This window comes from Neisseria sp. HMSC070A01 (genome assembly GCF_001810165.1).
Classification (GTDB): domain Bacteria; phylum Pseudomonadota; class Gammaproteobacteria; order Burkholderiales; family Neisseriaceae; genus Neisseria.
Genome location: NZ_KV800125.1, coordinates 222,096 through 279,766 on the forward strand (window position 1 = coordinate 222,096; position 57,671 = coordinate 279,766).

A 57,671-nucleotide genomic window follows, 5' to 3' on the forward strand; every position below is an offset into this window, starting at 1 on the left:
ATGGGCGGCGTAGCGGCTATTGCCAAAGAAGCAGGTTTTAAAGTCAGCGGTTGCGACGCAAAGATGTATCCGCCGATGAGTACCCAGCTTGAAGCCTTGGGCATAGACGTACACGAAGGCTTTGATGCCGCTCAATTGGATAAATTTAAAGCCGATATTTACGTTATCGGTAATGTTGCCAAACGCGGCATAGATGTGATTGAAGCCATTTTGAACAAAGGCCTGCCTTATACTTCCGGCCCACAATGGCTGGCTGAAAACGTATTACACCAGCACTGGGTGCTCGGCGTAGCCGGAACACACGGCAAAACGACCACAGCCTCCATGCTGGCATGGGTCTTGGAATATGCCGGCCTTGCGCCGGGCTTCCTCATCGGCGGCGTACCGGAAAACTTCAGCGTTTCCGCCCGCCTGCCGCAAACGCCGCGCCAAGACCCGAACAGCAAATCGCCGTTTTTCGTCATCGAAGCCGATGAATACGATACTGCCTTTTTCGACAAACGTTCCAAATTCGTACACTACCGTCCGCGTACCGCCATTTTGAACAATTTAGAATTCGACCACGCCGACATTTTTGCCGATTTGGGCGCCATTCAAACCCAATTCCATCATTTGGTACGCACCGTGCCGTCTGAAGGCCTCATCGTCTGCAACGGACAGCAACAAAGCCTGCAAGAAACTTTGGACAAAGGCTGCTGGACGCCGGTGGAAAAATTCGGTACCGAACAAGGCTGGCGAGTTGGCACTGTTCATGCCGACGGCTCGTTTGACGTATGCCATCATGGCGAAACGGTCGGACACGTCGCTTGGGAACTGATGGGCGAACACAACCGCATGAACGCCCTCGCCGTTATCGCTGCCGCGCGTCATGCCGGCGTCGATATTCAGACGGCCTGCGAAGCCTTGAGCGCGTTTAAAAACGTCAAACGCCGCATGGAAATTAAAGGCACGGTAAACGGCATCACCGTTTACGACGACTTTGCCCACCACCCGACCGCCATCGAAACCACCATCGAAGGCCTGCGCCAACGTGTCGGTAATGCCCGTATCCTCGCCGTCCTCGAGCCGCGCTCCAACACCATGAAACTCGGCACCATGAAAGCCGCCCTGCCCGCAAGCCTCAAAGGTGCCGACCAAGTGTTCTGCTACGCCGGTGGCGTGGACTGGAACGTCGCCGAAGCCCTCGCGCCTTTGGGCGGCAAGCTGCACGTCGGCAAAGACTTCAATGCCTTTGTTGCCGAAATCGTGAAAAATGCCGAGGCAGGCGACCATATTTTAGTCATGAGCAACGGCGGTTTCGGCGGAATACACGGAAAGCTGCTGGAAGCATTAAAATAAGGGTTTATTGAAAGTTTTGAATGATTGAGGCCGTCTGAAAACCGGAGCTTGGTTTTCAGACGGCCTTTTATCATGAACTAAGTAAAATCTGTACTTACAAAAAACGATTTGGCAATAATAAAACCATTTATCCGTACATACGCGCAAGACTATTATTCGATTAAGCATTGCCAACCTTCCCCAAAATCTGATAAATAATGCATACAACATCTAAACCGTGCGTATATCATGAAACTTAAAACTGCCAAGCCTATATTTCTCAGCGTTATATTTTCCATCTTTCTGATTACAACAGCTGTATTTTTTGTCCGTAATCACGTATTTATTCCCAGTATTGACACCGATTCCCTACAACCCATTACCATACCAGACAAACCATCACCGCAAATCGTACAATCTGCGCGAAACCAAATTGGCAAAACCCTTCGTTACGACCCGGCTTACACGAAGCTCACTTATCCGATGGGCGATGTGCCGATATCAAAAGGCGTTTGCACAGACGTCATTATCCGAGCCTTACGTGACCAAAATATTGATTTGCAAGCGCTTGTTCATCAAGACATGAGTCAGAATTTCTCCGTTTATCCGAAACGTTGGGGATTAACGCAACCAGATACCAATATCGACCACCGCCGAGTTCCCAACCTAATGACTTATTTCACGCGTCAAGGCTGGGCAGTTCAAGATACAAACTATCAAGCTGGCGATATTGTAACTTGGGAACTGAAAGGAAACCGTCCCCATATCGGCATCGTCTCCGATCGAAAAATCGGCGACAGGCCCTTAATTATTCATAATATCGGTTCAGGAACCCGTGAGAACGACATCCTCTACCGCTACACCATTACCAGACATTACAGGCTTCCCGTTCGATAAACCTTAGCGCCAAATCCTAGGTACCTATTAATCTGAAAAGATAAAGAGCAAATATACCTCATCAGTTTACATAGCATTAAATACAAAAAAGGCCGTCTGAAACAGTTTCAGACGGCCTTTTACTTATCTAACCCTCTTTATTTAACCACAACCGCCACATTTACCGCAGCCGCTGCTGCAGTCGCGTTTTTTCGGTTTGAACACGAATTTTCGCAAGAGGAAGAATACGCAGGCGAGCATAATCAAGCCGACGATAATATATTGAGTCATGATGATAGTATCCTTGAAGAAATTTGATAAACCACGAATGCGGCAAAATAAGCCATCAGGAACAAATAGCCTGTAATCATAAGCATATTTTTCGTGGATTTGGTTTCGCGTTTAATTACGGTCAAAGTCGCGGCACACATCGGAGCATACACATACCAAGCCAAGAAGGCAAAGGCGGTCGGCAAGCCCCAGTTGTTGTGTATGATGGGAATTAATGCGTTTTGTACGGCATCTTCAGACGATGCGCTGACGGCGTAAACGGTACCCAAAGCGGCAACGACCACTTCGCGCGCGGCAATACCCGGAATCATGGCGATACACATTTCCCAAGTAAAACCCAAAGGTGCAAAAAACGGCTGAATAGCATGACCAAGCGTACCTGCCAAGCTGTAATCGATGGCGGCACCGGTTGCGCCTTCAGGCGGTTGCGGCCAGCTTACCAAGCCCCACAGAACCACGGCCAACGCAAAAATGATGGTACCCGCGCGTTTCAGGAAGGCTTTTACCCTATCCCACAAGCTGGTCATGATGTGTTTGAAGTTGGGCGTGCGGAAAGTCGGCAGTTCCATCAGAAGCGGGAATTGCTGCACATTGCCTTTCATCCGCGCCAAGCGTTTCATGATATACGCTGCCAATGCGGCCGACAGAATGCCTACGATATAAAGAATAAACAATGTCAGGCCTTGCAGGTTGAAAATCCCACCCACTGTACGGTCAGGAATAACAGCGGCGATAATCAGCGCATACACCGGCAAACGTGCGGAACAAGTCAGCAACGGCGCAACCGCGATGGTAACAAGGCGTTCGCGCGGGTCGTTAATGGTTCGCGCCGACATCACGGCAGGAACGGCACAGGCAAAGCTGGACAAAAGGGGAATAAACGAACGGCCGGACAAACCGCTTTTTGCCATGATGTTATCCAACAGGAAGGCTGCACGCGGCAGATAGCCCGAGTCTTCCAAAAGCAGGATAAAGGCAAACAAAATCGTAATCTGCGGCAGGAACACCAACACGCTACCCAAACCGGCAATGACGCCGTTGACGAGCAAGTCGCTGAGGATGCCCGGCTCCATGTTGGCGCCTATCCATTCGCCCAGCGCGGTAAAGCCGCCTTCGATGGCGTCCATAATCGGCGCCGCCCATGTGTAAACCGCTTGGAACACCATAAACAGGATGACCAGCAGCATAATCATGCCCCAGACGGGGTGTAGCACGATGTCGTCGAGTTTTTTGTGCCATGCGGGCAGCGTCATCTGGGTGCGTACCACTTGTGCTAAAATCGATTCGACTTCTTGATAAAGTTTGTCGCTATCCAGCGCATCGAGCGTGCGTTCGGCAGAGGCGGGGTTTGCGGGGAAAGAGCGTTTGCGCGGCAGCTTCGCCACGGCTTCGCGTACAGCCTGTACGCCCGACGCGCTCACTGCAACTGTTTCCAAAACAGGTGCATCCAACAACTCGCTCAGTTTGGCCGCGTCGATATTCAAGCCCCTTTTGCGGGCCACGTCGCTCAAATTCAGCGACACCACCATAGGCAGTCCCAGCGTTTTCAGTTCCAAAATCATGCGCAGGGTCATACGCAGGTTGGTCGCGTCGGCAACGGCAATAATGGCATCGGGCGGAATGCCCATCTTGCCTACCATTACATCTTTCGCCACCGCTTCGTCGGGGCTGGTCGTGCGTAGGCTGTATGTGCCCGGCAGGTCGATAATGCGGACGGCCTCGTCGTCGAGGAAGGCGCCCTCGCGCTTATCGACAGTTACGCCCGGATAATTGGCAACCTTGGCATGTGAGCCGGTCAAACCGTTGAACAAAACGGTTTTGCCGCAGTTTGGCGCGCCAATCAAGGCAAAATAGCTTAGTTCCATCATTTTTCCTTATTCTTTCAGACGGCCTTAAACGGCCTCAACGATACGACACATAATCTTCCCGGCCTCTTCCGAACGCAGGGAAAATTGGGATTGATTGCCCAAACGCACTGCAAATGGCCCTCTTCCAAAACCACCGACTGCAATCACTTGCAACGGCATTCCGCTGGTAAAACCCAAATCCGCAAGACGACGGGTTACCAAGGAATCCAATTCACCAAAAACAGGGTTGGAAATAATAGAATCAATATGGACGACTGCGCCTTTTTTCAGGCGCGACAAAGGAACAGCAGACATAAGCCTCTCTTTTCATTTGTTTTAAAAAATCAGATTATTAGAAATGTGAGAAGTGCTGACGAATGTGTGGCACATTTGAAAGGTTGGTTATGAGTGGCTATTCGCTACTTCTTTCAATAAGTGCGGTTTGTTTTGAATACTGTTATTGTTTCCGTTAATTATAAGGTATATCAATATAAAAATCAAATGTAACAAGATAAACTAAAAAGGCTAAAATCCTTTTATCATTAGGATTTCAGCCTTTTTATGCACTCAACAAACTAAAGGCCGTCTGAAAGGTTTCAGACGGCCTTCAAAATAAAAAACCGAATCAAATCGGTTTTTTATTCCCATTCAGGGAAAGACTCTAAATTACAGAGCGTCTTTCAATGCTTTACCGGCACGGAATTTAGGAGTTTTAGCAGCAGCAATAGTCAAAGGCTCGCCAGTTTTAGGGTTGCGGCCTTGACGTTCGGCGCGTTCGCCGACGTAGAAAGTACCGAAACCGACCAGAGTAACAGTGTCGCCGTTTTTCAATGCGTTGGTTACGGCATTAGTAGTAGCATCCAAAGCTTTTTGCGCAGCAGATTTGGAAATGCCGGCTTCTTGAGCAATTGCTTCGATCAATTCAGACTTGTTCACAATTAGTCCCTTCCTATCGTAAAAAATGATGAAATGCCCGAATACTCGGGGCTTAAGCACTTTTAAAGCACATACGCACTTTATAGCAATTCTGAAATTATCATGTCAAGTAAAAGATGTGGAATTGCCCTATTTTTGTGGCATTCAGGGCAAAACCACATTTTTTGCAACATCAGACGACCAACTTAATGCTTGGTTGCCTTTGTTCTTGACTTCGTCTTAGAAGTTTGCGGGGTCTCGGCAACTGCCAATTCAGCCGCCCATTGCTCAGGCTGAGCTGCCAAACCCAAAGCCAACACTTCATCAATCCATTTGACCGGATGAATAGTCAGACCGGTTTTGACATTTTCAGGGATTTCTTCCAAATCTTTGACGTTGTCTTTTGGAATCAATACATGCTTGATACCGCCGCGCAAAGCAGCCAGCAGTTTTTCTTTCAAACCGCCGATAGGCAAGACTTCGCCACGCAAAGTGATTTCGCCGGTCATCGCCACATCTGCACGCACCGGGATTTTGGTGAAGGCAGAAACCATCGCCAAAGTCATGGCGATACCTGCGCTCGGACCGTCTTTGGGCGTCGCACCTTCAGGCACATGGACGTGAATGTCTTTCTTCTCGTAAAAATCAGGAGCCAAACCCACTGATTCAGCACGGGAACGGACAACCGACCATGCGGCCGATACCGACTCTTTCATGACATCGCCCAATTGGCCGGTACATTGAATCGTACCTTTGCCCGGCAAGGCAACCGCCTCAACAGTCAACAACTCGCCACCGACTTCGGTCCAAGCCAGACCGGTTACCTGTCCAATACGGTTTTCGCTTTCGGCCACACCATAGTCAAAACGGCGTACGCCCAGATAGTCATGCAGATTTTTCTCAGTAACTTTAATCGCTTTAGGCTTGGCCTTGCTTGCTGTTTTGGATTTGGACGCTTTTTTCTTGTCCTCATTCAAAGTAACCTGCATTACCACTTTGCGGCAGATTTTGGCAATTTCGCGATCCAACGAACGTACGCCGGCCTCGCGGGTGTAGTAACGGATAATATCGCGCACCGCACTTTCATCCACCACCAACTCGCCCTCTTTCACACCATTGCGCTTCATTTGTTTCGGCACAAGGTATTGCATGGCGATATTGATTTTTTCGTCTTCCGTATAACCGGACAGACGGATGATTTCCATACGGTCAAGCAACGGAGTCGGGATATTCAAGCTGTTTGAAGTGGCAATAAACATCACATCACTCAAATCATAATCAACTTCGGCATAGTGGTCGGCGAACTTGTTGTTTTGCTCAGGATCGAGCACTTCAAGCAATGCACTGGCCGGATCGCCGCGGAAATCGCTGCCCATCTTGTCGATTTCATCAAGCAGGAACAATGGGTTTTTCACACCTGCTTTCGCCATGTTTTGCAGGATTTTGCCCGGCATAGAGCCGATATAGGTACGGCGGTGGCCACGGATTTCGCTTTCATCACGCACACCACCCAACGCCATACGCACATATTGGCGGCCTGTGGCTTTGGCAATCGATTCACCCAAGGAAGTTTTACCCACCCCCGGAGGACCCACCAGACACAAAATCGGGCCTTTGAGCTTGTCCATACGTTTTTGAACAGCCAAATATTCCAAAATGCGCTCTTTGACTTTTTCCAAACCATAGTGGTCGGCATTCAAAATCAAATCAGCCTTGGCAATATCTTTGCTGACACGGGATTTTTTCTTCCACGGCAACTCAAGCAAAGTATCGATATAGTTGCGCACGACGGTAGATTCCGCAGACATCGGCGGCATCATTTTCAGTTTTTTCAATTCAGACAGACATTTTTCTTCAGCCTCTTTGCTCATGCCTGCTTCTTTGATTTTGTTTTCCAGCGCATCCAGCTCGCCGCGCTCGTCCTCTTCGCCCAACTCTTTCTGAATCGCTTTGACTTGCTCATTCAAGTAATACTCGCGTTGGGATTTTTCCATTTGACGTTTCACACGGCCACGGATGCGTTTCTCGACCTGCATGATGTCGAGTTCGGCTTCCAACTGAGCCAGCAGAAATTCCAAACGTTCGACAATGCCGGCGGTCTCCAGCACATATTGACGCTGCTCCAACTTCAGCTGTAAATGCGCGGCAATCGTATCCGCAAGACGGCTGTTGTCATCGATACTGCTGATGGTACTGATGACTTCGGCAGGGATTTTTTTGTTCAATTTCGCATATTGCTCAAATTGAGTCAGCAAGGTACGGCGCAAGGCTTCAATTTCGGGGTTGTCCTTGTCGCTGTTTTCATCAATCGCCTCAACATGGGATAAAAACAGTCCGCCTGTTTCGTCAACCATCAACGCGCGCGCACGACGGATACCTTCTACTAACACTTTAACGGTGCCATCAGGCAGCTTCAAAACCTGCAAAACTTGGGCAACCGTACCGGTTTGGTGCAAATCTTCAGCTTTAGGGTCTTCTGTATTAGGGTCAAGCTGGGCCAACAGGAAAACCGGATCATCATTAGCCATTGCCGCCTCAAGGGCTGCAATCGATTTAGGACGACCGACGAACAGCGGCAATACCATATGCGGATACACCACGACATCGCGTAAAGGCAAAGTAGCCAGCGCACTGTATTCCTCGAAATATTTGTCTTTTGTCGGCATAGTTAATAATCTCAATCATTGTTAAATCAGAATGTAGCTCAAAATTGGGCTGAAGCGCTCCATTTCAAGACTTGAAAACAGCTTATCCGCACCTATTTTCGAAAACATCATTTTTAATAGCCCGATATGGACGTTTACGATAAAATATATCGGATTTTGGGCCGTCTGAAAACTTTTCAGACGGCCCTGGCAAACCAAACAAGGTAGTAAACCATGACAGACTCAACTGAAAAAAAATCATTAATTGAATTCCCTTGCACCTTTCCTGTAAAAGTCATGGGCGCGGTTCATCCGGAATTTGAATCCGCCATCTTGGAAACCGTGCGCAAACATGCTCCCGATACCGAGCCGCACCACATCACTACGCGCCCAAGCAGCAAAGGCAACTATACCGGCGCGACTGTCCATGTAAATGTTGAAAATCAAGAGCAGTTGGACAATATCTACCGCGACCTGACTTCCCACGAATTGGTTAAAGTGGTGTTGTAATGAAAATCGTGCACAAAGGCTTGGTCGATTACCTGCCGACTTTCGAAGCCATGAAGGCATTCAATGCCTCGCGTGACGAAAATACCGAAGACGAATTATGGGTGGTCGAACATCCGCCCGTATTTACCCAAGGCTTGGCCGGCAAACCCGAACACCTCCTCATCCGCGACGATATACCCGTTGTCCAAATTGACAGGGGCGGTCAAATTACTTATCACGGTCCCGGTCAATTGGTCGTTTATACGATGATCAATTTCAAACGCCGTAAGACCAGCGTCCGCCATATCGTTTCCGCACTTGAAAACAGCATTATCGCCACATTGGCAGAATACGGCATTGAAGCAGCCGCCGATCCCAAACGTCCCGGCGTTTATGTCGGCGCGCGTAAAATCGCTTCCCTGGGCCTGCGTATTAAAGACGGCTCCGTTTACCACGGTTTGGCGCTCAACGTGAACATGGATTTAAGTCCGTTTACCCACATCAACCCCTGCGGTTATGCCGGTATGGAAATGACCCAAATTGCCGACTATGTCTCTCCGGTACCCAGTTTGGCAGAAGTTGCAGACAAGCTGACCAAGCATTTACAAAAAGAGCTGGCATAAGACCGTCTGAAAAAATCCGTCACACTGCCATCTTTTAACCGCCCTCTGAACTTGCCCATAAGCTTTTAGGTACAAATCCTTCTAGAAGCTTTTCAGACGGCCTTTATAACGACAGAAAGAACACATCACCATGAGTGAAGAAGTAAAAAACGACCCCAAACGCGGCATCAAACTAAAAGGTGCAGACAAAACTGCACGCATTCCGATTAAAGTGGTTCCATTGGAACAAAAATTGAAAAAGCCCGAATGGATCCGCGCCAAATTACCGGGCAAGAAATTCTTTGAAATTAAAAACATTCTTCGCGAACAAAAAATGCATACCGTATGCGAAGAAGCATCTTGTCCCAATATCAGCGAATGCTTTACCAAGGGCACGGCCACATTCATGATTATGGGCGATATTTGTACCCGCCGCTGCCCGTTCTGCGATGTTGGCCATGGCCGCCCAAATATGCTGGATCCCGACGAGCCTAAACACTTGGCCGAATCCGTCAAATCCATGAACCTACGCTATGTCGTCATTACATCTGTCGACCGCGACGATTTGCGCGATGGCGGCGCACAACACTTCGCCGACTGCATCAAAGCCATCCGAGAAACCAGCCCGAATACCAAAATCGAAATCCTCGTTCCCGACTTCCGCGGCCGCCTGGACATCGCATTGAAAATCTTGGCAGAAACACCGCCTGACGTGATGAACCACAACTTGGAAACCCATCCGCGCCTGTATAAAAAAGCCCGTCCGGGTGCCAACTACCAGCACTCCCTCGACCTCCTGCGCCGCTACAAAGAAATGATGCCCCATATCCCGACCAAGTCCGGCATCATGGTCGGCCTGGGCGAAACAGACGAGGACGTGCGCGAAATCATGCGCGATATGCGTGCCAACAATATCGAGATGATTACCATCGGCCAATATCTGCAACCTTCAGACGGCCACCTGCCCGTCCTACGCTATGTAACGCCTGACCAATTCAAAGTTTTTGAAAAAGAAGCATACGAATTGGGCTTTACCAATGCCGCCATCGGTGCAATGGTCCGCTCCAGCTACCACGCAGACGAACAAGCAGCCGAAGCTTTGCGTGAAACCCACGGCGGGTGTAGCCACCACTAAGGTTTAAATCATATAAGGCCGTCTGAAAAATAAGAAAACTGTTTTTTCAGACGGCCTTTATTTGGTCATAACTTACTATACAAAATTTTTTAGATTTTCAAAGTATAAACCTTAGTTGGGCTCTATTGAGCCAATCTTAAGTAATACAAAAAAGCGGCACAACAGGATAAACACTGTTTGCCGCTTTTTAATTTATTTCTTTATTTTACTTCTTCAACAATTTTGCCGCTTCAATCGCGTAGTAAGTCAAAATACCATCGGCACCGGCACGTTTGAATGCCAATAGGCTTTCCAAAATGGTTTTCTCACCATCCAGCCAACCGTTTTGAATGGCAGCCTGAAGCATGGCATATTCGCCGGAAACTTGGTAAGCATAAGTCGGTACGCCGAACTCGTCTTTAACTCGGCGGACGACATCCAGATACGGCAAACCCGGTTTTACCATGACCATATCTGCACCCTCTTGAATATCCAATGCGACTTCGTGCAAGGCTTCATTAGTGTTTGCAGGGTCCATTTGGTAGGTTTTCTTGTCTGCCTTACCCAAATTGCCGGAGCTGCCGACAGCATCGCGGAACGGGCCGTAGAATACTGAAGCATATTTTGCCGAATACGCCATAATGCGTGTATGGATATGTCCGGCATCTTCCAAGGCTTCGCGGATGGCAAGAATACGTCCGTCCATCATGTCTGATGGGGCGACGACTTGTGCGCCTGCATCGGCATGACACAAAGCCTGTTTTACCAAAACTTCAATGGTTTCATCGTTGAGGACATAGCCATTTTCATCGGTCAAACCGTCTTGGCCGTGAATAGTATAAGGGTCTAAGGCAACATCAGTCATGATACCCAGCTCTGGGAATTTCTCGCGCAGGGTTCGCACTACTGTCGGTACCAAGCCTTCCGGGTTATAAGCCTCCTCCGCAAATTCGGTTTTGTTTTGTGTTACCACGGGAAACAAAGCCAGCATAGGAATACCGAGCTTCAGTGCTTCTTCAGCGGTAAACAACAATTTATCCAAACTTTGGCGTTTGACGCCGGGCATAGACGGCACTGCCTCTTCCTGATTCTGACCTTCCAATACAAAAACCGGATAGATTAAATCATCTGCCGTCAAAGTATGCTCGCGCATCAGACGGCGTGAAAAATCGTCTTTACGCATACGGCGCATACGGGTGTTTGAGACATAACGCGGAGGGAAATTCATAACAATTGCCTTTCAATAATGAAGTCTTAAAATCAGTCTTCGACTTGACGTATGGCTTTGACCGAACGTTTGATTTCGCTGAGCGTACCGGTTTTATAACTATTACGTTCCTGCTCGGTCATACCGTTTTGATCCAATTTGGCGATATTTTTCAATGCTTCGGCATATTGGCCGTCTGAAAGTTTTTCCTGTTTGATGTGCCAACGGTTTTTCACTTCGGAAGCCGTCCACAAGCCTACTTTGTTGTAGTAGAACAAAATGCTTGCCGCCAGCGTCTTCATATCGCTGTCAGGTTTGGCACTGCCGATACTGCGGCCGATACGGTTGTTACGTTGATCGACTGCCTGGTCGGCAAGGTAACGGCTGAAGTAGTCGTCTTTACCTTCTCGCAACTCCATATCCGTCAGGCGCGCATTACCTGCTTTTTCGGCAATAATGCTGTCGAATTTAGAAGCAATCGCCGCCTGCCATAATGCTTGACGTACGGCATTGACCTGTGTTCCCCTGCTGTCGCCGTTTGCTTTGTCATCCAAACCTGTACGCTCGGCAAAGCGTGTGGCATTACTGGTCATATTGATTAAGCCTTCATCCTCCATCCCGATGACTTGGGCGGCCACGGGATGGTTAAGCGCAAATTGTGCCATTTTACTGCGGCGGCTTTGATCTTCCTGATACGATTGGCAACCGGACAATACCAGCATGCCGAGAACGGCGCATTGAATGTGTTTTTTAATATGTTTCATGATGTAACTATCGATATTATGGTGTGAGTTCAACTGATTGTTTAACATAGAAACGCCCGTAAGCGCAAAATAATTCCCATACGGCCAAATCGGCGCATGAATGGCTATTTTATAATAAAAATAAGGCCGTCTGAAAATTTTCAGACGGCATAAGTATTTTTAACCTACCAAGCTTCGAATTTGCGGCCAATAAAACAGACAGGCTATCGAGCAAATAGCAATACTGATACCGGCTGTATTAATGCTGCTGATTTTTTCTTTAAACATTGCCGCACCAATCAGCGTACCCAAAACAATTACGCCGATGTTCATACCGGCAAACACCAAGGTAGGATTATCCTTCATGATTTGGTGTGCCGAGATGTAGGTAACAATATTTAAAAAGTTCAGGCAGCCTAAAATCATACCGCCCACTATACCCTCTTTGGTCCATTTGCTTCCTTTGGCAAACAGGTAGCCAAACATCAAGATAGCTGCCAAACAAAATGCCACCAGCAAATTACCAGCAAACGCGGTACCGCTCTTTGCCACTTGCTTAAACAAAATATCAATGACGCCATAGCCGCACCAAACGCCCAAAAGCAGCATCACTTGCGTACTGAGACCGCCGGATTTCTTACCGCCATCGCTTTTCCAAAGCAAGAAAAACAATGCTGTAAATGCCAATACCAAACCAATCAGACGGCCTTCGGTCAGTTGTTCATGAAAAAGCGTGAATGAAGCGATAATGGGCAAAAACAGCGATAAGCGTTGTGCTGCGTCCGATTTGACGATACCTGCCGCATCGACGGATTTGCCCATAATGACAAACACGCTTGGCAACAAGATACCCAAAGCTGCAAAGAGCCACCAAGTCGGTAAAAACACCTGCGGATTGCTTAAATCCGGCCTTAACACCAGCATGGTCAAAGTAACGGCAACGATATAGTTCACCGCCACCGCCTGCTCAATATTGATTTTTTGCTTGCGCGCCACTTTCAGCAATACGGAAACCAACACGCTGCAAACGATACTTGCCAATAAATATGCCATGCTTTAAAACCATCCTTGAGTAGGAACAGGCTTATCTTCATTCAGTTTAATCAGTCCGACGACTACGCGATAAATGAGCCAAATACCGGTTGCCACCAAAATCAGCCAACCGATTAAGATAAGTATGGTCAACATCCCGAAAAGCATACCCACCAACGACACCCAAAATGTCTTAATCAGCCAATCAATATGGCTGGCATAAATACTGCCTTGCGCCTCATCGCGTTTGACATATGCCAAAATCACACCGACAACGGGTGCAAACCAGATAAACAGGCCCAAAGCATAGGTAATATAGGCGATAAAAACATAGTTTTTCACTTCAGAATTAGACGTATTGACCATATTGGCCTCCGTATTATTGTTCCCTGTATTATAGTTTTCCGTATGATTGACCACTATATTATTGAAGCCGTTGTCTTGAGCTTCCTGAGGCTCATACTGCATGGCCGCATCATAAGCCAGACGTTTTTCCGGATGAGACAACACTTCAAACGCCTGTCCGATGGCTTTGAAACGCTCCGCATCTTTCTGAATATCCGGATTGGCAACCAATTTGCCGTAAGCCTCGCGGATAACATTAATATCCGCATCCTGAGACACACCCAAGATTTCGTATAAATTTAATTGTTCCATCTTTATTCCTATCCTTTATGCATCCACCGCAACATGAACATCTTGCGGATTGAGCGTACGCAGATTTTCAGGTTTCATGCCCACGATAAACCCACGTTTGCCGCCATTGATAAAAATCTCGTCCAAAGCCCAAATGCTTTCTTCCACATAAACCGGCAACGCGGTTTTCATACCGAACGGCGATGTCCCGCCGACCAAATAGCCCGTCCATTTCGCCGCCTGATCCGCCGTTGCCGGCTCGATGTGTTTCAAGCCCAGTTCGCGTGCCAGATTGCGGGTGGAAATATGTTTGTCGCCGTGCATTAACACAACCAAGCCTTTTTTGTGTTCATCCTGCAGGACGATTGTTTTGATGACTTGATGCTCAGGCTTGCCCGCGCACTCGGCAAAATGCGCCGTACCACCATGTTCTTCATACGCATAAACATAAGGGACAAAATCGATTTTCTTACTGCGTAAAAAGCGCACTGCCTGCGTAACCGGATATTCTGCTTTACTCATGATCGTTTTCCGCCACCCTGTTCAGACGGCCCCTCTTAAATGTGGAACGTAAACAACTGCAATGTTACCATACCTTCTTTTTGAAATCAGGAGACAACATGGACATCCGCTATCTTGGCACAAGCAAACGCTATTCGGAAGCCGTCGTGGCCAACGGCTTGGTTTTCCTCTCCGGCATGGTTCCCGAAAATCCTGAAGCCGATGCCAAAGCGCAGACTGAAAATATTTTGGCACAAATCGATTCATGGCTCGCCCAATGCCAATCCGACAAGGCCCACATTTTAGAAGCCACCATCTATCTGCCCGATATGAACGACTACGCCGCCATGAACGAAGCCTGGGACGCATGGACAGCCCCCGAGCGCGCTCCGGCCCGCGCCTGCGTGGAAGCAAAACTGGCCTCACCCGACTGGAGGGTTGAAATCAAAATTACCGCCCTTCAAATCAAATAAAGCACAAATATCAGGCCGTCTGAAAATGCCGCATTGACCAAGCAAGCGCAGTTTTTCAGACGGCCTTTATTCTTTTGCGGTACAATACCGCCCTTAAATTTTTCTATTATTTCAAAGCACAAACAGCCATGTCCAAAAAAACCAAGCAAGAATTAGAAAACAACAAACTCAGCAAACGCCTGCGCCACGCCGTCGGCGACGCCATTAACGATTTCAATATGATCGAACCGGGCGACAAAATCATGGTCTGCCTCTCCGGCGGCAAAGACAGCTACGCCCTGTTAGACATTCTGCGCCAGCTCCAAGCCAGCGCACCGATTGATTTCGAACTGGTCGCCGTCAATCTCGACCAAAAACAGCCGGGCTTCCCCGAAGAAGTGCTGCCGACCTATCTCGAAAGCATCGGCGTGCCCTACAAAATCGTCGAAGAAGACACCTACTCCACCGTCAAACGCGTGTTGGACGAAGGCAAAACGACTTGTTCGCTGTGCAGCCGCCTGCGCCGCGGCATCCTCTACCGCACGGCAAAAGAATTGGGCTGTACAAAAATCGCCTTGGGACACCACCGCGACGACATCCTTGCCACCATGTTCCTGAATATGTTCTACGGCGGCAAACTCAAAGCCATGCCACCCAAACTGGTGAGCGACAATGGCGAACACATCGTCATCCGCCCGCTGGCGTATGTGAAAGAAAAAGATTTGATTAAATACGCCGAACTGAAGCAATTCCCAATTATCCCATGTAACCTCTGCGGTTCGCAGCCCAACCTGCAACGCCAAGTCATCGGCGACATGCTGCGCGATTGGGACAAACGCTTCCCCGGCCGTATCGAATCGATGTTCTCCGCCCTGCAAAACGTCGTTCCATCGCATTTGGCCGATACCGAACTCTTCGACTTTGTCGGCTTGGAACGCGGTCAAAACCTTAAACATGGTGGCGACTTAGCGTTTGACAGTGAAAAAATGCCGGAACGTTTCTCCGACGGCAGCGAAGAAGACGAAAGCGAAATCAAAATCGAGCCGCAAAAAGCCGAACGCAAAGTCATCAATATTCTGGCAAACAAACCTAAAACCTGCGGTTTATAATTCCATTTAATTTTCAGACGGCCTTTCGGTAGCTATTTACCGAAAGGCCGTCTGAATATTCATATTTGAAATTTTTGCTATTCTTTTTTATCTATTCTTTCCCTGACAAACCGTGCAGCAGCAATCCCAATACGTCTTGCGGCAACTTTTGCGGCGCGGCAGCATAAAGCGCGGCCAGTTGCGGATGGCGCATCAATATATCCGCCTGTCGGATGAACAGATCGATGAGTTCCACCGGCAAATCGGGCTGTATCAGGCGGCGTTGTTGCAGGGTGTGGAAGAATCCGCGCATAAAGGCGTATTTTTCTTCGTTCAATTCGTGGAAAAACCGCTCCAGCTCCAAATCGGTGTTCTCCTCGATGTCGCGCAGGAAAGCGGCGGAATAAAGTTCTTCAAACGATTGTTTTTGCAGGGTAAACACAGCCTCGGCGGCTTCGCGCAGGCTGCATTGCCGTGCAAGCAGATTTTCAAATTCGGCACGGACGCGGTTTTTCTGCTCGGTAACAATTTCCTGCAAGAGCGCGTTTTTGCCGCTGTAATATTTGTAAAAGGTAACGCGGCTGACGGCGGCCTCGGCGCAGATGCTGCCTACGGATACGGCGGAAAAACCGTGTTCGCGGAACAGGCGGCGGGCGGTGTCGGCTATAGTTTGTTGTTTGCTGGCAGTCATGACGGTAGGAAGGTTTTGATTTTGTTCATAAAGGAGGTTCATTAAAGTTATCCGCAAGTCGGATACCCATCATATAGTGGATTAACTTTAAACCAGTACGGCGTTGCCTCGCCTTAGCTCAAAGAGAACGATTCTCTAAGGTGCTGAAGCACCAAGTGAATCGGTTCCGTACTATCTGTACTGTCTGCGGCTTTGTCGCCTTGTCCTGATTTTTGTTAATCCACTATATTTCCCCACGGCGGCAATGGCAATATGGCGGCGTTTCAGACGGCCTCTTTCCTTATCCTCCGCTCCGTCCTACGGATGAGGACTGCCGGATGCTTGGCAGGCCAAATTCATGAAGATTACAGAATTTCCCTCCTCCAACCTTCTCCCCCAAATAGGAGAGGGATTTTTTTGGACGATTCACAAGATAAGAGGGGAAGTAAAGTGAATGATAAACACTTGCATTCCTGTTTCTTATTTCTTATACTTTACATTAATAGTTTGTTTTATGTAAATGTGTAAACACAAATATTTGCATACTGACGGAGAAATTGATTGCCTGATGTTCAATCCGCCCCAACGTATGCCGTCTGAAAGGATAAAGAAATGCAGAAACCCGCCCTCCGCCGCCTGCCCCTATTGATTGCCGCCGCCTTTGCCTCCGAATGGATTTATGCCGCCGATGCGGCGCAAGATGCGGAACAGGTGCAGTTGGAAGAAGTCGTCGTCACCGGCGAACGCACCAACCGCAGCGGCTTTGAAACCGCCACGTCCAACCGCGTTTTCACCACGCCGAACATCGACCGTAGCGGCCACAATCTTTCCGCGACCGACCTGCTCAAACAGACCGTGAACACAGTGGACTTGGGCAGCGGAAACGATTTGCCGACCGTGCGCGGCGTGGACGGCTCTGGTCCTGCCGTCGGTGCGGTGGCGTTTTTCGCGGGCACGCGGCCGCGCCTGAACCTGTCCATAGACGGCCGCTCCGCCACTTACAACGAATACGCCTTCGGCACGCAGTCGCTGTGGGACATGCAGCAGGTAGAAGTCTTGCGCGGGCCGCAAAGCCATGTGCGCGGGCAGAACGCGGTGGCGGGCGCGGTGGTGATGCGTTCCAAAGACCCAACCGACGAATGGGAAGGCGCGCTGCGCTTGGGTTTGGGCAACCAGAAAACGCGCAACATCGCCGGCGTAGTGTCCGGCCCGATTGTGAAAAACAACCTTGCCTTCCGCTTGAGCGCGGAGCGGCAGCAGCGCGAAAGTTACGAGCCGTTCGTGTCCTACGAGCCGACCGGCAACCCGCGCCGCGTGGAAAACACCAACGTACGCTTCAAACTCCTGCTCACGCCCGAAAACCATCCCGATTTTTACAGCCGCCTGACGCTGAACCACATCCGTTCGCGCGCGCCGCAAAACGAAATCATGGGCAACACCGCCAGCCGCCGTTTTTTAAAAGAAAAGCCCGTGTTCGTAACCGGCTCGACATCGGGCATCTGGGACGTATCGTGGCAGCTTAACGACTATCTGAAACTGGAAAACAAACTGGTTTACGGCCGCTACCACAACGAGCGGCTGCACCTGCCGATGACCGTCAGCCCGCAAGGCGTGCCCGCCGAACTCAAAGGCCGCGAACTGCAATGGGAGCCGGTATTGCATTTTTCCAACAAAGGCCGTCTGAAAGGCCTTGCCGGACTGCACTACTTCCGCAGCAAACAAGACGAATGGGTAGATATCCGTAGCGTCGGCGGCCGCAACACCTTTGACGACCGCAACAGCGTACGCGCTCTGTTTGCCGAAACCACATACAGCCCCAGCGAAAAATGGGACATCACGGCCGCCGCCCGCATTGAAAAAGAAACGCACAAACGAAGCGGCGGCAGCGGCGCGCTGCACCTCGATTTAGACAAAGGTCAGACCGTGTTCCTACCCAAAATCGACATCGCCTTCAAACCCACCGACCAATGGGTCAGCGGCATCAAAGCCGCGCGCGGCTACAACCCCGGCGGTGCGGGCATCACCTTCGGCCGCCCCGTCGTAACCTACACCTATGAACCCGAATATGTGAACAACTATGAGTGGTACACCCGCTGGCGCAGCGCCGACCGCCGCCTGCAACTCTCCGGCAACCTGTTCCTGAACCACTACCGCGACATGCAGCTTCCCTTCCATCTCGGCACCAACTCCGTCGTCATCCGCAACGCCAAAAAAGTCCATACCTACGGCGCGGAACTCGCCGCCGACTGGCAGGCGACCGACAGCCTGAAACTCACCACCGGACTGGGGCTGCTCAACACCAAAATCAAAAGCTATCCCGACAGCGGCATCGAAGGCAACAAACTCGGCCGCGCGCCCAAATACACCGCCAACATCGGCGTGAAATACCTGAACGACAAAGGTTGGGAAGCCGGCGGCGACGTGCGCTTCTACGGCGGCTACTACTCCGCCGCCGACAATGCCGAATCAGGCAAAATCGGCGCATACAACCAAGTCAACCTCTACACCGCCTACAACTTCAAACAAGGCCGCGTCTCGCTCTACGCCGACAACGTGTTCAACCGCCGCCGACCCATATTCATTTCCAGCGCCGACCGTCAAGACGCACTCTACCAACGCCCCAGAAGCGTGGGCGTGAGCGCGGAATGGAAGTTTTAGACGAAGCTGAAATGATGGAGGCCGTCTGAAAAAACATAGGTCGGACATTTATGCCCGACCTACCGTTTATTCCTCCAAAACACCCAAAGGAATCCCATGCACTACTTTACCCCCGCCAAAACCCTGCCCAAAGGCACCATCTACCTGACCGACCTGACCCACGTCGCCGACTTCGCCGACTGGCTGGCTGAATTCGAAACCCTGTTAAACCAAAACCGCCGCTTCGCCACCGTCTGCACCCCCATGCGGCGGCAGGTAAGCGACGAACAGCGCATTGCCGACCGTAAAACCTACATCGAATGGATAAAGGCACATCGGCCGCAACTATCCGAACGCTGCGCCGCCATGCTCCTTATCGAACCCGACGCGGCGCAACTGGCGTTCTTCCGCGAACAATCTTCAAAACTCGGCCCCGCGCTGGGCGTGAACTACATCGTCGAAGCCGACGAGCAAACCGCCTTGCTTCGCGCAGAAGAAGCGTTGAAGGCCGTCTGAAAAGATACTAAACCTATTTAAATACAAATCAAGTATTGCCACCCAATATGTTCAGACGGCCTTGTCCCTTTATTTGCCTCATCTTCAAAAGAATCATGTGATGTCCGACAATCAGACTTCCCCAAACTCACGCGACTGGCTGCTGCTTATCGGCGGCAGCACTTACAAATTCACGCTGACCGGTTTTTATCTGGTCGCACTGGTGGCCATTTTGAAAAACCACGGTTACAGCCTGAACCAACTGAGCTGGATTCATTTAATCGGCGGTATCGAAGCGGCGAAGGTGTTGTTTGCCGCGCTGATGGAGCGGCGGCCGGCGGGGCGGTTCGGGCGGTTTCGCGGCTGGCTGCTGGCGGCGACGCTGGGGCTTTCGGCAGTATTCGGGCTGATGGCCTGCACCGACATCACGCAGAACTTCCCACTGCTTCTGACCTGCTGCGTTTTGCTCTCGGCAATGTCGGCGGTATACGGCTGTGCGATGCTGGGCTTGTCGTGCATCGTTCTGCCGCACCGCGAACGCGGTTTCGGCGGCGTGATCCAAACGATGGCGGCGCGCGGCGGCAAGATGATCGGCGGCGCGCTGGTGTTGTGGCTGTATCAGGAATACGGACAGACGGCGGCGGCCGGCTTTATGCTGGCGTTCAGCCTGCTGATGCTGCTGCAACTCTTGTACTACCGCGAGCCGGAAAGCCCGACTGCGCAAGGCAGTTGGACGGCGTTGGCGGCGCGGCTGGTTTCTTTTTGGCAGCAACCTGAAACGGGCTGGCGGTGGCTGGTTTTGCTGTTTGCCGTTGCCGCACCGTATGCGTTTATGGCGGCAACTTTTGTACCCAAACTGGCGGATTTGGGCTTTACTCCGAAACAGACGGGCGGGATTCTGGCGGTAGGTATTCCTGTTGCCTGCCTGATTGTGACGCCGCTGTCGGGCTGGTTTTCGCGCAATTATCCGCGCCGCAAACTCGTGTTCCTGCTCTACGCGCTGCAACTGCCGCTTTTGGCGTCCATGACCGCCATCGATACGCTCGCACGTGTCCACCCTTGGCTGCCGCCCGCGCAAATCATCGCCCTGAGCCTGAGCTACACGCTGCTGCTGCCGGTGATACTGGCGTTGGTGATGGACAAATCCAACCGTGCCACCGCCGCACTCGACAGCAGCCTGCAATTTTCCGTCGTCCTGCTCGGCAGTTACGCGGCCGGTTTCGCCACCCTACGGCTGGCAAAGGCTATTGGTTATACAGATGCGTATTGGGTTGCAGTGTACTTGGCCGTATTGGTAGGCCTGCTTTTATATTTGAATAGAAATTTATTCAATTATTCGGATCGTGATGCACAATAATTCGCTTAGATATTTATCCATCGATTTTAATTGAGCGCGCCTCCGGATAATTTTTCATTTTATTGCACAATCTCTCATGAAAATATAACAAAACGTGCCCATAATACTGCCGTTATTACACTCTTACATTCAAAAGGAACCTCATGACTGCTGTTCTCATCGTTCTCGGCTTGATTGCCATTGTTGTCGGCATCTTAGGCACTATTTATCCCGCCCTGCCCGGATTGGGTTTGATGTTTGGTGGCGCATGGCTGTTGGGTTATGCCGGTGATTATCAAGTGTTTGGCTCGGGTACGCTGACCTTTTTGGCCATCGTTGCCGTATTCGGTACTGCGATGGACTATGTGGCGGGGGCATTGGGTGCAAAATATACCGGCGCAAGTAAAACTGCGGTTTGGGGCGCGTTTATCGGCGGCATCGTCGGCGCATTCTTCTCCATTCCCGGCCTGTTGCTCGGCCCGTTGGCAGGCGCGGCCATCGGCGAATTTATCGCACGCAAAGACACTTGGCAGGCTGGCAAAGTCGGTATCGGTACGTTTATCGGCTTTATCATCGGCACAGTGGCCAAAATCGGCTGCGCCTTGACCATTGCACTGACCATTCTGTTTGTTTGGTTGGCCTCGTTGTTCTAAGACAAAACATTAAAGGCCGTCTGAATTTCAAGCATTCAGACGGCCTTTTCATTTCACTATTTATTTTTCTTATTTGCCGCAGCAGGCTTTGTATTTTTTACCGCTGCCACACGGGCAAGGATCGTTGCGACCCACTTTTTCGCCTTCGCGGCGGACGGTTTGCGGTTTATTGATGATGGCCTGCCAATACCAGTAAATATCCAGCAGGACGTGCGGCAAATCAGATTCCAGCTGGGTCAGCTCTTTTTCATTCAGATGCAAGATGACTTCACCGTTTTCCTCATCGTCATAAATACCGCCCAAAGCCATAATCGGATAGAACAAATCTTCAAACTCTTCCTGATCGACTGCTTCAAACCAATCGGTAGGCACAATATCCAGTGCGTAAAGATAGGCGTTACACCATGTGTAGAAATCCGGATTGCCGGCTTCATCTTCATAAAACCACAAATCCGGCAGGATTTTCTCATTGAGCTTCATGCGCATATCGGCAGCCATTGCCATCACCAAACGCTCGATTTCGGTACGCTCTTTGGCATCAAACAAAGATTCTTCACCCAAAATTTCAGGCAGCCAGTTGGTCGGATTCAAAGCATCCGGACCGCTCAATAAAGCCATCATAAAACCCTGCATTTCATCACAACGCATGGTGTTGTGGGCTTCGGATTTGGCATCCAGCAATTCCATCAATCGGCTGCGTGCCGCTTCATCAAAAGTCAGTATTTGCATTTTCGTTCCTTAAAATAAAATCGTATTATGGTTTTCAGACGGCCTGGGCATGGATACGCTGCCGCATTTGTTCAAACAGACAAACCGTTGCCGCCATCGCAACATTCAAGGATTCGGTTTGCCCCAACATGGGGATTTTGACACAGGCTTCAGCCTTCTCTTTTATTCGTTCACTCACGCCGCTGCCTTCGTTGCCAAACACCCAAGCGCAAGATTGACTGAGGTTCATTTCATACAAACCAATATTGCGGCCACCCAAAGCTGTTGCCCAAATTGGATGCTGATACTTTTCCATCCAAGCGGATAATTCCACTCGGCTGAAAATAGACAGCAAAAAATGTGCACCCATCCCCGCTCGCAACACTTTGGGTGACCAGATATCCACGGAATCATTGCTGCACACGATTTGCTTGACTCCGGCTGCCGCCGCACTGCGCAAAATTGTGCCTGCATTGCCGGGGTCTTGTACCCGCTCTAATACCACGCAATCGTCGTCTGAAGGCAAGCCTGCCTGTTTCGGAATATCAATCCAAGTCATCACATCATCGGCATCGGTCAAACTGGTGATTTTAGACAGAGCTTCGTTACCGACCCAAGTAATTAATCCCTCGTCCAACTGCGCCGTAATTTCTTGAATTTCAGGATGTTGCTGTTTCTTTTCAGGCAGGTAAACCTGTTTGGGCGTACCGCCGCTTTGCAAATAAGTTTGCAGCAGATGTACGCCTTCCAATACGGTTTCACCGCTTTCACGCCTTGCTTTGGCCTGCGTCAAAAGACGGAATAAATGTTTGAGCTGTTCGTTTTGAGCAGAGGTAATCAGTTTCATGGAGCGCATTATAACTGTTTTGACTTCTTTGAAGCTATGCTTTCAGACGGCCTGACGGTTTTACTGCAAAAATAAAAACCCTTGCCATAAAGCAAGGGTTTTGCATGATTTCATTTTTTACTGCACAACAGTCTGCTGCTCATTTTTCTGCTCGGTACGGACAGTCGGACGATTTTCAATTTTGCCGTCTTTCGCCGCATTCGGCACAACGGTTTCACCAGGCTCGGAAGCCGCTTTATCGTCAGGCGTACCGCTTACCGGAATGATATCTTGTGCAGGCTGAACATTAGACTTCTCGGCAACCGGCATAGCGTCACGAGAAGTTTGCGGCGTAAACTGCCATGCCGTCACAGCAATGGCACACACGCTGGCAGCGGCTGCAAAGAATTTAAAGAAGCCGTTATTGGCCGCTTCGCGATGAGTATATTTTTTCTGCTTGCCGGCAATCTCAGCTTGAGGCACTGTAAATGCTTTACTTTGCATGGTTTCATCAGCCACCTTCGCCGCCGCACCCTGACGGATACAGTCGCCGATAATGTGGTACTCATGCCAAGCGCGCAATGCTTCCTCGTCTGCCAATACGGCATCCAGCATCTCATCAGTCAATGCTTCACCGTCCATCAATGCGGACACATACTCCAATGCTTTATTTGTTTTGTCGTTCATTTTTATTACCACCTTTGATCTTCAGAAGTATCCAACAGCGGCCGCAAATCTTTTGCAATCAGTTCACGCGCTCTGAAAATACGCGAACGTACTGTACCTATCGGACAATCCACTACCCGAGCTATTTCTTCGTAAGACAAGCCGTCCATTTCCCTAAGCGTAATGGCTTGACGCATATCGTCTGGCAGTTGCGCAATGCTTGCCTCGACGGTCTGCAAGATTTCCCGATTCATCATCTCAGCTTCCGGCGTATGGTAATCGGCAATCTGATCGGTTAAATCAAGAACATCTCCTTCCTCATTGGCTGCTTCCGAACTGACAAAAAACTGACGACCCGAAGTGGTCAGGAAATTCTTTGCCGTATTGATACCGATACGGTACAGCCATGTATAAAATGCACTTTCTCCACGAAAATTTGCCAATGCACGATAAGCCCTAATCATTGCCTCTTGGGTTACATCGTGCACTTCATGCTCATCCTGAATAAAACGGGAAATCAGTCTGTTTAGACGACGCTGATATTTGGACATCAGCATCTCGAATGCCTTATGGTCACCTTTCTGCGCGCGCTCCACCAAAACTTGATCTATTTGGCGATCGTTCATACCCACCCTTTAATCATTTTACTGCTTTAAACCCAAAAATAGTAAAGCGTGCTGTGCACAGTAAAGACAGCAACGCTCTGAAATAGTTCCATAAGATTACATTCAATGGCTAAAGTTTATTTGTGCAGATGCTCTAATATTAACAATATTACTTAATATACCAATACTTAGCAAAAGTAGTTAAACTACTAATACTTTCTAAATTTAAAGTTAGTTGCTTTACTTTTTGCCATATATCCGACCAACTTTCTATGAACAGGTAGATAACCTTGCTCTATTTGAACATCGCTTCCAACCCTAAGGTTAGCAACAGCAAGGCACTTGTTGCCCATACTTATGATAATCGGCCAATATTTACGCACGAGTGGCATGATATGACACTCTTGCAATAGTTTTTCAACTGATTTTTCCCTCTGCCCGGACTGAATCACGTCGCCCTCGGATACAGTTCTAAGCACAGCCGGCTTCTCCAACTCCTCTTCCGGCAAACCGCCTTTAAAAGGTAATAAAACAAAACCGTTTTCCAGCAAAATATCTTTCAGACGGCCTCGAACTTCCCCACCATTACACCAAGGCAGCCGTTGAAATTCATTTTCTTGCCAAATAAACAACTGATCCCGATAGGCGACCAATTCGCCGTTTGGCAAACTCAACTGCGCCTGTTCTGCGGTTTCCAATACTCGGGCGAAATCGGCAATGCTGTGATAAGAAGGCAATGATTCTGTTTGCTTTCTCAAAAAATACCAAAGCAACCGACGGCGTAAGAGCGGCGTACATTGCCGCCACAGACTGATACTGAATATTCCGTCCGGACTGATGCGCTGGTATTCAGACTCAGCCAATTCATCTAAAAGCTGCAAATCTTCCTGCAATAATCGGATATTGGCACAAATTTGCTGCTCAAAATTCGGAATACGCTGCTGCCATTGCGGCAAGGCCTGATTTCTCATCCAATTGCGTAAATAGCCAGAATCCTCGTTACTTTCGTCCTCGACAAAAGGCAGCCTCCATTGTTGCGCATACTCTGCCAATTCCTGACGGGAAAATGCCAAAAGCGGCCGCCAGATTTGGATCTCTTCATTTAAATCACGCCATACCGGCATAGCTGCCATACCGCGCAATCCGCCGCCGCGTACAGCCGACAGCATAAATGTTTCGATTTGATCATTGCGATGGTGTGCCAAAACAATAATTTTCTTCAGGCCGTCTGAAAATGCCTGATATCGGGCGGCCCTGGCCGCCGCTTCCAAACCTTTTCCGTGTTTTTCCACATTGACACGGCACACCCGCAAGGCAACATTCAAACGCTGACAATAATCCTGACAAAATTTTGCCCAACTGTCGGCATTGGTGCTTAAACCATGATGAACATGGACGGCACGTAAATCAAAACGGCGAAATTCGCGCATCCGGTCCAAAAGATGCAGCAGGACAACGGAATCCAATCCGCCGCTCAAACCGACTTCAAAAACAGTATGGCTCGGCAAATCAGGAAAAGCTGCTTGAAAACTTTTAAATAGGGAATCAGGGGATAGTTGCGACATTTCAGACGGCCTGAAATTATGAATTACTCAAAAATAGAATACAAAAAAAGCAAGCAGCGGCATCTGCTTGCTTTTTCAGCAGTCAAACTTATTTATCGGTAAATTTACCGTAAGCCATGATGCGGTCGAAACGGCGGGAAAGCAAATCAGGCATGGTCATGCTTTGCGCTTCGCTTAATTGCTGTTCCAAAACGGTTTTAACGTTTTTCATCGTGGTTTCGTAATCACGGTGTGCGCCGCCCAACGGCTCGTCAATGACTTTATCGATGAGATCCAATTCTTGCAGGCGCTTGGCGGTAATCCCCAATGCTTGCGCGGCGTCTGCTGCTTTTTCGGCAGTTTTCCAAAGAATAGAGGCGCAACCTTCGGGAGAAATCACCGAATAGGTCGAGTATTGCAGCATATTGATGTAGTCACCGACAGCTACTGCCAACGCACCGCCCGAACCGCCTTCGCCGATGATGGTACACAATACCGGTACATGCAGGCGGGTCAGTTCGTACAAATTACGGCCGATGGCTTCGGACTGGCCGCGCTCTTCCGCGCCAATGCCCGGATACGCACCCGGAGTATCGACAAAGGTCATGACCGGAATATTGAATTTCTCGGCAGTCTGCATCAAGCGCAGCGCTTTACGGTAACCTTCGGGACGCGGCATACCGAAATTGCGGCGGATTTTTTCTTTGGTATCGCGGCCTTTTTGATGGCCGATGACCATCACGCTTTGGCCGTTGAAACGTGCCAAACCGCCGACAATGGCATGATCGTCAGAATAATGGCGGTCGCCGTGCAACTCTTCAAAATCAGTAAAAATACCGTTGATGTAGTCCAAAGTATAAGGACGTTGCGGATGGCGGGACACTTGTGAAATTTGAGCCGGAGTCAGCTTGCTGAAAATTGACTTGGTCAACTCGTTGCTTTTCTTTTTCAGTCTGGCAATCTCGTCGGAAATATCGACGGCAGATTCATCTTGTACGAATCGCAACTCGTCGATTTTATTGGTTAATTCGGCGATGGGTTGTTCGAAGTCCAAAAAAACGGGTTTCATAAAACAAAGCTCTCGGTAACGGTTGCTGACATGATACGCTAATCAGACGTATTTGACAGCATTTCTCAAAGGGAAACTGCCATCTTTTGCAATAAAAAATCTTTCAGACGGCCTTTAACAAAGAAATAGTATATCTGCACTAAACGAATGAAGTGCCGTATCTTATGATAAACTTCAATTCAGTTCAATCATTTCAAACAGGCTATGAAAAACAATCATGACAATTCGTCCATGCGCTTGGACAAATGGCTGTGGGCCGCGCGCTTTTTCAAGACCCGCGCGCTGGCACAAAAACATATTGAGCTGGGCAGGGTTTTGGTAAACGGCTCGAAAGTGAAAAACAGCAAAAATATTTCCGCCGGCGACACCATCGACATGACTTTGAACTCCCTACCCTACAAATTCAAAGTCGCCGCGCTCAATCATCAACGCCGCCCGGCACCGGAAGCGCGTTTACTGTACGAAGAAGACATGAAAACGGCTGCCGAACGCGAAGCTCAAAAACAACTCGACCAAGCCAGCCGCATCAGTGCCGCTTATCCGGACGGACGCCCGACCAAACGCGACCGCCGCCAGCTTGACCGCATGAAGCGCGATAGCTGGTAAGCGTTGAATCTATTGTTTCAGACGGCCCTATATCCATGCCGTCTGAAAACCAAAAACAGGCAGGACATCCTGCCTGTTTTTTATTTGTGATGATTAAAATTTATATTCTAACTGACCGCGAATAACGTTCACGTCCTGCTTATCCGTACCGACAGTAGGCGTAACCTGTTTGCCGGCCAAATAGAAGCCTTTGAGTTTCCAGTTTTTCCAAGGAATATAAGTCGCACCGATTTGCACGCCTTGAACGTTTTTGCTGTAATCCTCAACAGAAGAGACACCGGACAACGAGCCGACACGGCGGTAGTTCAAGAATACGTCGTAAGAATTACGGACGTTCCAGTCGGCCGATTTATAGCGCACTTCAGTGAACACGCCATCATTTTTGATTTTTTGTCCGGCATCATTATAAGCTTTGATATTGGACTTGCTGACCGCGGCCATCCAACGCCAATCGTCATTAAATTTAATGTCCGTACCAATTTCCCCGAAGACCGCGTTTTTCTTCGCGCCGCGTACATCGATGTCTTTCATATAGCTAACGGTTGCGCCGACGTTGATATTCTCATTCACAGGCAACACGCTTTGAATCGCGGCAAAATGTCTGCGGCGGCCGCCGATGCCCCATGCGTTGTCGTTCAGATTGCCTGTACGGCGGCCCGCATAGATTTTGGTCGGCAGGGTTTTATTGTCAAAGAAGATTTCGCCGCCGGTGACTTCAGTATCCCACACGCGGCCGTATGAAGAGAATGCGCCAAATTTACCGACACGCGCTTTGATGTTGTTGTACACAGTCCCTTCGGCATACAGTTTATTGACCGGCACATCATGATCGCCGTTAAATTTACCGGTTTCCAAATCGATATTCGGCTCGATTTGCGCTACCAATTTCCAATCTTTGTACAGTTTTGCGCGTAACCAAAACTCCGCGTTGAAGTTGGCATTGGTGTCTTCAGGCGTCGGATTAACGCTGCTGTTGTTGGCATTGATGTCTTTAGTATCCGCACGTACGCGCAAACCGCCGTTCACAGTCAACAAATCATTGAAAATGCTGATTTTATCGTCATCTTTGCGAATGATGCTGCCGGAATTGACATAATCGTTGGTGGTGGCCAAAGCCGCAGCATCACGCCCGCCATCAGCATTCTCTGCCAATGAATAAGATGATGAAGCCAATAAAATACAGGTTGCAATCAGTTTGGTTTGAAATTTCATGCCGACTCTCCAAAAGAAGGTATTGAAAGTGAAGTATTCGATAAAGCGTACAAAATCGTGGATTTTGTAAAAATTATTCATTTTGTTTACTAATTATTTTTATCGTATGTAAATTAGTGTAATCAGTCAAGCAGATTTAAACGCTTTCTCCGCTTTCAGACGGCCTCTTGATTCAGGTCAAACAGAAGCCTGCATATCAGTTTGTTCAAACTGCCGTTCCAAGGCATCGGCCAATGCCGTCCTGCGTTTTTGGTGGCATCCCACAGCCTGACACAATTCCTCCGCATTTCCCCAAAACACAAAACGTTCACGCGCGCGGGTAATGGCTGTGTAAAGCAAAGCCTTATCCAACCCTCGGGTTTCCTCCTCGCCCTCCGTCGTTGCAGGCACTGACGGCGGCAAAAGCCATACTTCCCGATATTCCGAACCTTGGCTCTTGTGCACCGTCATGGCAAAAGCCGATTCAAAATCGGGCAAACGGCTGATGGCAATTTTTTTAAATCCATCTTTCTCAGGAAAATAGGCAGACAAGCCATTCAACGATTCTTCATCTTTCATAATCAGCCCGATATCGCCGTTAAACACTTCCAGCATGTAATCATTGTGGGTAATCATGATGATTTGTCCGGCAAACCAAGGCGTTTCGCCCGAAACCTTACCTTGCCGTTGCAGATATTCTTGATAAGCCTGATTCAAATCATCCGCATCCTGCCGCCAAGCCGCCAATACCACCACATCTGCCGCATGACCGTAGGCGAGTGCGACATTATTCTCTGTCACGGCCTGCCAATAATCCTGTTGCTTTTGATACAGTAAAGCGACCTGCTCTTTCAGACGGCCTGATTTCATTTCCAACTCTTTGGGGAACTTGTCAAACTGTTCGACCGCAGTTTGCTTTTCCCCGGACACCACCGCCCTTGCCAAACAGCCGATACCGCTGTCTACGCCAAAACGGTGGCTGAACGTCAATTTGGCATTGTTTTGCGATAAAGCCTGAGGCCGCTCTTTAATCTCAAAGCCATGATTGGGCAGATAAACTTCCAGCTTTTCAGCAGTTTCTTTATCCAAAGCCGTCGGACGCGACAACGCCGCCAATACGGCACCCAGACCAACCGACGGCAACTGGTTTTCATCGCCCAGCAACACCAGACGACAACCGGTCGGCACGGCGCGCAACAAATCCAACACCAGCGGCAAATCCAACATCGAAGCCTCATCCACCACCAAAACATCCAAAGCAAGCGGATGTTCATGATTGAACGCAGGACGCATTTGCGGCGGCCGCAATTTCAACAATCGATGGACAGTCTGTCCTTCCAAGTTTTCCAAATGCGCTTTAATGCTTGGAGACAAATCAAAGCCATCCAAAGCACGCTGCAAAGCCCGTGCCATATGCGCAGCCGCCTTGCCCGTCGGCGCAGCCAACGCAATACGGGGCAGCTTCGTACTGTTATTACAAATCAGACCCAAAAGCTTTGCGACGGTCGTGGTCTTACCCGTACCCGGCCCGCCGGTAATCAGCATAAAGTTTTGCAGCAAGGCCAAAGCCGCAGCATCCCGTTGCTCTTTGCTGTCTTTAGGATCAAACCAATCACTCAGGCTTTTTGAAGCCGCCATGAAATTCACTTCTTCCGCCTCGGCACTTGCCAGCCGTTTGATTTCGACAGCCAAATCATGCTCCAACTGACACATCCGCCCTAAAAACAATTTCCTGCCTTGCAGGATAAGCGGTTTATCCGCATTGCCGACCAAATTCGGCAAGTTGCTTAAGGTATCGACATCCGCTTTATCCAAGTAAATAAACGAATGCCCGTTTTGCAAGGCTGCAAACAGTCGAACCACATAAGGCTCAATAACGGATGCGCCCTGTACTTCACGGCGGCGGAAAAACGCTATGGCCGCATCTGCGGCAGAGGAAAGGATAGAGTCGGTCGGGTTCATGGCTCAGGATTGATTGATACGGAAAGAAAAAGAAAGGCCGTCTGAAAAACAGCGTTTCCATAAATGAAAACCTATTTTTCAGACGGCCTCTATTATACCGTTCAAAGCATAAAATATTTGCCTGAAATAATAACCTTATTGCAGCACTTGCAGGCTACCGTCTTTCATGGTCATTACCCGGTCGAAACGTTCAGCCAGCTCGTCATCATGGGTCACCACAATCAGGCTGGTGTTCAATTCGCGTTTCAAATCCAGCATCATGTCCAGCACATTTTGCGCATTTTTACGGTCAAGGTTCCCCGTCGGCTCATCTGCCAACAGGCATTTCGGCTCATTAACCAAAGCACGGGCAATCGCCGCACGCTGACGCTCGCCGCCGGAAAGTTCACTCGGACGGTGCAGCATACGCTTATCCAAGCCAACCTTTTTCAGCATCTTGACAGCCTTCTCCTCAGCCATCGCCTTGGGCATTTTGCCGATTAAAAGCGGCATCATGACATTTTCCAAAGCAGAAAACTCAGGCAATAGATGGTGAAACTGATACACAAAGCCTAAATAACGGTTGCGCAATTCGCCCAACTGTTTTTGGCTCAAACCGCCCAAATCCTGATCCATCAGTATCACCTTGCCTTCAGACGGCATATCCAAGCCACCAAGAAGGTGCAACAACGTAGATTTACCACTGCCTGACGAACCAATGATACTCACGCTTTCCGCTTCGGCAACTTCAAAATCCAAATGATTCAACACTTGTACATTCAATGCGCCGTCATTATAGCTTTTGCCAACGCCGATACATTTCAAAATTGTCTTACTCATAACGCAAAGCCTCCGCAGGTTGGGTTTTCGCAGCACGCCAGCTCGGATACAGCGTGGCGATAAATGCCAAGCCAAGCGAAATGCAGGCGATAACGGCGACGTCCTTCAAGTTCACATCACTAGGCAGGTAATCGATGAAATAAACCTGTGAGTTAATCAAATGCACGCCGAACAGGTCTTCAAAAAACGCGACAATCTTGCCGACATTCCAACCCAGCAATACACCGCACACCACGCCCACAAGCGTACCGAAGAACCCCGCAAAAGCGCCCTGCACCAAGAAAATCTTCATGACGCCGCCCGGGGACAAACCCAATGTGCGCAAAATCGCAATATCGGCTTGTTTTTCCGTTACCGCCATTACCAAAGACGAGACGAGGTTAAACGCAGCAACCGCGATAATCAGCGTCAAAATGATGAACATCATGCGTTTTTCCAACTCAACGGCTTCAAAATAGCTGCGGTTGTTAAACGTCCAGTCGCGCACCCATACTTCATCTTTTTTAGCATCTGGAATCAACTTAGCAATAAAAGACGGCGCATTCTGCGGATCAGCCAACCGCAAACGCAGCCCACCGACATTTTCTCCCAGTCGATACAAGACTTGCGCATCCTTGATATGCGTCATTGCCAATGTGTTATCGACTTCATAAACACCGGTTTTTACCACACCGACCACATTAAACTGCTTCAAGCGCGGCACTACGCCGGCAGGAGTGACATTCCCCTCCGGCGTAATCACAGTAACTTTGCCGCCAAGCTCCGTACCCAATGCCTCAGCCAGCCCTTGACCTAAAATAATATCAAATTCGCCCGGCTTCAAATCGTCAAAACTGCCGGCCGGCATATCCTTGCCGTAATCAACGACATTTTTTTCTTCAGACGGCAAGATACCGCGTATCTGTACACCGCGTACTTCTCCGGCATTGGCAAGCAAAGCTTGATCGGAAACATAAGGCGCGCTGGCCAACACTTCCTTTTTGCCTTTTACAAATTCGCGCAAATTCTGCCAACCCGGCGCACTGCCGACATCGTAATAGCCGATTTCCGCATGAGGTGCAACGTTCAACAATTGACCGCGTATCTCTTTCTGAAATCCGTTCATTACCGATAACACCACAATCAGCGCCGTTACGCCCAAGGCGATACCGGCGATTGAAATCATAGTAATAAATGACATAAAGCCGTTGCGTTTTTTCGCACGCAAATAGCGCAGGCCTATCCAAGTTTCTAAAGAAGCCATTCAAAAATGCCTCATTCGTTTGTCAAAAAAGACTTATTGTACCGTAAAACCGACAGGTCGTCCGATTGCCCGACTGATGTGGCATTCAGGGATATAGTGTATGTAAAACCATGTATCTTCCCGTAAATTCCGCCGAAAAACTTGCACAATCGGCCAATCGCCCTTATTCTGAAGCTGTGACTCGTTTTGTCACCATCAAAAAGGAAATACACTAATGAACAGCAAAAAATTCTTGGCCCTCGTATCCGTAGCTGTAGGTTTGTCATTCAGCTTCAATGCATATGCCGCCAAAGAAATCAAAATCAGTTCAAACAATACCGCTTACTCCGATGCCGATGTTCAAAAACTGGCAGCCACTGCTGTCGGCATGGGCGTAAAAGAACCTGTCAGCCTCAACAGCGGAAACGGTGTTGTTACCGTATCCGGCAGCAGCGCAACCAAATGCGCATTCAAAGTCGGCAACGGCGATACGCCTCAAATTCAAGGCGTGAGCTGCAAATAATCTGATTTCATCAATGAAAAGGCCGTCTGAAAAACATTCAGACGGCCTTTTTATATTGGCATTTAAGATTGGATGTTTCGTCTATCGTAAACGGCCTGAGCCAAAGTACCGGCATCCACATATTCCATCTCGCCGCCCAAAGGGATTCCCCTTGCCAACCGGCTGACTTTATAAGGAAGATTTTTAAACAATTCCGCCAATATATATGCTGTCGCGTCGCCTTCGGCTGTGAAGTTGGTTGCAATGATAATTTCCTCAATATCACTCGCCTGCAAACGGACCACCAGCTTATCTAATGCGACTGACGAAATATCCATCCCCTGCGCCGGGCTGACTTGCCCCATCAAAACAAAATACAGGCCATCATGGCAATTGGCCGCCTCCATGCTGGAGACATCCGCCGGCATATGCACAATCATCAAACGGCTTTTATCGCGTTTTTCGTCTGCGCAAATTTCACACAAATCGCCTTCGCAAAATGTGTTGCACATCCGACAATGCTGCACCTGCCTCAAAGCAAACTGCAAAGCGTCCACCAATTCCTGCGCTTCTTCGCGTTTGTACTGTAAAAGCTGGTAGGCCATGCGTTGTGCGGATTTCGGTCCGACATTGGGCAGGATTTTTAATGCATTAATCAAGCGGACAAAGGCATCAGGATTTTTACTCATGATTTCAGACGGCCTTTAAAAAGATGGCTAAAAATAAGAAAACAGCCGGAATTCATCCGGCTGCCCTACTCTAATATTCTGCTTATTCGGCAGCATTATTAACTTGTTGTGCACCTTGCGTACGATCGATTTTCTTATCCAAATACTGGAGCAAGGCATCGAAAACATTGGCAGAAAGCTGCTGAACCAAAGCCTGTTTGGAAGCCGGAATCTGTGAATCGGCATTTTCAGGAGCGGAAACACTCTGAACTTCCATAATCACCGGCGCAGGCATACCTTCCAACAATGTATACGCAGGTTTGCCGCCGACAGGACGTGCTTTCAGCAAAGCCGCATAAGCCTCCGGAGACATGGTTTTACGTGCATCTTGCGCGCTCAATTGAGAAACAGGCGACCATTGAACATCGGCAGCTTTACCGGCTTTCAAAACAGCCAAAGTTTCCTGGGCTTTTTTCTCTGCCAGTTTGGCGGCTTCAGAGCGCTGATATGCTGCACGGACAGTGTCTTTGACTTCCGCAAATGGTGCGATTTTCTCTTCGCGCACTTCTTTCGCACGAATGACCCAAACGGTATCGTTGTTGATGGCGATCACTTCAGAATTGTGTTTTTTCTTCAGTACATCATCACTAAACGCGGCATTAATCAATGCTTCAGGTAAGCCGGCTTCCTTCGCGCCTGCTTTGGTCACCCATTCATCCAGGCTTTCTACTTTCAAACCTGAATTGGCGGCTGCTTTTGCCAGAGAAGACGGATCATTGAAGGTATCTTCACCCAGTTTTTCTTTAGCGGCATTAAAGGCAGAAGCTGCTTTTTTCAGTTTCAAGGCTGCTTCGATACGCGCCTTGGCTTGTTCCAAAGTCGGCTCAGCTTCGACATTCAAAACTTTAATGACGTGATAACCCAAAGACGATTTAACGGTATCGCTGACCTCGCCTTTGCCCAATGCAAATGCCGCTTTATCAAATTCCGGCCCGAAACCGCTGCCGCCGCTTTTGCTCAGATAACCCAAGTTGCCGCCTTTATTGCTGCTGGACAAGTCTTTGGAATACTTGGCCGCCAGCTCGGCAAACGAATCCGGATGTGCTTTAAGCTCCGCAGCCATTTTGTCCACTTCGGCTTTAATTTCCGCATTGCTTGCTTCATCTCCGTTAGGCATGACCGGAATGAAAATATGCGCAATTTCGGCTCTTGGCGACAAATCTACGCTTTTGCTGTCGTAAGCTTTTTGTACTTCTTCCGCACTTACGGTTTGCTTGTCAGCCAAATCTTTGATGCTCAAAGCCACATATTCCAGCTTAACGGCTTGAGGAATCAAGTAATCTTTCTTATGCGCTTCATAATATTTTTGCAAAGCCGCATCATCTACTTTGACTTGTGCCGCAAATGCTTCAGGGCTGAACGTAAATGAACGGATGGTACGGGTGGCTTGAGTCAGGTTAATCAACTGACGCGCTTGCGCATCGCTGACCAAAGCGCCGTTTTGCACCAAATTCAACAGATTTTGCAACTGGAACTGTTCGCGGATATCTTCAACGAACTGATCCTCGGTCATCCTGCGTTGATCCAAATATTTCTTGAGCAAATCCTGGCTGAATTTACCGGAAGCATCATGGAAATTCGGATCATCCACAATGACTTGCTTGATTTGTTCCTGAGACACAGCAATGCCCATCAGCTTGGCACCTTGCTTCAGATAAGCACGTTGCAATAACGATTGGAATACCGCATCACGCGAAGGCGCATTATTGCCGGCAGCCTGCTCGTTTTGTATCGCAATCTGTAAAGCGTGTTCGCTGACTTTCTCATCCCCGACTTTGACAATGTAATCAGAACCCGGCGAAGACAAATTATTGGCACCGAATCCGATAAAGGTCAGACCGATGATACCTAAAACAATCTGGGCGGGTGTTTTATATTTTTCAACAATATGGAACATATTTATCCGAAAGAAAAGTTTGGCGCGGCAGCCGCAAAATGCTGCCGCAAAAATCTTAAAATCCTGAAAACAGGCTCAAAGCGCGTATTGTAACGTATTTTTTCGAGGCTTGCTTTTTCAGACGGCCTAAAAACCTAAAAATGCCTTATCCGAACATTTCCTGATACGCTTCTACTGAAAATCCGACATGAACCTGCCCTTCTTTGACCAACACAGGCCGCTTGATGATGCTGGGATTCTCCACCATTAAAGCAATCGCACCTTCTTTTGTGGCGGCAGATTCTTGCGCATCTTTATCCAGCTTGCGCCAAGTCGTGCCTCTTTTATTGAGCAAAATTTCCAAATCCGCCTGATTCAGCCAGCCATCAATCAAATCAGCAGTCGGGGAGTTTTTCTTAAAATCTACAAACTCAAACTCGATGCCGTTTTCCGCCAACCAACTGCGCGCTTTTTTAACCGTATCGCAATTAGGAATACCGTATAGTTTTATCATCTTATTTATCCTTAAGTTTTATTCATGAAATCACAAACTCAGGCCGTCTGAAACCTTTCAGACGGCCTGAGTTGAATGCCGCTTATTTCTTAGCTGCTTTCTTCACTTTAATCTTCACGCTTTTGCCTTGAGCGTTATTTTTACGCCCGGCCTTAACAGAGGCTGTTTTCGCCTGCACCTTTTTCTTGCTTGCGGCTTTAGGTTTGCTTGGCTTAGTAGGCTTGGAAGCAGGTTTACTTTTCACCTTACCCTTCTTTGCCTTCGTGGGAGCAGCCAACGCTTCATCAATTTCTTTAGCCGAAAGTTTACGCTTACGTTTTTCGACAGGTTTGTCAGCAGCTGTCGGCTTACTCGCAGGTTTTGCTTTTCTAGTGCCACGTTTCTTACCGACTGAGCCGCCGCTGATTAAGGTCAAATCAATCTTGCTGGTATCCAAATCGGCACGCGCGACTTTTACAGTAACCGTATCGCCCATGTTGAAACGGACACCGCTACGCTCGCCCTCAATCGCCATAATTTCAGGACGGAAGTTGAAATAATCCTCTCCCAAATCGCTGATGTGTACCAAACCGTCGATATGAATATCGTCCAAGGTTACAAAAATACCGAAACTGGTCATGCCCGAAATCTTGCCACTGAAGACTTCGCCGACTTTGTCGCGCATATAATAAGTTTTCAGCCAATTTTCCACATCGCGGCTGGCATCGTCGGCTCGGCGCTCGCAGAACGAGGTATGCACGCCCAAAGCCTGCCAGGTTTTATTGGGTTGGTAAGTTTGTCCATTCAATACAGCCTTAATGGCACGATGGACAGTCAAATCGGGATAACGGCGGATAGGCGAAGTAAAGTGTGCATATGCACCATAAGCCAAACCAAAGTGACCGTCGCAATGCGGCTCATAAACCGCCTGTTGCATAGAACGCAACATCATCACTTGCAACAGTTCCGCGTCCGGACGGTTTTTAAATTGCTCGGCAAGCGCGGCATAGTCTTTCGGCATCGGATTATCGCCGCCGCCCAAACTCAGCCCCAGCAAACCAAGCTGCTCGCGTAAAGTAGCCAGTTTTTCGGGGGTTGGGCCCAAGTGATTGCGGAATAAAGCCGTATGTTTGTTTTTCAGCAAGAACTCTGCCGCGCAAACATTCGCCGCCAGCATACATTCTTCAATCAGCTTGTGCGCATCGTTGCGGACAATGGGAACAATCTTGTCGATTTTACCGTTGTCGTCAAAAATCATCTGGGTTTCAATGCTCTCAAATTCAACCGCGCCACGCTCGAAACGTTTTTTCTGCAAGATTTTAAATAATTTATACAGAGTATCGATTTGCGGTTTAAACGGATGATCCCGGCCGTCTGAAATCCAATCCCAAACTTGATTGTAAGTCAGTCGCGCATGAGAGCGCATTACTGCCGGATAGAAACGGTATTCCTTGATATTGCCGGCATAAGTAATCACCATATCGCACACCATACACAGGCGTTCGACATCAGGATTGAGCGAGCAGATGCCGTTGGACAAATTCTCCGGCAGCATTGGAATCACACGGCGTGGGAAATACACGCTGGTACTGCGTTCTTGAGCATCTACATCAATCGCGTCATCCGGGCGGACATAATGACTGACATCGGCTATCGCCACCACCAAGCGGTAATTGCGGCCGATTTTTTCGGCAAAAACCGCATCGTCAAAGTCCCGCGCAGTTTCGCCATCGATGGTTACCAGAGGCAAATCCCGTAGGTCCACGCGCCCTTTCAAGTCGGTTTTACGCACATGATCGGGAATTTTCTTCGCAGCTTTGACACATGCTTCACTAAATTGGTGCGGCAAATGGTGCTTGCGCACGGCGATTTCGATTTCCATACCGCTGTCGGCATAATCGCCCAACACTTCAATGATTTTCGCTACGGCAGGGCGGTTTTGCTCGGGGTAAGTCTCAATTTCACCGACAATGACTTGACCGGATTGCGGTTTAAAGTGCGCTACGCTTTCAGGTTCCAAAACAATGCTTTGATTCAAGCGTTTGTCTTCGGCCTCCAAAATCGCCACGCCGCGATCCATATAAAAACGGCCGACCACTTTAGACTGCGCACGCTCCACTACATCTAAAACCGTACCTTCGCGACGGCCTCTGCGGTCGATACCGGCAGGACGCACGGTAACAATATCCCCGTGCATCACGCCGCGCATCTGACGCTCATACAAAACGAAATCGCCCTCGCCTGTCGGCGTAAGCGGCACGGCAAAACCAAAACCGTCTTTATGCGCTTCGACACGGCATTTAACCAATGCCAATTTTTCTGCCGCGCATACCGCGCCACGTCGATTAATCAATACCTGGCCATCGCGCGCCATCGCTTTCAGACGGCGCTCGAAGAATTCATATTCATCTTCTGCAATCGACAATTCATGCGCCAAAGCTTCGATTTTTGTCGGCACACCTTTTTGTTCCAATAATTCAATGACCCATTCACGACTGGGCAACGGATGAGCGTAACGTTGTTTCTCCCGCTCTAAATACGGGTCTTTTTCTCGTAAATTTAAAGATTTAGTATTTTTGTTCATTTTGATGGTTGACATTCTTTTTTTAAAATATATAATAGCTGCTTCTTCGCAGTTCAGATAGTCAACTCTACCTGAAATTGAAGAATAAAGCAAAGCCCAGGTGGCGGAATTGGTAGACGCGCTAGCTTCAGGTGCTAGTGTCCTCACGGGCGTGGAAGTTCGAGTCTTCTCCTGGGCACCAAATGATTTGGTGCTTCTTTGCTTAAGAAAATTTAAATTGCCCAGGTGGCGGAATTGGTAGACGCGCTAGCTTCAGGTGCTAGTATCCTCACGGGTGTGGAAGTTCGAGTCTTCTCCTGGGCACCACTGATAAATCAATCAGTCAAGTTTTTACATTATTCTGAATAAGAAGTCAGGATAATAGTCCACAGAGAGGTGGATGAGTGGTTTAAGTCGCACGCCTGGAAAGCGTGTATACGTGAATAGCGTATCGAGGGTTCGAATCCCTTCCTCTCTGCCAGATACTAAAGACACCAGCTAACGGTGTCTTTTTTTATATCCGCCTTTTTGAATATGGTTGATCCCGTCTATCCGAACAGGGTGTAATGTCTTATCAAGTATCTTTCCCTAGCAACATTTTGATGAAAATTCGTGATTTATCCTAAAATCCCGATACCATTTTCCCCTGATATAAAATCTGCCCTATACGTTTATTTCATCATAATGAAAGGCCGTCTGAAAGTTTTCAGACGGCCTCTTTCTTAAAACCTACCAAATCCCAAACCATTGTTTATCAGATTGCTTTTTATTACCGTTCTGCTGCTCGTGGTTTTGACGGCGAAATTGCCAAGGCGCTTGCGGATTGTCTTTTTTCCATAAGCCCTTACGTTTTTCCTTGGCTTGTTTTTGTGCGGCCGAATAGTCGGTGTAGGCGGTTTTACTTTGTTGTTTTTTAGCATAACTTTCATAATGCCATGCGGCGCCATCCCGTATCTGCATTAAATTCAAGTCAACCGTGCCGACTGATACTTGGGCAACTTCACGCTGATAGCGGTCACTTTCAAACACGCGTACTTTGGCTTTTTTATTCAATGCGGCATCAATCAGATTGTCTCGTGATTGCGTACCATAGGCCTGATTGATTTCCGGCGCATCGATATAGGCCATGCGAATTTTGTGTTTTCGGCCGTCGCTATCGATAATGTGCATGGTATCGCCATCATGGATTTTGATGATTTTTCCATTGTATGTGTAGGATTGTCGCGATGCCTTTTGTTTTTGTTTCTGTTCTTGCTTAGGTTCAGCTTCGGTTGTGGTGTCTGATGTGGCTTTGATGACATTTTCACCCAGCCATTCATTGACCTTTTCCAAACCGATATTGTCGTTTTGTGCCAATGTTGCGGCAACGCTTACCCCGCTACGAATCAACTCGGTATCGCGTGAACTATAGCCCAGGGCGCCCAACACAGATAAAACAACGGGCAACCATTTTATAATTTTACTGATTTGCATATTTTGCCAAATTGAAGGCCGTCTGAAAGACCTGATGCGCTTTCAGACGGCCTTTTAAGATTGATTAATCTTCATTAATCCTGACAAGGCAGGATGACTTTTGCGCCTTCTGCCGTACCCAAAACCAACACATCGGCGGCATCACGGGCAAAAATACCGTTTTCAACTACGCCGGTGATTTTGTTGATTTCGTCTTCCATTTTCAGGGCTTGATCGATATTGAGGCCGTGAACATCAACGATTTGGTTACCATAGAAAGTAGTATAGCCGACACGCAACTCAGGCTGTCCGCCCATCGCAAGCAGTTTGCGCGACACCAGCGAACGGGCATTTTCAAACACTTCCACCGGCAATGGGAATTTGCCCAAACGGGAAACATATTTGCTCTCATCGGCGATACAGACAAATTTATCGGATGCACTGGCCACGATTTTTTCATTCAAATGCGCACCGCCGCCGCCTTTAATCATTTGCAGCGCGTGGTTGACTTCGTCTGCGCCGTCAACATAAACCGCCAAACCCATCACATCATTCAGTGAAACTTCTGGAATTTCGTATTTTGCCAAAAGCTCGCTGGATTTTTTGGAAGTAGATACGGCACCCTTGATTTTCTTACCGCTTTTACCCAAAGCTTCGATAAAAAAGTTAATGGTAGAGCCGGTACCGATACCGATGTATTCGTTTTCAGGAACAAATTCCACCGCTTTCTCGGCGGCAATGCGTTTGAGTTCGTCTTGAGTTGCCATGTTGTCAGTCTTTCGGTTTGAATGATGAAACGATTTTAAGCCCTTAGGCTTTAATCAGCAATACTGCCGCTTGTGCTTCAATGGCTTCCATACGCCCCAGATAGCCAAGTTTTTCGTTGGTTTTGCCTTTGATGTTGACGCAGTTTTCAGGCAAGCCTAAATCTGCGGCAATATTGGCGCACATGGCCGGAATATGTGGCGCGAGTTTGGGTTTTTGCGCAATCACGGTCGTATCGACATTAACCACCTTCCAACCCAATGCCTGCACGCTTTGATAAGCCTCGCGCAACAGCACACGGCTGTCTGCATCTTTGAACTCGGCGGCAGTATCGGGAAAATGGCTGCCGATATCGCCCAAACCGGCCGCGCCCAACAGGGCATCGGTAATCGCATGCAAAAGCGCATCGGCATCGGAATGACCCAGTAAGCCCTTTTCAAACGGAATGTTGACGCCGCCGAGTATCAAATCTCGCCCTTCGACCAGCTGATGGACATCGTAGCCCTGTCCGACACGGATATTCATATTATTTCCTTAAATAATGGGTTTTGATTGTTCAGACGGCCTTGAGCAACAATCTGACAATGTATTCGTCTTGCGGCAGCGTCAATTTTAAATTGCGCGTATCGCCCTGCACCAAGCGCGGCCGGATACCCAGTTTTTCAACCGCTGACGCTTCATCCGTAATCTCACTCAAATCATCAACCGATAAGGCGCGATTTAATAAGGCCGTCTGAAAAAGCTGCGGCGTTTGCGCCTGCCATAATCCTGCACGTGCAACGGTTTCATCAATATGATGACTGCCGTCTGCCCGCTTGAGCGTATCAGCCACCGGTATGGCCAGAATGCCACCTTCGTCATTCTCGCCTGCCTCATCAAGCAAACGCGTTAACGCTTCGGCAGGCAGGCAACAGCGCGCGGCATCATGAACCAAAATATTGTCTTGTGCCTCAGCCAAACCTTGCTCCAATAAAACGGACACACCATTGCGTACCGTTTCGGCACGACTTGCACCGCCCACTCGGAAGACACGCACCTTCTCAGATAGGGCCGTCTGAAAAACCAAATCTTCCGGCGAAAGAATAACGGCAATTAAATCTATGCGTGGGTGTTGCTCAAAAATTTCTATGGTATGTTGCAATACGGTTTTACCATTGATTTCAACATATTGTTTGGGTTTTCCCGCGCCAAATCGCGCCCCGACACCGGCCGCAGGAATCAAAGCGATATTGCGGCGTATCATGCTGACGCTCCGGCATTGGCCTCATCCGGCGTTTCCGCCTTGCGCCATACACACGCTTCGCCCAAATCGTCCAAATATTTTTCATGCGCGGCCAGCTCGTCCGCATCGGCTTTGATGACTTTCAACTGCGACGTACGTTTGGTTTCGGCAATAATGGTTGGTTTGACTTCGCCCTCTTCTTCCGCCTCGCCGCCCATCAGGTCGAACTGCTGACGCGTCATGGCAAGATAGACTTCACCCAAAAGCTCGCAGTCAATTAACGCGCCGTGCAAGACACGTTTGCTGCGGTCAACGGAAAAGCGGTTACACAAGGCATCCAAGCTTGCCTTTTGCCCTGGAAACATTTCACGCGCCATGGCCAGCGTGTCGGTGACTTTACAACCCAGTTCCTCAATAGAAGGCAGCCCCATGCGGCGAAATTCCATATTCAGGAAGCCGACGTCAAACTTGGCGTTATGGATAATCAGCTCTGCGCCACGAATAAAGTCGGCAATCTGTTTACCCACTTGGGCAAACGGCGGTGCATTCTTCGCTTCCAATACTTCAATCGTCAAACCATGCACCTTCGCCGCTTCCTCCGGCATATCGCGTTCCGGGTGGACATATAAATGAAGGTTGGAGTCGGTCATTTGGCGGTTGATCATTTCCAAGCCGGCAAATTCGACCAGACGGTCGCCGTTTTCAGGATAAAGGCCCGTGGTTTCCGTATCGAGGATAATCTGACGTTGACTCATGGTTGGTGGTTTCTGCAATTATCAAAACGTCCTGAATCATACTGAAGGCCGTCTGAAATGTATAGTCAGCAAAACTTTAGCTGCTTTTCAAATGCCCTTTTAACGCTGGATTTGTTCAGACGGCCTTTATTCTTTTTTCATCTATTGGCCGTCTATTACTCCAATTTTGAGTAGAAAATCCAATTTCTACAAAATTTTTTAAATTTAATTTCTTTAATAATGAATACCTTACTTATTATTTAAATAATAGGAACAATTATCATTTGCAAATTTAAAAAATCTCCGTATAATACAACCCATCGAAACAAAACAACCGCACCACAGAATGAAAGGAGAAGAAAATGCCCGAAAGTATTTTTAAGCAAGTCTCCCTTGACATTCTGAGACTGCACCAACAAGCCATCCGCTCTTTAATTGCCACCAAATGTTGCGATGAGTGCGAAGTACACGACGCAGTATTCATTACTTTAGATGGCCGCTATTATGTTTGGCTTCCTTGCATGGGCAAATCGCCCCAATCAGAAACCGGCATCCTGCTGATTGAAGATGAAGACGGCAATACGCGCTTAAGCTGGGTGGCCGATACACGCGAAGTCAAGCAAAAAGACAGTCTGTACAACCGCGTTGTTTCCGCTCTGCAACGAAAAATGCAGCGCACGAAAAACAAGTTTATCCAGTCGGCAAACGCCCGATTGCTCGAACTCACGCCTCAGCAAGGCCGTCTGACGACAAACAGCGAAGATTTCTCGCTTTCACCACATGACTTGATGAAAGCACTTTATCCGGCAACACATCAAATAGGAGAATTTGCCCTGTAACAGTTTTTGGTAGTGGTTTGTGTTCCTTTTGCGCCCCTTAACATTTTAAAGGGGCGATTTTTTTGCCTCTGCTTTTCAGACGGCCTCAAAACCGGTTTTCCAGTACAATAAAGGCCGTCTGAACATTTCCTACTTTTCAATCATGCAACTGCTCAAATACATCCAATCGCAAGGCCTCGGCAGCCGCAAGCAATGCCAGTGGCTGATAGACAATGACTGTATCGCCATCAACGGCGAAATTCATAATCGTGCCAAAGACGATATCGATCCGTCTCAAGTGCATACCCTGTCTGTTGATGGCGAAGAAATTGCTGCCGTACCCATGCCCTATTTCTACATTCTGCTTCATAAGCCTGCGGATTACGAAACTTCGCACAAACCCCAGCAATATCCGAGCATCTTCAGCCTTTTTCCCGACCACATGCGCAATATCGATATGCAGGCAGTCGGCCGCTTGGATGCAGACACAACCGGCATTATTCTGATTACCAACGACGGGCAATTTAACCACCGCGTTACTTCGCCCAAACATAAAGTTCCGAAGCTCTACCGCGTTACCTTGAAGCATCCTGCCAACGATACCCTTTGTGCTACGTTGAAAAACGGCGTCCTCCTGCATGACGATAATGAAACCGTCGCCGCAGCCGAAGCAGTATTGGCCGACCCAACCACATTGATGATGACCATTACCGAGGGTAAATACCATCAGGTCAAACGTATGGTTGCAGCCGCAGGCAACCGTGTCGAGCAGCTCCACCGTGAGAAATTCGGCGACTGGAATGTCGATGATTTGGCCGCCGGAGAATGGAAATTTATCCAAATCTAAAAAAATTCCAAATTTTTTCGATAAATTTTTAAACAATATGGATTTTTTATTTATTTGAAATCAAATACATAAACCTTATTATTTTTGTTTAACAGAATTTAACACTGTGAAGACTGAACTATTGTATAATTCGCCTGTCTGAGTAACACTTGCTTCGAAAGAAGTGAGTAAGTGAGTAAGACGTTTTCCCCGTAATGTGTTTGGCCATCTATACTTTCCCCTTAGTATAGATGGTTTTTTTTATCTAAAATTTGGCAATCAAACGAATGTACTTTCAGACGGCCTTTCTCATCTAAAAAAGCCACCATTGCTACACCTCATTTCCCACTCATTGACTTGCCATTATCCCTTTTCTCTTACTCGTCTCTTCCGCATCAATCTGTGCCGTTCCAATTTCAGGCAAATCATTTTATAGAAAGAAAACCGATCAGTGACTATCCAAGCTAAGGTTACAGGATGTTATTAGACAGCCTTAGATAAATACCATCTTTGTTGCCAACATATTCGAAAGCACACCTTAGTGCTATCTAATATCCTCACAACAACCCTTTCCCATATCCCACTTTCAGACGGCCTTTATCGTTACAGCTCTTTCAATCATTCATATCGTTTCAGCCAAATTCTCTGTTTGCAGGTTTCAACACCAAGTAAACCAGAGGAACTCACTAAAAATTATTCATTACATAGTTTTTTTAACTAATTTTCTTTTCCGACTTTAGTCAAGATTCGTTAAATCTTTGCGGTAAAATGTTGTCTTTATTTTTATGCATCTGAGTATTTATGTCTTCCAATCAACCCCGTCAAACCTGGTCCAACCGTTTGACTTACATCCTTACCGTTGCCGGCGCGACTGTCGGCTTTGGCGCAACTTGGCGTTTCCCGTATCTGGTTGGTGAAAACGGCGGCGGCGCGTATGTGTTTCTGTTCTGTATCGCCATGCTGGTCATCGGTATTCCGATGATTTTGGTGGAAAACGTCATCGGCCGCCGTAAAGGCGTGAACGCGCTGGATGCGTTTGGCGGCACAATGAATGGCAAACCCGTTGCCAAAGTTTGGAAATTGGTCGGTTGGATGGGCCTGATCGGCGCATTCGGCATCATGGCCTATTACATGGTACTCGGCGGCTGGGTTATCAGTTACATCGTCAATATCATCGGCGGCAATTTGGACATTTCCAGCCCTGTCAGCGGCGAAGTTACCAAAAGCTTCTTTACCGAACACATTGAAAACAGCCCTTGGGAAATTGCCTTTTACACCTTCCTATTTGTCGTTGTAAACCAATGGATTTTGGTCAAAGGCGTCATCGGCGGCATTGAAAAAGCGGCGAAATACCTGATGCCGCTGCTGTTTTTATTCCTGATTGCCATGGTCGTGCGCAACGTTACCCTGCCGGGCGCAATGGAAGGCATTACCTTCTATCTGAAACCTGACTTCAGCAAAATTACCGCCGAACTTTTCGTCTTCGTTTTGGGGCAAGTATTCTTCGCACTGAGCTTGGGTTTCGGCGTGATGATTACCTTATCCAGCTATTTGGATAAAAACGAAAATCTGGTTCAAACCGCAGTCATTACGGCAATTACCAATACCATCATCGCCGTACTGGCGGGCTTTATGATTTTCCCGTCGCTCTTCAGCTTCGGCGTTGCGCCCAATTCCGGCCCGACTTTGGTATTCCAAAGCCTGCCGATTGTGTTCTCTAATATGTGGGCTGGCCCTGTGTTCGCCGTGATTTTCTTCTCGCTGCTCCTGATTGCCGCGCTGACGACTTCGCTGACCATTTATGAAGTATTGATTACAACGATTCAGGAAAAAACCAAAATCCGCCGTACCGCAGCGATTACGATTGTGCTGGCTGCCATCTTCATCTTCGGTAACATTCCATCTATTTTGAGCTATGGCCCGTGGAAAGACGTTTCCGTGTTCGGCAAAAATATTTTTGATGCCTTTGACTATATCAGTGGCAACATCCTGTTTATGCTGACCGCGCTCGGCTCCTCGCTGTTTGTCGGTTTCGTAATGAAGGACGAAGCAAAGGACGAATTGTTTTATAAAGGCAACCATACGACGGTCAATATCTGGTTTGCCTATGTGAAATACCTTGTGCCTTTGGTGATTTTGCTGATTTTTGTCAGCAACTTGTTCTGATAAACAGCATACAAAAAAGGCCGTCTGAAATATTCAGACGGCCTTTATTTTAACTATGATTTATTCTGCCCAGTTTTTCTTCTTACTGGTTTTACCGATACCGGGGTTGAAGCTATTGGTCGGGTCGAGTTTTTTATAGAACTGTTTCAGCTCGGGCTTGGCTTCATACAGATGACCGACATTATGCTCGGCAGGATATTGCGCACCGCGTTGGTCAAGCAGATGGAGCATTTCATGTTCCAAAGCCATGCAGTCGTTGCCTTTTTTAATGATGTAGTCCTGATGGAACACATGACACATAAAATGTCCGTAATACAATTTATGGATAATTTTATTGTCGATTTCGGGCGGCAGGGTTTCAAACCAATCACGATCATCACGACGCAAGGCGATATCGAGTGCAACCAAATCCTCTACTTCATCATCATGTACAGAACGGTAACGGATCGCGGCAGAAGCCACAGCAAAGCGATGCAGCATAGCCGCCTGCGTTTCTTCGGCATTACATTCGAAGAATGCGCCGCCATGGGTTGCAAAATATTCTTTCAAGAAAGCACGCGCTTCTTCTACGCCCTCGCCACCCATTTTCAAGATCAAATGGTGTTCATATTTATCCCGATAGTTGCGCATAGATTTCGGCAAGTGATCAGGCAAAATCTTGCTGATCAGTTGCATGAATTTATCAGAGAAGTGTTTTGGTAAGAAACTTATCTTTTTGCTGAATCTATCCACACGGGCTTTCAGATCAAACAGTTTCGGAAGTTGGTGGGTACCGAACGTCTTGATGATATAAAAAGTGTCTTTGCCATAAACAGCAGCAATATCAAAAGCATGACGATGGATATACTCACCGGAAACAGGCAGGTTTTTAAACTCGCTCAAAGCGGCGCGGCGAATATCGGTCAGCTCATTAATATCATTGGTGCCGATATAAAAAACGGCAGTCTGTTTTTCTTGCGGGAAAGTATCCAATCGCACGGCAAACACCATCAGCTTGCCCGCGCAACCTGATGCTTCGTAGTGACGCGCAGGGTCGGCATTAAAACGGGCGGCAGTCGGTTCATTCACTTGGCGGACATGATCGCAGTACGCATGGTCATGCCCTTTGCCTGCATCTTGAACAATGTCTTTTTTCTGATAATGAAAACCTTGCAGATTGGTCAGAATTTCTTCAGGAGTTTCACCCAAATCAATGCCCAGATGGTTGACCAGCTCCAGTTTGCCCTCTTCGTTGATTTGCGCAAACAGGGCCATTTCCGTATAAGCCGGACCACGCTGTACCAAAGCGCCGCCTGAGTTATTACATACGCCGCCCAATACGGATGCGCCGATACAGGACGAGCCGATCACGGAATGCGGCTCACGGCCTAAAGGTTTCAGCAGCAGCTCCAATTGATTCAGAGTAGAACCGGGCAGGCAGACAACTTGTTCGTTATTATTAATCGGCTGAATGATGTTCAGACGCATGGTATTCACAATCACGATATCGCGGTCGTAATCATTACCGTCAGGAGTCGAGCCGCCGGTCAGGCCAGTATTGGCAGCCTGCGTAATCACAATGACATCAGCCTCAACACACGCCTGCAAAATTTGCCACATTTCCAAAACCGTACCCGGACGGACAACCGCCAGCGCCTTGCCTTCGCCAAAACGGTAGCCTTGGCGGTATTGTTCGGTTTTTGCCGGGTCTGTGATGATGTATTTTTCGCCGACAGTTTGCGTCAGCCGGCTGATTAATTGCGTAGCATTCATTGCATACTCCTTGAGAGATTAATATATTTATTAGATTGCAAACATTGTAGTAATCCCTTTTATCAAAGTAAAGGCAAAACCCATTTTTAAATTCATCATTCAAATAAACAAAAGGCCGTCTGAAATTTTCAGACGGCCTTTTGTTTCAAGCTTGAACAATCAAATTATTCAGCTGCTTTCTCTTCGCGAGCAGGCGCTTCCAGCAAAGCTTTGATAGACAGACGTACGCGGCCGCGGTCGTCTACTTCCAATGCTTTCACGTTCACAACCTGACCTACTTGCAGGTAGTCGCTGACATTGCGTACGCGCTCGTGGGCGATTTGGCTGATGTGTACCAAACCGTCTTTGCCCGGCATTACGCTGACAATCGCGCCGACGTTGTTGTCGAGGATTTTAACCACAGTACCTTCGTACACTTTGCCCACTTCCACTTCGGCAGTGATTTCTTCGATGCGTTTTTTCGCTGCATCGCCTGCTTCTTGAGTAGTCGCAGCGATAGTGATGGTACCGTCTTCAGCGATGTTGATTTCAGTACCGGTTTCAGCGGTAATCGAACGGATGGTTTCGCCGCCTTTACCAATCACATCACGGATTTTATCTTGGTTGATTTTCATGGTGAACAAGCGTGGCGCGTGTGCAGACAGCTCTTGCGGGCCTGCAACGGCGGCTTTCATTTGTTCCAAGATGTGCAAACGTGCTTCTTTGGCTTGAGCCAAAGCGATTTGCATGATTTCTTTGGTAATACCTTGGATTTTGATGTCCATTTGCAACGCGGTCACACCTTCGGTTGTACCGGCTACTTTAAAGTCCATATCGCCCAAATGGTCTTCGTCGCCCAAGATGTCGGTCAGGACAGCGAATTTGTTGTTATCCAAAATCAGACCCATGGCGATACCGGCAACGTGTGCTTTTAAAGGCACACCGGCAGACAGCAGACTCAAGCAGCCGCCGCAGACGGAAGCCATAGAGGAAGAGCCGTTGGATTCGGTAATTTCAGAAACCACGCGCATGGTGTAGCTGAAATCTTCAGGTTCTGGCAATACGGCCAACAACGCACGTTTAGCCAAGCGGCCGTGACCGATTTCACGACGTTTTGGCGCGCCTACGCGACCCACTTCGCCGGTAGAGTATGGCGGGAAGTTGTAGTGCAGCATGAAGCGGTCGGTGTATTCACCGGACAGCGCATCAATGATTTGTTCGTCGCGTGAAGTACCCAAAGTTGCAACCGCCAAAGCTTGGGTTTCGCCACGGGTAAACAGTGCGGAACCGTGCGTGCGCGGCAGTACGCCGGTTTGAATGTTCAACGGACGGACGGTGCGGGTGTCGCGACCGTCGATACGAGGTTGGCCGTCCAAAATTTGGCTGCGGACAACATCGGCTTCCAAGTGTTTGAAAATGCCTTTGATTTCGTTGGCTGCCAAAGTGTCGGTTTCTTCGGTAATCAACGCTTCTTTTACAGCATTCCAAGCTTCGTCCAATTTGGCAGAACGCGCTTGTTTTTGACGGATTTTGAATGCTTCTTTAATGGTTTCGCCGGCAATTTCGCGTACTTTGGCCACCAATTCTTCATTGGTTTCAGGTGCTTTCCAATCCCAAACTTCCGGATTGACTTCATCGGCAAACTCATTGATGGCATTAATGGCCACTTGCATTTGATCGTGACCGTAAACAACCGCGCCCAGCATCACTTCTTCAGACAAGATGTCGGCTTCGGATTCCACCATCAACACGGCTTTGGAAGTACCGGCAACCACCAAGTCCAATTGTGATTTCGCCAATTCGGCTTTAGTCGGGTTCAAAACGTACACGCCGTTTACATAACCCACGCGTGCCGCGCCAATCGGACCGGCAAACGGTACGCCGCTCAACACCAGCGCGGCAGACGCGCCCAGCATGGCAGGAATGTCAGAATCGATTTCAGGGTCAACAGACACGACCATCGCTACGATTTGGATGTCGTGGTAGAAACCTTCAGGGAACAGAGGACGAATCGGACGGTCAATCAGACGGCTGGTCAGGATTTCTTTTTCGCTTTGTTTGCCTTCGCGTTTGAAGAAACCGCCGGGGATTTTACCTGCTGCGTAAGTACGCTCGAGGTAATCGACAGTCAGAGGGAAGAAGTCTTGGCCTTCTTTCACTTCTTTGTTGGTGGTAACGGCAACCAAAACAACGGTGTCGCCCATGGATACTTTAACGGCAGCAGCGGCTTGGCGGGCAATTTCGCCGGTTTCCAAAGTAACGGTTTGATTACCGTATTGGAAGGTCTTAGCGTGTTTATTGAACATCATTGTTCCTTTCAAAATACCGCACTGCTAAAACACTAATAATGCACACTAAAATCCGAATGTGCATAGTTAGGGTTTCAGACCGTGCGGCAGGTTATAAACAAGCTTTCAGACGGCCTTTTCGGACGCTGAAAACAACTCTCGATTATAAAGGCAACTATCCTTAAAATCCAGTATTGATACAATAAAAAGGCCATCTGAAACATATCCTTTTCAGACGGCCTTCAAACTTAAAAATTAATCCTGAGTCAGCAAAGTCAATGCTTCCTGATATTTCTCGACCGTTTTCTGAATCACATCGGCAGGCACTTTAGGCGCAGGCGCTTTTTTGTTCCAACCGCTTTGCTCCAGCCAGTCACGGACAAACTGTTTGTCAAAAGACGGCGGATTGGTGCCGACTTTGTATTGATCGGCAGGCCAAAAACGGCTGGAGTCAGGCGTCAACACTTCGTCCATCAAAGTCAGCGTGCCTTCTTCATCTAAACCAAATTCAAATTTAGTGTCGCAAATAATGATACCGCAGGATTTGGCATATTCAGCCGCTTCCGTATAAAGCTGAATCGCCTTGGCGCGTACTTCCGCCGCCAGCTCTTTGCCGATAATGCGTTCGCATTCTTCAAAGCTGATGTTTTCATCATGATCGCCGACTGCGGCTTTGGTTGACGGCGTAAAAATCACTTCGGGCAATTGCTGCGCTTCCTGCATACCTTCAGGCAGTTGAATACCGCAAACAGAACCGGTTTTTTGATAATCTTTCCAACCGCTGCCTGCCAGATAACCGCGCACAATGGCCTCTACTTTCACCGGAGTGAGTTTTTTAGCCACAACGGCGCGTTTCTCCAAAGCTTTGGCTTCGTTTTCAGGCAAAACATCGTAAACCGTTTGGCCGGTAAAATGGTTAGGCATGATATGAGCCAGTTTTTTAAACCAAAAATTGGAAATCTGCGTCAGAATCTCCCCTTTACCCGGAATCGGATCATCCAAAATCACATCGAATGCAGACAGACGGTCGGAAGCAACCATCAACATACGTTTATCGTCAATTTCGTACAAATCGCGGACTTTGCCGGAGTAGATTTTTTTCAAGCTGATTTCAGACATTTCGGGTATCTCTTTGGTAAACAGAAGAATTTGGTATTTTAGCCCAATTTAGCATCTTTCGTCAGATTGTTTACAAAATAAAGGCCGTCTGAAACCTTATAGCTCGGTTTCAGACGGCCTTAGCCTTTGATTTTAGGGATAAACCCTAAAAACCATCATCCTATCAGATGGCAGGAGCCTGAGTCTGATCTTGGATTTGGTTCACAGCAGACAGAGAGTAGTAGTCGCCGTGGCCGGTTACTTGGTAAGTGCTACCGTCAGCAAACTTGAAGTTTTCAACTTTGTGATCGTTACCGGTGAACCAGTCATCGATGGTGATGCTGTCGTTAGTACCGACAGAAACAGTCAGGTTAGCACCTGATTTGCTCAGCAATACGTCAGAAGCTGCAACGCCTTTACCGAACAACAAGGTGTCATTACCGCTTTCTTCACGGATAGTGTCGTGACCGTAACCTTTGTCGAAGAAGTAAGTATCGTTACCGGTACCGCCGATCAGGATGTCGTTGCCGACGCCGCCGTCGAGGTAGTCGTTACCGTCTTTACCCACCAGGCAGTCGTCGCCGGCCAAACCGTACAGATGGTTGTCGCCGCCGTTGCCTTCGATGTTGTTGTTCAAAGAGTTACCGGTACCGTTCAGGTTTTGCATACCTTGCAAAATCAGGTTTTCAACGTGATCGGTCAAGGTGTAGTCAATAACGGTACGGACAGTATCGATACCGGCGTGTGCATTACCGTACTCGATAACTTGGTCGTTGGCATTGTCAACGAAGTAAACGTCGTTACCGTCGCCACCGCGCATGATGTCCGCGCCGGAACCACCGTTCAGGTAGTCGTTACCGGCACCACCTTGCAGGTAGTCTTTACCTTCTTCACCGTACAGAGAGTCGCCGTCGGCATCACCGTAAATGGTGTCGTTACCGGCACCGGCGTAGATTACGTCTGTGCCGTTGCCACCGTAGATGATGTCTTCGCAAGCAGTACCATAGATGGTATCTTTAGCATCAGTACCGCGGATAACGTTGCCGTCTTTGCAGTCTTCAGCTCGGATGACATTACCTGGGTTTTTGTCTTCGTGACCGTATGAGTTGTTTTGGTTATGGTCGTCAACACAGTCTTTGCAGTCTGGCTCAGGTTTTGGTTCTGGTTTAGGCTCAGGTTTTGGCTCTGGCTTAGGCTCAGGTTTTGGTTCTGGTTTCGGCTCAGGTTTTGGTTCTGGCTTAGGCTCAGGTTTTGGTTCTGGTTGCGGTTCTGGTTGTGGCTCAGGTTTAGGCTCAGGTTTTGGTTGAGGCTTAGGCTGAGGTTTAGGTTGTGGTTTTGGACATGGGATCGGTTTGATTGGCTCGCAGTTGTAAGGTGGGCAAACCGGAACACATTTGTAGTTAGGCGTTTTTGCCGGTGGGCAGAAAGCCGCAATAGCAGAAACCAAACCGGTTACCGCGTTAACTACTGACACGCCGACGCTGGCAATGCTAGCGATGCTGCCGATAGAAACAGAAGATTTTGCTGCAGGAGCGCAGTAGTAAGAAGAGTAGGAAGCCTTAGGCGCAGGAGCGCAGTAAGAACTAACCAGGGGTCTAGTATAATACCCCCCGTAACAGTATGCCATAATAATTACTCCCAAAAGTTAATAAAATATTGGGTTGACGGAACGAGCAAATCCGCCCTTGCCCAATTATTATTTTAGTAATATTTTGCAAAATATTTACTCAAAAATATCAAACGGTAGAATTTACCGACAAAAGGACAGAAGCTCCCCTAATTTTAAATACCATTATCCTAACAATCATAAAAACATTAACATTGATTCACAATCTCTTAACCAATATAACTGCTTAATCCATCTAGTTAAAACCTATATTTTAACTATAGTTATAGTATATTATTAAAATATTGATAAATAGTTACATTATAGGTAGATAATATCGACTACTTACTCAAACACGGCCCTGTTTGTATTTTGTTCGATGCTAATAATGTGAATTTGTCGTACTTACACTATAATGACGCAGACACCTATTTAACAGCCATCAGAGGAGATACTCAACCATGCGTACTTTATTGACCGGAGCCAAAGGCCAGCTTGCCCGTTGTCTGCGCGACCACCTGCCCGAAGATTGGGAACTGATTGCTACCGATTCGACTTCACTGGACATTACCGATACCGAAGCCGTACATCACATGATCAAAAATTTCCAACCCGATGCCATCGTTAATGCCGCAGCTTACACTGCCGTCGATAAAGCGGAAGAAAACGCAGAGGCTGCTTTTGCCGTCAACGCAAGCGCTGTTCACAACTTAGCCGCAGCCGCCCGCGCCGCGCATGCCCGCTTTATCCATATTTCCACCGACTATGTATTCGACGGCGAAGGCAAACGCCCTTACCGCGAAACCGACTACACCAATCCGCGCAGCACTTACGGTCAATCCAAAGTAGCGGGCGAACTTTTGGCTTTGGCCGCGCATCCGGAAAGCATTATTATTCGCACCTCATGGCTGTTTAGCGAATACGGCAGCAATTTCGTCAAAACCATGTTGCGCCTTGCCAAAGAACGCGATTCCCTCTCCGTCGTTCACGACCAAACCGGCTGTCCGACTTATGCAGGCGATTTGGCACACGCCATTATCGAATTATTACAACAACCCACCTCCCCACGCGGCATCTTCCATTACTGTGGCAATAAATCGGCAACATGGTACGAATTTACCAAAGCCATCTTTCAGACGGCCCAACAATTAGACGACAGCTTCCGCATTCCGGAACTGAACGCGATTACTACCGATCAATATCCCCTGCCTGCTCCGCGTCCGGCATACAGCATCATGGATTGCTCACGCCTGGAGACCGAGTTCGGTATCAAACCGTCCGACTGGCAAAAAGCCCTGCGCGAAATTCTCCGCAAAATCGACTGATAAGCTGATTCATCTATATTAAGGCCGTCTGAAACATATTTTCAGACGGCCTTTTTGTTTCTTTTATATATATCAAAAGCTTTATCTATCCAGTCTGTCATTTGAAAAGTGCTACAATAGCCGTTTATTTTATTTTTCAGACGGCCTGACAATATGTGCAACCATCATCCCAAACATTCACACGATAATGACACCATCCGCATCCGCGGCGCGCGTACACATAATTTAAAAAATGTCGATTTGGACATTCCGCGTCACAAGCTCGTGGTGGTAACAGGATTGTCAGGCAGCGGCAAATCATCGCTGGCGTTTGATACGCTGTATGCCGAAGGGCAGCGGCGTTATGTCGAGAGCCTGTCCGCCTATGCCCGTCAATTTTTGCAGATGATGGACAAACCCGATGTCGATTTGATCGAAGGCCTGTCGCCCGCGATTTCCATCGAGCAGAAATCCACCAGCCACAATCCGCGTTCCACCGTCGGCACGGTAACGGAAATCCATGATTACCTGCGCCTTTTGTACGCCCGCGTCGGCACGCCGTATTGCCCCGAACACAATCTGCCGTTGTCCAGCCAAACCGTATCGCAGATGGTCGATGCCGTGTTGAAGCTGCGGGAAGACACGCGCGTGATGATTTTGGCGCCGGCGGTGCGCGAGCGTAAGGGCGAGTTTGTCGATTTCTTTGCCGACTTGCAGGCGCAGGGTTTTGCGCGTGTACGCGTGGACGGCGAGGTCTATCAGTTGGATGAAGTGCCGAAGCTGGAAAAAAACATCAAACACAATATTGACGTGGTCATCGACCGCGTGAAAGTAAAAGCCGACATCAAACAACGTCTGGCGGAAAGTTTTGAAACCGCGCTGCGTCACGGCAACGAGCGCGCGCTGGCAATGGAAATGGACAGCGGCGAAGAGCATTGGTTCTCCGCGCGTTTCGCCTGCCCCGTATGTTCATACAGCCTGCCTGAATTAGAGCCTCGCCTGTTTTCGTTCAACAACCCGATGGGTTCCTGCCCGACTTGCGACGGCTTGGGCAACACCAATTTCTTCGACCCCGAAAAAGTGGTCGCCCATCCCGAATTATCCTTAGCAGCAGGTGCGATTGACGGCTGGGATAAGCGCAACCAATTCTATTTCCAAATGATTCAATCGCTGGCGCATCATTATAAATTTGATGTCAACGCCGCTTGGGAAAGCCTACCGGAAAAAGTGAAAAAAGTCGTGTTGCACGGATCGGGCAAAGAAGTCATCGACTTTACCTATCTATCCGAACGCGGCACCACCTTCAACCGCAGCCACGCCTTCGAAGGCATCATCCCCAATCTCGAACGCCGCTACCGCGAAACCGACAGCGAAACCGTGCGCGAAAAACTGCGTGAATACCAAAACCACCGCGCCTGCCCAAGCTGCGGCGGCGCACGTTTACGCAAAGAAGCCCGCTACGTTTACGTCAGCGGTGAACCGTTGCACGAAGTTTCCGCCTGGCCGCTGACCAAAACCCACCAATTCTTTGAAACGCTGGATTTGGACGGCAACAAAAAACAAATTGCTGAAAAAATCCTCAAAGAAATTACCGAGCGGCTCGGCTTCCTGATTAATGTCGGGCTGGATTACCTGAATCTCTCCCGCTCCGCCGAAACCCTTTCCGGCGGCGAAGCCCAGCGCATCCGCCTCGCCAGCCAAATCGGCAGCGGCCTGACCGGCGTGATGTACGTTTTGGACGAACCCTCCATCGGCCTGCACCAGCGCGACAACGACCGCCTGCTCGCCACCCTCAAACGCCTGCGCGATTTGGGCAACAGCGTGATTGTGGTCGAACACGACGAAGACGCCATCCGCGAAGCCGATTTCGTCGTCGATATGGGTCCCGGCGCGGGCGAACACGGCGGCAACGTACTGATTGCCGACACACCCGAAAACGTCGCCAAATGCGAAAAATCCGTTACCGGACAATACCTCAGCGGCAAAAAATCCATTGCCGTACCGTCTGAACGCACGCCTGTCAATCCCGACCGAATGCTCGTCCTCAAAGGCGCGCGCGGCAACAACCTCAAAAACGTTACCCTCGAACTGCCGCTCGGTTTGATTACCTGCATTACCGGCGTATCCGGCAGCGGCAAGTCCACCCTGATTAACGACACCCTCGCCAAAATCACCGCCCGCGAACTCAACCGCGCCCAAGAAGAACCCGCCCCATACGACGACATCCACGGCCTCGAACACCTCGACAAAGTCATCAACGTCGACCAATCCCCCATCGGCCGCACCCCGCGCTCCAACCCCGCCACCTACACCGGCCTGTTCACCCCTATCCGCGAACTCTTCGCCGGCGTCCCCCTCTCGCGCGAACGCGGCTACAACGTCGGCAGATTCTCCTTCAACGTCAAAGGCGGCCGCTGCGAAGCCTGCCAAGGCGACGGCGTCATCAAAGTCGAAATGCATTTCCTGCCCGACGTGTACGTCCCCTGCGAAGTCTGCCACGGCAAACGCTACAACCGCGAAACGCTCGAAATCCAATACAAAGGCAAAAACATCAGCCAAGTCCTCGACATGACCGTTGAAGAAGCCCGCGAATTTTTCGACGCCGTCCCCACCGTATCACGCAAACTGCAAACCCTGATGGACGTAGGCCTCGGTTATATCCGCCTCGGTCAGTCCGCCACCACCCTCTCCGGCGGCGAAGCCCAGCGCGTCAAACTCGCCTTGGAACTCTCCAA

The 57,671-nt window shown here is 48.7% G+C and carries 52 protein-coding genes and 3 tRNA genes (2 of these 55 cut by a window edge); 21 read left to right on the forward strand and 34 right to left on the reverse strand.

Annotated elements, in window-relative coordinates; genetic code table 11:
• A protein-coding gene (mpl, locus tag HMPREF2711_RS07995) for a UDP-N-acetylmuramate:L-alanyl-gamma-D-glutamyl-meso-diaminopimelate ligase (RefSeq protein WP_070615950.1) crosses the window boundary here: on the forward strand, positions 1 to 1,338 show its 3' portion. 39 nt of this gene lie to the left of the window's left edge; only the last 1,338 of its 1,377 coding nucleotides appear in the window; the start codon falls outside the window, past its left edge; the stop codon is at positions 1,336 to 1,338.
• 228 nt (positions 1,339 to 1,566) lie between these two features.
• Positions 1,567 to 2,214 carry a DUF1287 domain-containing protein gene (locus HMPREF2711_RS08000; RefSeq protein WP_070615951.1) on the forward strand — a complete coding sequence of 216 codons (648 nt, stop codon included), beginning with the start codon at positions 1,567 to 1,569 and terminating at the stop codon, positions 2,212 to 2,214.
• A 141-nt stretch (positions 2,215 to 2,355) separates the two neighbouring features.
• Here the strand turns inward: HMPREF2711_RS08000 and HMPREF2711_RS10890 are convergent, their stop codons facing one another.
• The 5 genes from HMPREF2711_RS10890 to lon form a co-directional block, all read right to left on the reverse strand.
• Complete coding sequence (locus HMPREF2711_RS10890; protein WP_003683546.1) at positions 2,356 to 2,484, reverse strand: FeoB-associated Cys-rich membrane protein; 129 nt, start codon at positions 2,482 to 2,484, stop codon at positions 2,356 to 2,358.
• Positions 2,481 to 4,349 (reverse strand): ferrous iron transporter B, encoded by a 1,869-nt coding sequence (locus HMPREF2711_RS08005; protein ID WP_070615952.1) that lies wholly within the window; start codon positions 4,347 to 4,349, stop codon positions 2,481 to 2,483. Before HMPREF2711_RS08005 ends, HMPREF2711_RS10890 begins: the two co-directional genes overlap by 4 nt.
• 27 nt (positions 4,350 to 4,376) lie before the next feature.
• On the reverse strand, positions 4,377 to 4,646 hold the full coding sequence (locus tag HMPREF2711_RS08010; RefSeq protein WP_049336635.1) for a FeoA family protein: 270 nt from the start codon (positions 4,644 to 4,646) through the stop codon (positions 4,377 to 4,379).
• 351 nt (positions 4,647 to 4,997) lie between these two features.
• Positions 4,998 to 5,267: an HU family DNA-binding protein gene (locus HMPREF2711_RS08015; protein ID WP_003683413.1), complete on the reverse strand. Its 270-nt coding sequence runs from the start codon at positions 5,265 to 5,267 to the stop codon at positions 4,998 to 5,000.
• Positions 5,268 to 5,452: 185 nt separating this feature from the next.
• Entirely contained in the window at positions 5,453 to 7,912 is a 2,460-nt protein-coding gene (gene lon / locus HMPREF2711_RS08020; RefSeq protein WP_070615954.1) for an endopeptidase La, read from the reverse strand.
• A 213-nt stretch (positions 7,913 to 8,125) separates the two neighbouring features.
• Here lon and HMPREF2711_RS08025 point away from each other — a divergent pair, with 213 nt between their 5' ends.
• The 3 genes from HMPREF2711_RS08025 to lipA all read left to right on the forward strand — a co-directional run bounded on the left by HMPREF2711_RS08025 (position 8,126) and on the right by lipA (position 10,117).
• Positions 8,126 to 8,401, forward strand: a complete 276-nt coding sequence (locus HMPREF2711_RS08025; RefSeq protein ID WP_003746890.1) for an HP0495 family protein — start codon at positions 8,126 to 8,128, stop codon at positions 8,399 to 8,401.
• Entirely contained in the window at positions 8,401 to 9,003 is a 603-nt protein-coding gene (gene lipB, locus HMPREF2711_RS08030; RefSeq protein ID WP_003746892.1) for a lipoyl(octanoyl) transferase LipB, read from the forward strand. Before HMPREF2711_RS08025 ends, lipB begins: the two co-directional genes overlap by 1 nt.
• 130 nt (positions 9,004 to 9,133) lie before the next feature.
• Entirely contained in the window at positions 9,134 to 10,117 is a 984-nt protein-coding gene (gene lipA / locus HMPREF2711_RS08035) for a lipoyl synthase (protein ID WP_003746895.1), read from the forward strand.
• 205 nt (positions 10,118 to 10,322) lie between these two features.
• On the opposite strand, the gene hemB is transcribed toward lipA, so the two are convergent.
• The 5 genes from hemB to ybaK form a co-directional block, all read right to left on the reverse strand.
• A complete protein-coding gene (gene hemB, locus HMPREF2711_RS08040) occupies positions 10,323 to 11,324 on the reverse strand; it encodes a porphobilinogen synthase (RefSeq protein WP_003746897.1) in 1,002 nt (333 codons plus the stop codon).
• A gap of 32 nt (positions 11,325 to 11,356) precedes the next feature.
• Entirely contained in the window at positions 11,357 to 12,067 is a 711-nt protein-coding gene (locus HMPREF2711_RS08045) for a DUF6973 domain-containing protein (protein ID WP_036491232.1), read from the reverse strand.
• 159 nt (positions 12,068 to 12,226) lie between these two features.
• Entirely contained in the window at positions 12,227 to 13,099 is an 873-nt protein-coding gene (locus HMPREF2711_RS08050; protein WP_003746900.1) for a DMT family transporter, read from the reverse strand.
• A 3-nt stretch (positions 13,100 to 13,102) separates the two neighbouring features.
• Positions 13,103 to 13,735 carry a DnaJ domain-containing protein gene (locus tag HMPREF2711_RS08055; protein WP_003746901.1) on the reverse strand — a complete coding sequence of 211 codons (633 nt, stop codon included), beginning with the start codon at positions 13,733 to 13,735 and terminating at the stop codon, positions 13,103 to 13,105.
• A gap of 15 nt (positions 13,736 to 13,750) precedes the next feature.
• Complete coding sequence (ybaK, locus tag HMPREF2711_RS08060) at positions 13,751 to 14,236, reverse strand: Cys-tRNA(Pro) deacylase (RefSeq protein ID WP_003746903.1); 486 nt, start codon at positions 14,234 to 14,236, stop codon at positions 13,751 to 13,753.
• 98 nt (positions 14,237 to 14,334) lie between these two features.
• Between ybaK and HMPREF2711_RS08065 the strand changes: the two genes are divergently transcribed.
• Positions 14,335 to 14,688 carry a RidA family protein gene (locus HMPREF2711_RS08065; protein ID WP_003746906.1) on the forward strand — a complete coding sequence of 118 codons (354 nt, stop codon included), beginning with the start codon at positions 14,335 to 14,337 and terminating at the stop codon, positions 14,686 to 14,688.
• 128 nt (positions 14,689 to 14,816) lie between these two features.
• Positions 14,817 to 15,776, forward strand: coding sequence for a tRNA 2-thiocytidine(32) synthetase TtcA (gene ttcA, locus HMPREF2711_RS08070; RefSeq protein ID WP_003746908.1), 960 nt, complete (start codon positions 14,817 to 14,819; stop codon positions 15,774 to 15,776).
• Positions 15,777 to 15,867: 91 nt separating this feature from the next.
• Here ttcA and HMPREF2711_RS08075 read toward each other — a convergent pair whose 3' ends face one another.
• Positions 15,868 to 16,488: a TetR/AcrR family transcriptional regulator gene (locus tag HMPREF2711_RS08075; RefSeq protein ID WP_003746910.1), complete on the reverse strand. Its 621-nt coding sequence runs from the start codon at positions 16,486 to 16,488 to the stop codon at positions 15,868 to 15,870.
• 549 nt (positions 16,489 to 17,037) lie between these two features.
• On the opposite strand from HMPREF2711_RS08075, the gene HMPREF2711_RS08080 reads away from it, so the two are divergent.
• The 4 genes from HMPREF2711_RS08080 (at position 17,038) to HMPREF2711_RS08095 (ending at position 21,546) form a co-directional block, all read left to right on the forward strand.
• The gene (locus HMPREF2711_RS08080) at positions 17,038 to 19,083 is read left to right on the forward strand and encodes a TonB-dependent receptor (RefSeq protein ID WP_003746912.1); all 2,046 of its coding nucleotides are present in this window, start codon (positions 17,038 to 17,040) and stop codon (positions 19,081 to 19,083) included.
• Between the two features lie 96 nt (positions 19,084 to 19,179).
• Positions 19,180 to 19,578: an extensin gene (locus HMPREF2711_RS08085; protein WP_070615956.1), complete on the forward strand. Its 399-nt coding sequence runs from the start codon at positions 19,180 to 19,182 to the stop codon at positions 19,576 to 19,578.
• 100 nt (positions 19,579 to 19,678) lie between these two features.
• A complete protein-coding gene (locus HMPREF2711_RS08090; protein ID WP_070615957.1) occupies positions 19,679 to 20,914 on the forward strand; it encodes an MFS transporter in 1,236 nt (411 codons plus the stop codon).
• Between the two features lie 143 nt (positions 20,915 to 21,057).
• Positions 21,058 to 21,546 (forward strand): DUF456 domain-containing protein, encoded by a 489-nt coding sequence (locus HMPREF2711_RS08095; protein WP_003746916.1) that lies wholly within the window; start codon positions 21,058 to 21,060, stop codon positions 21,544 to 21,546.
• A gap of 69 nt (positions 21,547 to 21,615) precedes the next feature.
• On the opposite strand, the gene HMPREF2711_RS08100 is transcribed toward HMPREF2711_RS08095, so the two are convergent.
• The 6 genes from HMPREF2711_RS08100 to HMPREF2711_RS08125 all read right to left on the reverse strand — a co-directional run bounded on the left by HMPREF2711_RS08100 (position 21,616) and on the right by HMPREF2711_RS08125 (position 26,964).
• Positions 21,616 to 22,275 carry a YecA family protein gene (locus tag HMPREF2711_RS08100; RefSeq protein ID WP_003746917.1) on the reverse strand — a complete coding sequence of 220 codons (660 nt, stop codon included), beginning with the start codon at positions 22,273 to 22,275 and terminating at the stop codon, positions 21,616 to 21,618.
• 34 nt (positions 22,276 to 22,309) lie between these two features.
• Complete coding sequence (locus HMPREF2711_RS08105; RefSeq protein WP_003746919.1) at positions 22,310 to 23,101, reverse strand: TrmH family RNA methyltransferase; 792 nt, start codon at positions 23,099 to 23,101, stop codon at positions 22,310 to 22,312.
• A 117-nt stretch (positions 23,102 to 23,218) separates the two neighbouring features.
• Positions 23,219 to 23,767: a sigma-E factor negative regulatory protein gene (locus tag HMPREF2711_RS08110; protein WP_003746920.1), complete on the reverse strand. Its 549-nt coding sequence runs from the start codon at positions 23,765 to 23,767 to the stop codon at positions 23,219 to 23,221.
• 5 nt (positions 23,768 to 23,772) lie between these two features.
• The gene (gene rpoE / locus HMPREF2711_RS08115) at positions 23,773 to 24,372 is read right to left on the reverse strand and encodes an RNA polymerase sigma factor RpoE (protein ID WP_036493687.1); all 600 of its coding nucleotides are present in this window, start codon (positions 24,370 to 24,372) and stop codon (positions 23,773 to 23,775) included.
• A 188-nt stretch (positions 24,373 to 24,560) separates the two neighbouring features.
• Positions 24,561 to 25,916 carry a tRNA lysidine(34) synthetase TilS gene (gene tilS / locus HMPREF2711_RS08120; RefSeq protein WP_003746923.1) on the reverse strand — a complete coding sequence of 452 codons (1,356 nt, stop codon included), beginning with the start codon at positions 25,914 to 25,916 and terminating at the stop codon, positions 24,561 to 24,563.
• 88 nt (positions 25,917 to 26,004) lie between these two features.
• Complete coding sequence (locus tag HMPREF2711_RS08125) at positions 26,005 to 26,964, reverse strand: acetyl-CoA carboxylase carboxyltransferase subunit alpha (protein ID WP_003746925.1); 960 nt, start codon at positions 26,962 to 26,964, stop codon at positions 26,005 to 26,007.
• Between the two features lie 204 nt (positions 26,965 to 27,168).
• On the opposite strand from HMPREF2711_RS08125, the gene HMPREF2711_RS08130 reads away from it, so the two are divergent.
• Positions 27,169 to 27,570 (forward strand): RNA-binding S4 domain-containing protein, encoded by a 402-nt coding sequence (locus tag HMPREF2711_RS08130; RefSeq protein WP_003746927.1) that lies wholly within the window; start codon positions 27,169 to 27,171, stop codon positions 27,568 to 27,570.
• Between the two features lie 93 nt (positions 27,571 to 27,663).
• Here HMPREF2711_RS08130 and HMPREF2711_RS08135 read toward each other — a convergent pair whose 3' ends face one another.
• The 4 genes from HMPREF2711_RS08135 to HMPREF2711_RS08150 form a co-directional block, all read right to left on the reverse strand.
• Entirely contained in the window at positions 27,664 to 28,863 is a 1,200-nt protein-coding gene (locus HMPREF2711_RS08135) for a hypothetical protein (protein ID WP_003746928.1), read from the reverse strand.
• Between the two features lie 96 nt (positions 28,864 to 28,959).
• Entirely contained in the window at positions 28,960 to 30,723 is a 1,764-nt protein-coding gene (recD, locus tag HMPREF2711_RS08140) for an exodeoxyribonuclease V subunit alpha (protein WP_003746930.1), read from the reverse strand.
• Positions 30,724 to 30,858: 135 nt separating this feature from the next.
• Positions 30,859 to 31,542 carry a lipoprotein-releasing ABC transporter ATP-binding protein LolD gene (gene lolD / locus HMPREF2711_RS08145; RefSeq protein ID WP_003679081.1) on the reverse strand — a complete coding sequence of 228 codons (684 nt, stop codon included), beginning with the start codon at positions 31,540 to 31,542 and terminating at the stop codon, positions 30,859 to 30,861.
• Complete coding sequence (locus HMPREF2711_RS08150; protein WP_003746931.1) at positions 31,535 to 32,785, reverse strand: lipoprotein-releasing ABC transporter permease subunit; 1,251 nt, start codon at positions 32,783 to 32,785, stop codon at positions 31,535 to 31,537. The genes lolD and HMPREF2711_RS08150 overlap by 8 nt, the downstream gene beginning before the upstream one ends.
• Before the next feature lie 214 nt (positions 32,786 to 32,999).
• Between HMPREF2711_RS08150 and HMPREF2711_RS08155 the strand changes: the two genes are divergently transcribed.
• A complete protein-coding gene (locus HMPREF2711_RS08155) occupies positions 33,000 to 33,287 on the forward strand; it encodes a hypothetical protein (RefSeq protein WP_003683377.1) in 288 nt (95 codons plus the stop codon).
• A 62-nt stretch (positions 33,288 to 33,349) separates the two neighbouring features.
• Here HMPREF2711_RS08155 and recR read toward each other — a convergent pair whose 3' ends face one another.
• The 4 genes from recR to rnr form a co-directional block, all read right to left on the reverse strand.
• On the reverse strand, positions 33,350 to 33,955 hold the full coding sequence (gene recR / locus HMPREF2711_RS08160) for a recombination mediator RecR (RefSeq protein ID WP_003746933.1): 606 nt from the start codon (positions 33,953 to 33,955) through the stop codon (positions 33,350 to 33,352).
• An 82-nt stretch (positions 33,956 to 34,037) separates the two neighbouring features.
• Positions 34,038 to 35,891 (reverse strand): SurA N-terminal domain-containing protein, encoded by a 1,854-nt coding sequence (locus HMPREF2711_RS08165; protein ID WP_070615959.1) that lies wholly within the window; start codon positions 35,889 to 35,891, stop codon positions 34,038 to 34,040.
• Between the two features lie 145 nt (positions 35,892 to 36,036).
• Positions 36,037 to 36,384 carry an ArsC family reductase gene (locus HMPREF2711_RS08170; RefSeq protein WP_003746938.1) on the reverse strand — a complete coding sequence of 116 codons (348 nt, stop codon included), beginning with the start codon at positions 36,382 to 36,384 and terminating at the stop codon, positions 36,037 to 36,039.
• Between the two features lie 82 nt (positions 36,385 to 36,466).
• Complete coding sequence (gene rnr / locus HMPREF2711_RS08175) at positions 36,467 to 38,947, reverse strand: ribonuclease R (protein WP_003746939.1); 2,481 nt, start codon at positions 38,945 to 38,947, stop codon at positions 36,467 to 36,469.
• A gap of 94 nt (positions 38,948 to 39,041) precedes the next feature.
• On the opposite strand from rnr, the gene HMPREF2711_RS08180 reads away from it, so the two are divergent.
• From HMPREF2711_RS08180 to HMPREF2711_RS08190, 3 genes are all read left to right on the forward strand, one after another.
• Positions 39,042 to 39,128, forward strand: a tRNA-Leu gene (locus HMPREF2711_RS08180).
• Positions 39,129 to 39,166: 38 nt separating this feature from the next.
• Positions 39,167 to 39,253, forward strand: a tRNA-Leu gene (locus HMPREF2711_RS08185).
• A gap of 63 nt (positions 39,254 to 39,316) precedes the next feature.
• Positions 39,317 to 39,407 (forward strand) — tRNA-Ser (locus HMPREF2711_RS08190).
• A 248-nt stretch (positions 39,408 to 39,655) separates the two neighbouring features.
• On the opposite strand, the gene HMPREF2711_RS08195 is transcribed toward HMPREF2711_RS08190, so the two are convergent.
• From HMPREF2711_RS08195 to dnaQ, 5 genes are all read right to left on the reverse strand, one after another.
• Complete coding sequence (locus tag HMPREF2711_RS08195) at positions 39,656 to 40,399, reverse strand: thermonuclease family protein (RefSeq protein WP_003746941.1); 744 nt, start codon at positions 40,397 to 40,399, stop codon at positions 39,656 to 39,658.
• A gap of 74 nt (positions 40,400 to 40,473) precedes the next feature.
• Positions 40,474 to 41,145, reverse strand: a complete 672-nt coding sequence (gene rpiA, locus HMPREF2711_RS08200; RefSeq protein ID WP_070615961.1) for a ribose-5-phosphate isomerase RpiA — start codon at positions 41,143 to 41,145, stop codon at positions 40,474 to 40,476.
• Between the two features lie 43 nt (positions 41,146 to 41,188).
• Positions 41,189 to 41,668 carry a 2-C-methyl-D-erythritol 2,4-cyclodiphosphate synthase gene (gene ispF / locus HMPREF2711_RS08205; RefSeq protein ID WP_003746945.1) on the reverse strand — a complete coding sequence of 160 codons (480 nt, stop codon included), beginning with the start codon at positions 41,666 to 41,668 and terminating at the stop codon, positions 41,189 to 41,191.
• Positions 41,669 to 41,699: 31 nt separating this feature from the next.
• Positions 41,700 to 42,386, reverse strand: a complete 687-nt coding sequence (gene ispD, locus HMPREF2711_RS08210) for a 2-C-methyl-D-erythritol 4-phosphate cytidylyltransferase (RefSeq protein WP_003746946.1) — start codon at positions 42,384 to 42,386, stop codon at positions 41,700 to 41,702.
• The gene (gene dnaQ / locus HMPREF2711_RS08215) at positions 42,383 to 43,120 is read right to left on the reverse strand and encodes a DNA polymerase III subunit epsilon (protein ID WP_003746948.1); all 738 of its coding nucleotides are present in this window, start codon (positions 43,118 to 43,120) and stop codon (positions 42,383 to 42,385) included. Before dnaQ ends, ispD begins: the two co-directional genes overlap by 4 nt.
• 341 nt (positions 43,121 to 43,461) lie before the next feature.
• Between dnaQ and HMPREF2711_RS08220 the strand changes: the two genes are divergently transcribed.
• The 3 genes from HMPREF2711_RS08220 (at position 43,462) to HMPREF2711_RS08230 (ending at position 46,909) form a co-directional block, all read left to right on the forward strand.
• Complete coding sequence (locus HMPREF2711_RS08220) at positions 43,462 to 43,938, forward strand: NGO0322 family iron-responsive protein (RefSeq protein ID WP_003746951.1); 477 nt, start codon at positions 43,462 to 43,464, stop codon at positions 43,936 to 43,938.
• Between the two features lie 142 nt (positions 43,939 to 44,080).
• On the forward strand, positions 44,081 to 44,764 hold the full coding sequence (locus HMPREF2711_RS08225) for a 16S rRNA pseudouridine(516) synthase (RefSeq protein WP_003746953.1): 684 nt from the start codon (positions 44,081 to 44,083) through the stop codon (positions 44,762 to 44,764).
• Between the two features lie 780 nt (positions 44,765 to 45,544).
• Positions 45,545 to 46,909, forward strand: a complete 1,365-nt coding sequence (locus HMPREF2711_RS08230; protein ID WP_003746955.1) for a sodium-dependent transporter — start codon at positions 45,545 to 45,547, stop codon at positions 46,907 to 46,909.
• Between the two features lie 60 nt (positions 46,910 to 46,969).
• Here HMPREF2711_RS08230 and dld read toward each other — a convergent pair whose 3' ends face one another.
• From dld to HMPREF2711_RS11325, 4 genes are all read right to left on the reverse strand, one after another.
• Positions 46,970 to 48,661, reverse strand: coding sequence for a D-lactate dehydrogenase (gene dld / locus HMPREF2711_RS08235; protein WP_003746959.1), 1,692 nt, complete (start codon positions 48,659 to 48,661; stop codon positions 46,970 to 46,972).
• 164 nt (positions 48,662 to 48,825) lie between these two features.
• Complete coding sequence (pnp, locus tag HMPREF2711_RS08240) at positions 48,826 to 50,949, reverse strand: polyribonucleotide nucleotidyltransferase (protein ID WP_141745664.1); 2,124 nt, start codon at positions 50,947 to 50,949, stop codon at positions 48,826 to 48,828.
• A gap of 234 nt (positions 50,950 to 51,183) precedes the next feature.
• The gene (locus HMPREF2711_RS08245) at positions 51,184 to 52,047 is read right to left on the reverse strand and encodes a phosphoribosylaminoimidazolesuccinocarboxamide synthase (RefSeq protein WP_003746964.1); all 864 of its coding nucleotides are present in this window, start codon (positions 52,045 to 52,047) and stop codon (positions 51,184 to 51,186) included.
• 163 nt (positions 52,048 to 52,210) lie between these two features.
• Positions 52,211 to 53,653, reverse strand: a complete 1,443-nt coding sequence (locus tag HMPREF2711_RS11325; RefSeq protein WP_231288082.1) for a calcium-binding protein — start codon at positions 53,651 to 53,653, stop codon at positions 52,211 to 52,213.
• A 440-nt stretch (positions 53,654 to 54,093) separates the two neighbouring features.
• Here HMPREF2711_RS11325 and rfbD point away from each other — a divergent pair, with 440 nt between their 5' ends.
• Positions 54,094 to 54,957: a dTDP-4-dehydrorhamnose reductase gene (gene rfbD, locus HMPREF2711_RS08255; RefSeq protein ID WP_003746969.1), complete on the forward strand. Its 864-nt coding sequence runs from the start codon at positions 54,094 to 54,096 to the stop codon at positions 54,955 to 54,957.
• A 153-nt stretch (positions 54,958 to 55,110) separates the two neighbouring features.
• On the forward strand, positions 55,111 to 57,671 hold the 5' portion of the coding sequence (uvrA, locus tag HMPREF2711_RS08260; protein WP_003746971.1) for an excinuclease ABC subunit UvrA. Its footprint extends 286 nt past the window's final position; the window shows 2,561 of its 2,847 coding nt (coding positions 1-2,561); its start codon is at positions 55,111 to 55,113; the stop codon falls past the right edge of the window.

Bases quoted from the DNA above. Each gene is read 5' to 3' on its own strand.
- HMPREF2711_RS08000 (WP_070615951.1), top strand. From the start codon at position 1,567: ATGAAACTTAAAACTGCCAAGCCTATATTTCTCAGCGTTATATTTTCC.
- HMPREF2711_RS10890 (WP_003683546.1), bottom strand. From the start codon at position 2,484: ATGACTCAATATATTATCGTCGGCTTGATTATGCTCGCCTGCGTATTC.
- HMPREF2711_RS08005 (WP_070615952.1), bottom strand. From the start codon at position 4,349: ATGGAACTAAGCTATTTTGCCTTGATTGGCGCGCCAAACTGCGGCAAA.
- HMPREF2711_RS08010 (WP_049336635.1), bottom strand. From the start codon at position 4,646: ATGTCTGCTGTTCCTTTGTCGCGCCTGAAAAAAGGCGCAGTCGTCCAT.
- lon (WP_070615954.1), bottom strand. From the start codon at position 7,912: ATGCCGACAAAAGACAAATATTTCGAGGAATACAGTGCGCTGGCTACT.
- HMPREF2711_RS08025 (WP_003746890.1), top strand. From the start codon at position 8,126: ATGACAGACTCAACTGAAAAAAAATCATTAATTGAATTCCCTTGCACC.
- lipB (WP_003746892.1), top strand. From the start codon at position 8,401: ATGAAAATCGTGCACAAAGGCTTGGTCGATTACCTGCCGACTTTCGAA.
- lipA (WP_003746895.1), top strand. From the start codon at position 9,134: ATGAGTGAAGAAGTAAAAAACGACCCCAAACGCGGCATCAAACTAAAA.
- hemB (WP_003746897.1), bottom strand. From the start codon at position 11,324: ATGAATTTCCCTCCGCGTTATGTCTCAAACACCCGTATGCGCCGTATG.
- HMPREF2711_RS08045 (WP_036491232.1), bottom strand. From the start codon at position 12,067: ATGAAACATATTAAAAAACACATTCAATGCGCCGTTCTCGGCATGCTG.
- HMPREF2711_RS08050 (WP_003746900.1), bottom strand. From the start codon at position 13,099: ATGGCATATTTATTGGCAAGTATCGTTTGCAGCGTGTTGGTTTCCGTA.
- HMPREF2711_RS08055 (WP_003746901.1), bottom strand. From the start codon at position 13,735: ATGGAACAATTAAATTTATACGAAATCTTGGGTGTGTCTCAGGATGCG.
- ybaK (WP_003746903.1), bottom strand. From the start codon at position 14,236: ATGAGTAAAGCAGAATATCCGGTTACGCAGGCAGTGCGCTTTTTACGC.
- HMPREF2711_RS08065 (WP_003746906.1), top strand. From the start codon at position 14,335: ATGGACATCCGCTATCTTGGCACAAGCAAACGCTATTCGGAAGCCGTC.
- ttcA (WP_003746908.1), top strand. From the start codon at position 14,817: ATGTCCAAAAAAACCAAGCAAGAATTAGAAAACAACAAACTCAGCAAA.
- HMPREF2711_RS08075 (WP_003746910.1), bottom strand. From the start codon at position 16,488: ATGAACCTCCTTTATGAACAAAATCAAAACCTTCCTACCGTCATGACT.
- HMPREF2711_RS08080 (WP_003746912.1), top strand. From the start codon at position 17,038: ATGCAGAAACCCGCCCTCCGCCGCCTGCCCCTATTGATTGCCGCCGCC.
- HMPREF2711_RS08085 (WP_070615956.1), top strand. From the start codon at position 19,180: ATGCACTACTTTACCCCCGCCAAAACCCTGCCCAAAGGCACCATCTAC.
- HMPREF2711_RS08090 (WP_070615957.1), top strand. From the start codon at position 19,679: ATGTCCGACAATCAGACTTCCCCAAACTCACGCGACTGGCTGCTGCTT.
- HMPREF2711_RS08095 (WP_003746916.1), top strand. From the start codon at position 21,058: ATGACTGCTGTTCTCATCGTTCTCGGCTTGATTGCCATTGTTGTCGGC.
- HMPREF2711_RS08100 (WP_003746917.1), bottom strand. From the start codon at position 22,275: ATGCAAATACTGACTTTTGATGAAGCGGCACGCAGCCGATTGATGGAA.
- HMPREF2711_RS08105 (WP_003746919.1), bottom strand. From the start codon at position 23,101: ATGAAACTGATTACCTCTGCTCAAAACGAACAGCTCAAACATTTATTC.
- HMPREF2711_RS08110 (WP_003746920.1), bottom strand. From the start codon at position 23,767: ATGAACGACAAAACAAATAAAGCATTGGAGTATGTGTCCGCATTGATG.
- rpoE (WP_036493687.1), bottom strand. From the start codon at position 24,372: ATGAACGATCGCCAAATAGATCAAGTTTTGGTGGAGCGCGCGCAGAAA.
- tilS (WP_003746923.1), bottom strand. From the start codon at position 25,916: ATGTCGCAACTATCCCCTGATTCCCTATTTAAAAGTTTTCAAGCAGCT.
- HMPREF2711_RS08125 (WP_003746925.1), bottom strand. From the start codon at position 26,964: ATGAAACCCGTTTTTTTGGACTTCGAACAACCCATCGCCGAATTAACC.
- HMPREF2711_RS08130 (WP_003746927.1), top strand. From the start codon at position 27,169: ATGAAAAACAATCATGACAATTCGTCCATGCGCTTGGACAAATGGCTG.
- HMPREF2711_RS08135 (WP_003746928.1), bottom strand. From the start codon at position 28,863: ATGAATAATTTTTACAAAATCCACGATTTTGTACGCTTTATCGAATAC.
- recD (WP_003746930.1), bottom strand. From the start codon at position 30,723: ATGAACCCGACCGACTCTATCCTTTCCTCTGCCGCAGATGCGGCCATA.
- lolD (WP_003679081.1), bottom strand. From the start codon at position 31,542: ATGAGTAAGACAATTTTGAAATGTATCGGCGTTGGCAAAAGCTATAAT.
- HMPREF2711_RS08150 (WP_003746931.1), bottom strand. From the start codon at position 32,785: ATGGCTTCTTTAGAAACTTGGATAGGCCTGCGCTATTTGCGTGCGAAA.
- HMPREF2711_RS08155 (WP_003683377.1), top strand. From the start codon at position 33,000: ATGAACAGCAAAAAATTCTTGGCCCTCGTATCCGTAGCTGTAGGTTTG.
- recR (WP_003746933.1), bottom strand. From the start codon at position 33,955: ATGAGTAAAAATCCTGATGCCTTTGTCCGCTTGATTAATGCATTAAAA.
- HMPREF2711_RS08165 (WP_070615959.1), bottom strand. From the start codon at position 35,891: ATGTTCCATATTGTTGAAAAATATAAAACACCCGCCCAGATTGTTTTA.
- HMPREF2711_RS08170 (WP_003746938.1), bottom strand. From the start codon at position 36,384: ATGATAAAACTATACGGTATTCCTAATTGCGATACGGTTAAAAAAGCG.
- rnr (WP_003746939.1), bottom strand. From the start codon at position 38,947: ATGAACAAAAATACTAAATCTTTAAATTTACGAGAAAAAGACCCGTAT.
- HMPREF2711_RS08195 (WP_003746941.1), bottom strand. From the start codon at position 40,399: ATGCAAATCAGTAAAATTATAAAATGGTTGCCCGTTGTTTTATCTGTG.
- rpiA (WP_070615961.1), bottom strand. From the start codon at position 41,145: ATGGCAACTCAAGACGAACTCAAACGCATTGCCGCCGAGAAAGCGGTG.
- ispF (WP_003746945.1), bottom strand. From the start codon at position 41,668: ATGAATATCCGTGTCGGACAGGGCTACGATGTCCATCAGCTGGTCGAA.
- ispD (WP_003746946.1), bottom strand. From the start codon at position 42,386: ATGATACGCCGCAATATCGCTTTGATTCCTGCGGCCGGTGTCGGGGCG.
- dnaQ (WP_003746948.1), bottom strand. From the start codon at position 43,120: ATGAGTCAACGTCAGATTATCCTCGATACGGAAACCACGGGCCTTTAT.
- HMPREF2711_RS08220 (WP_003746951.1), top strand. From the start codon at position 43,462: ATGCCCGAAAGTATTTTTAAGCAAGTCTCCCTTGACATTCTGAGACTG.
- HMPREF2711_RS08225 (WP_003746953.1), top strand. From the start codon at position 44,081: ATGCAACTGCTCAAATACATCCAATCGCAAGGCCTCGGCAGCCGCAAG.
- HMPREF2711_RS08230 (WP_003746955.1), top strand. From the start codon at position 45,545: ATGTCTTCCAATCAACCCCGTCAAACCTGGTCCAACCGTTTGACTTAC.
- dld (WP_003746959.1), bottom strand. From the start codon at position 48,661: ATGAATGCTACGCAATTAATCAGCCGGCTGACGCAAACTGTCGGCGAA.
- pnp (WP_141745664.1), bottom strand. From the start codon at position 50,949: ATGATGTTCAATAAACACGCTAAGACCTTCCAATACGGTAATCAAACC.
- HMPREF2711_RS08245 (WP_003746964.1), bottom strand. From the start codon at position 52,047: ATGTCTGAAATCAGCTTGAAAAAAATCTACTCCGGCAAAGTCCGCGAT.
- HMPREF2711_RS11325 (WP_231288082.1), bottom strand. From the start codon at position 53,653: ATGGCATACTGTTACGGGGGGTATTATACTAGACCCCTGGTTAGTTCT.
- rfbD (WP_003746969.1), top strand. From the start codon at position 54,094: ATGCGTACTTTATTGACCGGAGCCAAAGGCCAGCTTGCCCGTTGTCTG.